37 protein-coding genes (1 of these 37 cut by a window edge) are annotated in these 45419 nt (G+C 33.5%); 34 read left to right on the forward strand and 3 right to left on the reverse strand.

All coding sequences use genetic code 11. The annotated features are described in order from the left end of the window. From ACFSX9_RS09435 to ACFSX9_RS09580, 30 genes are all read left to right on the forward strand, one after another. Nucleotides 1-2821 carry the 3' portion of a TAT-variant-translocated molybdopterin oxidoreductase gene (locus ACFSX9_RS09435; RefSeq protein WP_379806965.1) on the forward strand. It extends 233 nt beyond the left edge of the window, so only the last 2821 of its 3054 coding nucleotides appear in the window; its start codon lies off the left edge, out of view; the stop codon is at nt 2819-2821. A gap of 31 nt (nt 2822-2852) precedes the next feature. After that, on the forward strand, nt 2853-4262 hold the full coding sequence (nrfD, locus tag ACFSX9_RS09440) for an NrfD/PsrC family molybdoenzyme membrane anchor subunit (protein WP_379806967.1): 1410 nt from the start codon (nt 2853-2855) through the stop codon (nt 4260-4262). A gap of 4 nt (nt 4263-4266) precedes the next feature. Continuing rightward, nucleotides 4267-4791 carry a DUF3341 domain-containing protein gene (locus ACFSX9_RS09445; protein ID WP_379806969.1) on the forward strand — a complete coding sequence of 175 codons (525 nt, stop codon included), beginning with the start codon at nt 4267-4269 and terminating at the stop codon, nt 4789-4791. A 9-nt stretch (nt 4792-4800) separates the two neighbouring features. Continuing rightward, nucleotides 4801-5346, forward strand: a complete 546-nt coding sequence (locus ACFSX9_RS09450) for a c-type cytochrome (protein ID WP_379806971.1) — start codon at nt 4801-4803, stop codon at nt 5344-5346. A gap of 27 nt (nt 5347-5373) precedes the next feature. Continuing rightward, nucleotides 5374-6849 carry a quinol:cytochrome C oxidoreductase gene (locus ACFSX9_RS09455; protein WP_379806973.1) on the forward strand — a complete coding sequence of 492 codons (1476 nt, stop codon included), beginning with the start codon at nt 5374-5376 and terminating at the stop codon, nt 6847-6849. Nucleotides 6850-6871: 22 nt separating this feature from the next. Next, complete coding sequence (locus ACFSX9_RS09460; RefSeq protein WP_379806975.1) at nt 6872-8026, forward strand: cytochrome c oxidase subunit II; 1155 nt, start codon at nt 6872-6874, stop codon at nt 8024-8026. A 29-nt stretch (nt 8027-8055) separates the two neighbouring features. Continuing rightward, nucleotides 8056-9822 carry a cytochrome c oxidase subunit I gene (locus ACFSX9_RS09465; RefSeq protein WP_379806977.1) on the forward strand — a complete coding sequence of 589 codons (1767 nt, stop codon included), beginning with the start codon at nt 8056-8058 and terminating at the stop codon, nt 9820-9822. A 75-nt stretch (nt 9823-9897) separates the two neighbouring features. Next, the gene (gene ruvB / locus ACFSX9_RS09470) at nt 9898-10920 is read left to right on the forward strand and encodes a Holliday junction branch migration DNA helicase RuvB (RefSeq protein WP_379806979.1); all 1023 of its coding nucleotides are present in this window, start codon (nt 9898-9900) and stop codon (nt 10918-10920) included. Nucleotides 10921-11245: 325 nt separating this feature from the next. Continuing rightward, the gene (locus ACFSX9_RS09475; RefSeq protein WP_379806981.1) at nt 11246-11671 is read left to right on the forward strand and encodes a hypothetical protein; all 426 of its coding nucleotides are present in this window, start codon (nt 11246-11248) and stop codon (nt 11669-11671) included. Between the two features lie 381 nt (nt 11672-12052). Then, entirely contained in the window at nt 12053-13324 is a 1272-nt protein-coding gene (locus ACFSX9_RS09480; protein WP_379806983.1) for a rhomboid family intramembrane serine protease, read from the forward strand. A 218-nt stretch (nt 13325-13542) separates the two neighbouring features. Further along, nucleotides 13543-14424, forward strand: coding sequence for a DUF808 family protein (locus tag ACFSX9_RS09485; protein ID WP_379806985.1), 882 nt, complete (start codon nt 13543-13545; stop codon nt 14422-14424). A gap of 311 nt (nt 14425-14735) precedes the next feature. Further along, nucleotides 14736-15422: a hypothetical protein gene (locus ACFSX9_RS09490; protein WP_379806987.1), complete on the forward strand. Its 687-nt coding sequence runs from the start codon at nt 14736-14738 to the stop codon at nt 15420-15422. A 246-nt stretch (nt 15423-15668) separates the two neighbouring features. Continuing rightward, nucleotides 15669-17951, forward strand: coding sequence for an NADP-dependent malic enzyme (locus ACFSX9_RS09495; protein ID WP_379806989.1), 2283 nt, complete (start codon nt 15669-15671; stop codon nt 17949-17951). Nucleotides 17952-17961: 10 nt separating this feature from the next. Next, complete coding sequence (gene ruvA / locus ACFSX9_RS09500; protein ID WP_379806991.1) at nt 17962-18543, forward strand: Holliday junction branch migration protein RuvA; 582 nt, start codon at nt 17962-17964, stop codon at nt 18541-18543. Nucleotides 18544-18606: 63 nt separating this feature from the next. Then, entirely contained in the window at nt 18607-25728 is a 7122-nt protein-coding gene (gene sov / locus ACFSX9_RS09505) for a T9SS outer membrane translocon Sov/SprA (RefSeq protein ID WP_379807083.1), read from the forward strand. Between the two features lie 115 nt (nt 25729-25843). Next, a complete protein-coding gene (gene gcvH / locus ACFSX9_RS09510) occupies nt 25844-26224 on the forward strand; it encodes a glycine cleavage system protein GcvH (protein WP_379806993.1) in 381 nt (126 codons plus the stop codon). Continuing rightward, nucleotides 26193-26585, forward strand: coding sequence for a VanZ family protein (locus ACFSX9_RS09515; RefSeq protein ID WP_379806995.1), 393 nt, complete (start codon nt 26193-26195; stop codon nt 26583-26585). Before gcvH ends, ACFSX9_RS09515 begins: the two co-directional genes overlap by 32 nt. 45 nt (nt 26586-26630) lie before the next feature. Then, nucleotides 26631-27371 carry an energy transducer TonB gene (locus tag ACFSX9_RS09520; protein ID WP_379806999.1) on the forward strand — a complete coding sequence of 247 codons (741 nt, stop codon included), beginning with the start codon at nt 26631-26633 and terminating at the stop codon, nt 27369-27371. Between the two features lie 94 nt (nt 27372-27465). Further along, nucleotides 27466-27843, forward strand: a complete 378-nt coding sequence (locus ACFSX9_RS09525) for a hypothetical protein (RefSeq protein ID WP_379807001.1) — start codon at nt 27466-27468, stop codon at nt 27841-27843. Between the two features lie 66 nt (nt 27844-27909). Next, nucleotides 27910-28215 (forward strand): energy transducer TonB, encoded by a 306-nt coding sequence (locus ACFSX9_RS09530; protein WP_379807003.1) that lies wholly within the window; start codon nt 27910-27912, stop codon nt 28213-28215. A gap of 78 nt (nt 28216-28293) precedes the next feature. Then, nucleotides 28294-29037: a deoxyribose-phosphate aldolase gene (deoC, locus tag ACFSX9_RS09535; RefSeq protein ID WP_379807005.1), complete on the forward strand. Its 744-nt coding sequence runs from the start codon at nt 28294-28296 to the stop codon at nt 29035-29037. Between the two features lie 9 nt (nt 29038-29046). After that, nucleotides 29047-31155, forward strand: coding sequence for a gliding motility protein RemB (locus ACFSX9_RS09540; protein ID WP_379807007.1), 2109 nt, complete (start codon nt 29047-29049; stop codon nt 31153-31155). 77 nt (nt 31156-31232) lie between these two features. Next, complete coding sequence (gene cyoE, locus ACFSX9_RS09545; RefSeq protein WP_379807009.1) at nt 31233-32132, forward strand: heme o synthase; 900 nt, start codon at nt 31233-31235, stop codon at nt 32130-32132. A gap of 1 nt (nt 32133) precedes the next feature. Next, nucleotides 32134-32721 carry a cytochrome c oxidase subunit 3 gene (locus ACFSX9_RS09550; RefSeq protein ID WP_379807011.1) on the forward strand — a complete coding sequence of 196 codons (588 nt, stop codon included), beginning with the start codon at nt 32134-32136 and terminating at the stop codon, nt 32719-32721. A gap of 45 nt (nt 32722-32766) precedes the next feature. Continuing rightward, nucleotides 32767-33750, forward strand: a complete 984-nt coding sequence (locus ACFSX9_RS09555) for a cytochrome c oxidase subunit 3 (protein ID WP_379807013.1) — start codon at nt 32767-32769, stop codon at nt 33748-33750. A 21-nt stretch (nt 33751-33771) separates the two neighbouring features. Further along, on the forward strand, nt 33772-34122 hold the full coding sequence (locus tag ACFSX9_RS09560) for a cytochrome C oxidase subunit IV family protein (RefSeq protein ID WP_379807015.1): 351 nt from the start codon (nt 33772-33774) through the stop codon (nt 34120-34122). Between the two features lie 76 nt (nt 34123-34198). Then, nucleotides 34199-34918, forward strand: coding sequence for a hypothetical protein (locus tag ACFSX9_RS09565; RefSeq protein ID WP_379807017.1), 720 nt, complete (start codon nt 34199-34201; stop codon nt 34916-34918). Then, complete coding sequence (locus tag ACFSX9_RS09570) at nt 34908-35534, forward strand: SCO family protein (protein ID WP_379807019.1); 627 nt, start codon at nt 34908-34910, stop codon at nt 35532-35534. Before ACFSX9_RS09565 ends, ACFSX9_RS09570 begins: the two co-directional genes overlap by 11 nt. Nucleotides 35535-35591: 57 nt before the next feature. Continuing rightward, entirely contained in the window at nt 35592-36134 is a 543-nt protein-coding gene (locus ACFSX9_RS09575) for a DUF420 domain-containing protein (protein ID WP_379807021.1), read from the forward strand. After that, on the forward strand, nt 36135-36362 hold the full coding sequence (locus ACFSX9_RS09580) for a hypothetical protein (protein ID WP_379807023.1): 228 nt from the start codon (nt 36135-36137) through the stop codon (nt 36360-36362). It begins immediately after the preceding gene. A 332-nt stretch (nt 36363-36694) separates the two neighbouring features. Here ACFSX9_RS09580 and ACFSX9_RS09585 read toward each other — a convergent pair whose 3' ends face one another. Continuing rightward, a complete protein-coding gene (locus tag ACFSX9_RS09585) occupies nt 36695-38086 on the reverse strand; it encodes a DUF4403 family protein (protein ID WP_379807025.1) in 1392 nt (463 codons plus the stop codon). A 114-nt stretch (nt 38087-38200) separates the two neighbouring features. Between ACFSX9_RS09585 and ACFSX9_RS09590 the strand changes: the two genes are divergently transcribed. From ACFSX9_RS09590 to tsaB, 3 genes are all read left to right on the forward strand, one after another. Continuing rightward, entirely contained in the window at nt 38201-39523 is a 1323-nt protein-coding gene (locus ACFSX9_RS09590; RefSeq protein ID WP_379807027.1) for a TolC family protein, read from the forward strand. A gap of 20 nt (nt 39524-39543) precedes the next feature. Continuing rightward, the gene (locus ACFSX9_RS09595; protein ID WP_379807085.1) at nt 39544-40860 is read left to right on the forward strand and encodes an efflux RND transporter periplasmic adaptor subunit; all 1317 of its coding nucleotides are present in this window, start codon (nt 39544-39546) and stop codon (nt 40858-40860) included. Nucleotides 40861-40959: 99 nt separating this feature from the next. Then, nucleotides 40960-41619, forward strand: coding sequence for a tRNA (adenosine(37)-N6)-threonylcarbamoyltransferase complex dimerization subunit type 1 TsaB (gene tsaB, locus ACFSX9_RS09600; RefSeq protein ID WP_379807029.1), 660 nt, complete (start codon nt 40960-40962; stop codon nt 41617-41619). A gap of 1 nt (nt 41620) precedes the next feature. On the opposite strand, the gene ACFSX9_RS09605 is transcribed toward tsaB, so the two are convergent. Beyond that, entirely contained in the window at nt 41621-42442 is an 822-nt protein-coding gene (locus ACFSX9_RS09605; protein ID WP_379807031.1) for a mechanosensitive ion channel family protein, read from the reverse strand. A 138-nt stretch (nt 42443-42580) separates the two neighbouring features. Then, entirely contained in the window at nt 42581-42781 is a 201-nt protein-coding gene (locus ACFSX9_RS09610; protein ID WP_379807033.1) for a dodecin family protein, read from the reverse strand. 137 nt (nt 42782-42918) lie between these two features. Between ACFSX9_RS09610 and ACFSX9_RS09615 the strand changes: the two genes are divergently transcribed. After that, on the forward strand, nt 42919-45165 hold the full coding sequence (locus ACFSX9_RS09615) for an inorganic phosphate transporter (RefSeq protein ID WP_379807035.1): 2247 nt from the start codon (nt 42919-42921) through the stop codon (nt 45163-45165). Nucleotides 45166-45419 lie beyond the last annotated feature (254 nt).

Below are 45419 nucleotides of genomic sequence, written 5' to 3' on the forward strand. Positions count from 1 at the left end.
AATTCCTTACGTAATTCAACCAGAAGAAATTATTCCTGGTGTTGCTGATTTCTATGCAACTACTATGGCGGATGGATTTGATTTTGCTAATATATTAATCAAAACTCGTGAGGGTCGTCCTATTAAAGTTGAAAATAATAATTTAGAAGGATCAAGAACTGGAGCTAACGCTAGAGTTCATGCATCGGTTCTTTCTTTATATGATAGTACACGTTTAAAAAATCCTAAAATTGCTGGTAAAGATGCAAAATGGGCTGACGTAAACACAAAAGTTAAAGCGAGTTTAGTTGACGCTAGTGCAAGTGGGGGTAATGTAGTTGTATTAACTAATACAATGGCGAGTCCTTCTACTGATGCTTTGGTTGCTTCTTTAGTAGCAAAATACCCTACAACTAAGCATATTGTTTATGATGCTATATCTGAATCTAATGCGTTAGATGCTTTTCAATCTGTTTACGGAACGAGAGCTTTAGCGAATTATGATTTCTCAAAAGCAAATACAATTGTCTCTGTGGGTGCAGATTTCTTAGGAGATTGGCAAGGTGGAGGATTTGATGCAGGATATGCTCAAGGACGTATTCCTAAAAATGGAATGATGTCTAAACATATTCAAATTGAAGCTAACATGTCTTTAGCTGGTGCTAATGCAGATGTTAGAATTCCTTTGAATGTTGCTGCTCAGAAACAAGCTTTAGTTAAAATTTATAATATTGTTACAGGTGCTTCTATTGGAACATCTAAAATTGATAAATATGATGAAGCAGTGGTTAAAGCTGCTAATCAGTTAAAAGCTGCAGGAAGCAAAGGAGTTTTTGTTACTGGTTTAGACGATGTTAATGCGCATTTGGTGGCGATTGCAATTAATCAAGCGTTACAATCAGCAGCATTCAATCCTAGTGATGCAATTTTAACAAGAAAAGGTGATGCAAAAGCTGTTACTCAATTAGTAGCAGATCTGAAAGCTGGAAAAGTTCATACATTAATTATGAATGGAGTTAATCCTGCTTACACATTAGCAAACTCAAAAGAATTTACTGACGCACTAAAATCGGTTAAGTTATCAGTTGCTTTCTCTTTGAAAGAAGATGAAACTGCATCTTTAACAACTATTGCTGCTCCAGTTCCACATTACTTAGAATCTTGGGGTGATGTTGCTATGACTAGAAGTAATTATAGTATCATGCAACCTACGATTCGTCCTTTATTTGATACAAAACAATTCCAAGAAGCTTTACTTTCTTGGACAGATAATACAGCTCCTTATTTTGATTACTTAAAAGGTTTTGCTGCTACATCGTTAGCTGGAAAGTCTTGGAATCAAGCTGTGCATGATGGGTTTGTGGCTGGTAGTGCTTCTGCATTAACTGCTGGAGCTCTAAATGCAAATGAAGCTGCAAGTACTTTGGCTCAAGCTAAATCAGCTAATTTTGATTTAGTTTTGTATACTAAAGTTGGTATGGGAGATGGACAGCAAGCTAACAACCCGTGGTTGCAAGAATTCCCAGACCCTATTACTAGAGTGTCTTGGGACAATTATGTTACTGTTTCTAAAGCGGATGCAGAAGCGATAGGTCTTAAAAACTGGAATGTAGCAAACGGAGGTTTAGACGGAAGTAAGGCTAATATTAAAGTTGGTAATGTTACTTTAGAAAGTGTTCCGGTTATTATTCAACCAGGACAAGCTAAAGGAACTGTAGGTTTAGCTTTTGGTTACGGTAGAAAAACAGGATTGAAAGAAGAAATGCAAGTGGGTGTTAATGCTTACGCTTTGTATGCTAACTTGAATTCAAATCAATCTGCGACTATTACTTTAGCTTCAGGAGATCATGAGTTCGCTTGTGTTCAATTACAAAATACATTAATGGGTAGAGGTGATATCATCAAAGAAACTACTCTTGAAATATTCAATACAAAGGACGCCAAAGATTGGAACATTATGCCGATGGTTTCTTTAGATCACAAACCAACAGCTGCTAAAGACGTTGATTTATGGGATTCTTTTGATAGAAGTATTGGGCACCACTTCAACTTATCGATTGACTTAAACGCTTGTACAGGATGTGGAGCATGTGTAATTGCATGTCACGCTGAAAATAACGTACCAGTTGTAGGTAAATCAGAAATTAGAAGAAGTCGTGATATGCACTGGTTACGTATCGATAGATATTACTCTTCTCAAGATACATTTGCTGGAGATATCGTTGTTAAAGACGCTGCTTCAGGATTGTTTGAGAACGTGAGTACTTTCAAGGATATGGAACATGCTGCTGAAAATCCTCAAATTGCTTTCCAACCTGTAATGTGTCAACACTGTAATCACGCACCTTGTGAAACAGTTTGTCCTGTTGCGGCAACATCGCATGGTAGAGAGGGTCAAAACCATATGGCATACAACAGATGTGTTGGTACTCGTTATTGTGCTAACAACTGTCCATATAAAGTAAGACGTTTCAACTGGTTCTTATATAACAAAAATAGTGAATTTGATTATTTCATGAATGACGATTTAGGCCGTATGGTTATAAATCCAGATGTGAATGTTCGTTCTCGTGGAGTTATGGAGAAATGTTCAATGTGTATCCAAATGACACAAGCTGTTAAATTAACTGCAAAACGCGAAGGTAGAGTTGTTGGTAAGGATGAATTCCAAACTGCATGTTCTGCTGCTTGTTCAACTGGCGCAATGAAATTTGGAGATATCAACGATTCTGAATCTGATGTAGCTAAATTGCTAGAAGACGAAAGAATGTATCATTTATTAGAGCACATCGGAACAAAACCTAACGTGATGTATCACGTGAAAGTTAGAAACGATAAATAAGTATTAATTAACAGAAACAATATAAAGGAATATGTCGTCTCATTACGAAGCACCCATTAGAAAACCTTTAGTAGTAGGAAGTAAATCTTACCACGATGTAACGGTAGATGTTGCTAGACCTGTAGAAGGTAGAGCAAACAAACTATGGTGGACTGTATTTTCAATAGCCTTAGCCGCATTTTTATGGGGAGTAGGTTGTATGATTTATACTTTAACCACCGGTATTGGAACTTGGGGATTAAATAAAACAGTAGGTTGGGCTTGGGATATCACCAATTTCGTTTGGTGGGTAGGTATCGGTCACGCTGGTACGTTAATCTCAGCCGTATTATTATTATTCCGTCAAAAGTGGAGAATGGCAATTAACCGTTCTGCAGAAGCTATGACGATTTTCTCAGTAATGCAAGCTGGTTTATTCCCTATTATTCACATGGGTCGTCCATGGTTAGCGTATTGGGTTTTACCTATCCCGAATCAATTTGGTTCGTTATGGGTTAACTTTAACTCGCCATTATTATGGGACGTATTCGCAATTTCAACGTACTTATCAGTATCATTAGTTTTCTGGTGGACTGGTTTACTACCTGACTTTGCAATGCTACGTGATAGAGCTGTAACTCCTTTTACAAAAAGAGTATATTCTATTCTTTCTTTTGGATGGAGTGGAAGAGCAAAAGACTGGCAGCGTTTTGAAGAGGTATCTCTTGTATTAGCTGGTTTAGCAACTCCTCTTGTACTTTCTGTACATACAATTGTATCTTTTGACTTTGCTACTTCAGTAATTCCAGGATGGCATACGACTATTTTACCACCGTATTTCGTAGCTGGAGCTATTTTCTCTGGATTCGCAATGGTAAATACGTTACTTATCATCATGAGAAAAGTATCCAATTTAGAAGATTATATTACTGTACAGCATATTGAATTAATGAATATTGTAGTAATGATTACTGGTTCTATTGTAGGTGTAGCCTACATAACCGAGCTGTGGGTTGCTTGGTATTCAGGAGTTGAGTACGAACAATATGCATTCTTGAATAGAGCAACGGGACCTTACTGGTGGGCTTATTTCTTCATGATGTTCTTTAACGTTGTTTCTCCGCAAGTAATGTGGTTTAAGAAAGTTAGAACTAACATTTTAGCATCATTCGTTATTGCTATTCTAGTTAACATCGGAATGTGGTTTGAGCGTTTTGTAATTATCGTTACTTCTTTACATAGAGATTATTTACCTTCTTCATGGACTATGTTCCAACCAACATTTGTTGATGCAGGTATTTTTATAGGAACTATCGGATTCTTCTTTGTATTATTCTTATTATATTCTAGAAGTTTCCCAGTAATTGCACAAGCTGAAGTAAAAACTATTTTGAAAGCTTCAGGTGACAATTTTAAGAGAGCAAGAGAACAAAACGGATCTAATCATTCAGATAATCATTAATATCATGAGTAATAAAGTAATACACGCTATATATAATGATGATGATATTTTAATGGATGCTGTTAAGCAAACTAGAGCAGCTCATCATCATATTGAAGAAATTTATACGCCATTCCCAGTTCATGGTTTGGACAAAGCAATGGGACTAGCACCTACAAGATTAGCTATTTGTTCTTTTCTTTATGGAGTAGTTGGTTTGGCTTTCGCTACTTGGATGATGAATTTTATCATGATTCAAGACTGGCCTCAAGATATTGGTGGTAAACCAAGTTTTAGTTACATTGATAACATGCCGGCATTCGTTCCTATTATGTTCGAATTAACAGTGTTTTTCGCTGCCCACTTAATGGTTATTACTTTTTACATGAGAAGTAAATTGTGGCCTTTTAAAGTTGCAGAGAACCCAGACGTTAGAACAACGGATGATCACTTCTTAATGGAAGTTGGAATTCACGGTAACGAAGATGAATTAATTTCATTTTTTACTGGGACTGGTGCAGTTGAAGTTAAAGTAGTAGATAAGCATTAATAGATAGTTATGAAAAGTTTATATAAAATAGTAGCAGTAGTAGGTTTGTCTTTTTTGGCAACTTCTTGTTTCGATAAATCAAAACCTAACTATCAGTTTTTCCCTAACATGTATGAAGCAGTTTCTTATGAAACATATTCAGAGCATGACGTTTTTAAAGGTGGTGTTGAAGCACAAATGCCTGCTAAAGGTTCTGTAAAAAGAGGATTCGTTCCTTATGAGATTGCAGATACTCCAGAAGGTTATGCATTAGCAAAAGCAACTTTAAAATCTCCTTTAGATGCAACAATGGTTGATGAAAAAGCTGGTAAAGAATTGTATAGTATTTATTGTGCAGTTTGTCATGGTGATAAAGGTGATGGTAAAGGGGTTTTAGTAGTGAAAGAAAAATTCCTTGGAGTACCTAGTTACGCAGATAGAGAGATTACAGACGGAAGTATATATCACGTAGTTACTTATGGATTGAACTCTATGGGTTCACATTCAAATCAATTGTCGCAAGATGAAAGATGGCAGGTAGCTGATTACGTTTTAAAGCTTAAAGCTGGATTATAATAGTAAAAATTTCTGAAAATTATAGATATGAATACGTACACGTTTTCAAGTAAATTAAAAACATTTTCATTTGTCCTTATGGCTTTAGGCCTAGTAGGAATAGTTATAGGGTTTATTAACGCTCCTAAAACTATTGAAGATGTTGAAAAAATAATAGCAGATAGTCACCATCAGGAAGCTGCTCATGTTGAAAAAACTACACATGATGTACATACGCATGCGATAGCTATTGATACAGTTCAAAAAAATGAAGGTGCTACTGAAGTTCTTTTAGACTCTTCTGTAGTTACAAATGAAGCTGTAGACTCTGCTGCTTTAGTTGCTGTTGCAAAAGCAGAAACACCTAAAAAAGAAACTGTAGCTCATGATGCTAATCATGATAAAGAGCATGCTGAGCACGTTTTACATCAGTTGCAAAATAAACCTTGGGCTGCGTTGTATGTTGCTTGTATTTTCTTCATGTTAATTGCTTTAGGAGTTTTAGCTTTTTATGCAATTCAATATGCTTCACAAGCAGGATGGTCTCCAATTCTTTATAGAGTTATGGAAGGAATCACGGCTTATTTATTACCTGGATCTATCATTTTCTTTGTTTTATTAGTATTATCTTCATTACATTTCAATCACTTATTTGCTTGGATGAATCCTGATGTTATTAATCCAGAACACGTTAATTTTGATAAATTAATTTTTAACAAAAAAGGCTGGTTAAATGTTACTAGATTTTTAATTACTGCAGCTTTATTTTTAGGAGTTTGGAATTATTTCCGTTACAAATTTGTAAAAAACTCTATAGCGCAAGATACTGCTACTGATAATGTGCCATATAAAAGAAACTTTAAACTTTCTGCTGTATTCTTAGTTGTGTTTATAGTTACAGAATCAATCATGTCTTGGGACTGGATTATGTCTGTTGATCCACACTGGTACAGTACATTATTCGGATGGTATGTATTTGCAAGTTTCTTTGTAAGTGGAATTACCGTTATAGCATTAGTGACTATATACTTAAAATCTTTAGGATTATTGCCAAACGTAAATACAAGTCATATTCATGATTTAGCTAAATTTATGTTCGGTATGAGTATTTTCTGGACGTACTTATGGTTCTCACAATTTATGTTAATTTGGTATTCAAATATTCCTGAGGAAGTAACATACTTCGTAACAAGAATTCAAGACTATAACTTCCCATTCTTCGGAATGTTGATTGTAAACTTTATATTCCCATTGTTAATTTTAATTAATACTGATTTTAAACGTTTATCTTGGATTATTGTTTTAGCTGGTGTATTACTTTTATTCGGACATTATATTGATTTCTTCGTTATGATTATGCCTGCAACTGTTGGAGATCAATGGTTCATCGGTATTCCTGAAATCAGTTCAATTTTATTCTTCTTAGGTTTATTTATATTCGTCGTGTTTAATGCGCTTACTAAAGCTCCAATTGAACCAGAAGGAAATCCATTTATTGAAGAAAGTAAGCACTTTCATTATTAATAGTTAAAAAAGAAATAAAAAAATGACAAGTTTCTTCGTTTTTATAGTTATCGTCTTAATCGGAATTGCTGTATGGCAACTGACAAGAATTTTTGACTTAACGCAAATTGGTGGTGTTTCTGCACAGTCAGAAATCGCTAACGACAATGATAATAGTGTTAATGGATATTTAATGTTTGGATTCTTAGGATTCATTTATATATTCACTATTTATTCTTTATATGCTTGGGGAGATTTCGTATTAGGAACTCCAGGTTCTGAGCATGGAAAAGAAGTGGACAATTTAATGAACATTTCGATGGCTATTATTTTCTTCGTTCAAACTGTTACTCAGTTTTTATTACACTATTTCTCGTTTAAGTACAGAGGAAAAGAAGGAAGAAAAGCATTATATTTCGCTGACAACAACAAATTAGAAGCAGTTTGGACTATTATTCCAGTTATTGTCTTAGCTGGTTTAGTGATGTACGGTTTATATACTTGGAATACAATTATGTTTGTAACTGAGGAAGAAAAACAAGACGCTATAGTTATTGAGTTATATGCTAAACAATTTGGTTGGGAAGCACGTTATGCTGGAGAAGATAAAACTTTAGGAAAAGCAAACGTTCGATTGATTGAGGGAATTAATACTTTAGGTGTTGATTTAGATGATCCTGCAGCTTTAGATGATAAAGTTGTTACTGAATTACACTTACCAAAAGGAAAGAAAGTAATTTTCAAAATTCGTTCTCAAGACGTTTTACATTCAGCTTATATGCCTCACTTTAGAGCGCAAATGAACTGTGTTCCGGGTATGATTACTCAGTTCGCTTTCACGCCAAGTGTAACTACCGCTGACATGAGAAATGACGAAGCGATTGTTAAGAAAGTGGCTAAAATCAATGATATTAGAAGCAAGAAAAGTAAAGCTCTTGTTGCATCAGGTCAATCTGCTTTAGATCCTTATACATTTGATTATTTGTTATTGTGTAACAAAATTTGTGGTGCATCGCATTACAATATGCAAATGAAAATTGTTGTTGACACACCTGCTGATTTTAAAGCGTGGTTAGCTGAAAAGCCAACATTAGAACAACAAAGGAATGACGCTAATGCTCCTGAAGCACCTGCTCCTGCTATTACTAACGAAGTTGTTGTTGATACTACTGTAGTTTTAGCTCAAATTATTAAATAATTATTTATATTTCACATAATAGAATTAATATGTCACACGAACACGTTCATCATAAAGAAACATTCATAACTAAATATATTTTTAGTGTGGATCACAAAATGATAGCAAAGCAATACCTTATTTCAGGATTATTGATGGGTATTGTTGGAGTTGTTATGTCTTTATTCTTTCGTATGCAAATTGCATGGCCTGAAGAATCTTTCGAAATTTTCAAGATATTTTTAGGAGATAATTTTGCTCCTGATGGCGTAATGCGTAATGATATTTATCTTGCGTTAGTTACCATTCACGGAACTATCATGGTTTTCTTTGTACTTACTGCTGGTTTAAGTGGTACGTTTAGTAACCTTTTGATTCCACTGCAAATTGGAGCACGTGATATGGCTTCAGGATTTATGAACATGCTTTCATACTGGATGTTCTTTGTATCTTGTATTATCATGTTAAGTTCTTTATTCATTGAATCAGGACCTGCTTCTGCTGGTTGGACAATTTATCCTCCATTGAGTGCATTGCCACAAGCAATTCCAGGATCTGGATTAGGAATGACTTTATGGTTAATATCTATGGCTATTTTTATTGCATCTTCTTTAATGGGATCATTAAATTATGTAGTTACAGTAATCAACTTGAGAACTAAAGGAATGACTATGACAAGACTTCCATTAACAGTTTGGGCTTTCTTCTTAACTGCTATTATTGGAATTGTATCTTTCCCAGTATTGTTCTCTGCAGCATTATTATTGATTTTCGATAGAAGTTTTGGTACTTCTTTCTTCTTATCAGATATTTTTATCCAAGGTGAAGTTTTACATTATCAAGGTGGATCGCCTGTATTGTTTGAGCATTTATTTTGGTTCTTAGGTCACCCTGAGGTTTATATTGTAATTTTACCTGCAATGGGTCTAGTTTCTGAGATTATTGCAACAAACTCTAGAAAACCAATTTTCGGATACAGAGCGATGATTACTTCAATTATCGCAATTGCTTTCTTATCTACAATTGTTTGGGGTCACCACATGTTCGTTTCAGGAATGAATCCTTTCTTAGGTTCTGTATTTACATTCACAACCTTATTAATTGCAATCCCGTCTGCTGTTAAAGCGTTCAACTGGATTACAACTTTATGGAAAGGTAACCTTCAGATGAACCCTGCAATGTTGTTCTCTATTGGTTTCGTTTCAACATTTATTACAGGAGGTTTAACAGGAATTATTCTTGGAGATAGTACACTAGACATCAACGTTCACGATACCTATTTCGTTATTGCTCACTTCCATTTAGTAATGGGTATATCAGCTTTATATGGTTTCTTCGCTGGAGTTTACCATTGGTTCCCAAAAATGTTTGGAAAAATGATGAACAAAAACTTAGGTTATGTTCACTTCTGGACAACTGCTGTTTGTGCTTATGGAGTTTTCTTCCCTATGCATTTCATCGGAATGGCTGGATTACCAAGACGTTATTATACAAACTCGGCTTTCCCATTATTTGATGAATTAGCTGACGTAAATATATTGATTACAGTATTCGCTATCGTAGGAGCTGCGTTCCAAATTGCATTTTTCTGGAACTTCTTCTATAGTATTTTCTTCGGAAAGAAAGCACCACAAAACCCATGGAAATCTACAACTTTAGAATGGACTACACCAGTAGAACATATTCATGGAAACTGGCCTGGAGAAATTCCAGAAGTACACAGATGGCCTTACGATTACAGCAAACCAGGTCATGATGAAGACTTTGTTATGCAAAACGTACCAATGAAAGAAGGAGAAGAAGAATTACATCATTAATATTTTTCACCATACTATACAAACCTCTCCAATTCGGAGAGGTTTTTGTTTTATAACTTTACTATCTTTGTCTTTATGAATGATAATTTGAATCCCAATAAAGAGTCTTTTACGCCACAAGATATTGATATCGAAAAAGCGTTACGTCCTTTAAGTTTTGATGATTTTGCTGGACAAGAACAAGTATTAGAAAATCTAATTGTTTTTGTGCAAGCCGCGAATATGAGAAACGAAGCACTAGACCACACCTTATTTCACGGTCCGCCCGGATTAGGAAAAACAACATTGGCTAATATTTTGGCGAATGAATTAGGTGTTGGAATCAAAATTACATCAGGACCGGTTTTAGACAAACCTGGAGATTTAGCTGGATTGTTAACCAATCTCGAAGAGCGCGATGTGTTATTCATTGACGAAATCCATCGTTTAAGTCCTATTGTCGAAGAATATTTATATTCTGCTATGGAAGACTTCAAGATAGACATTATGATTGAATCAGGGCCTAACGCAAGATCGGTCCAACTAAATCTAAATCCATTCACATTAGTTGGTGCAACAACACGCTCAGGTTTGTTAACTGCTCCAATGCGTGCTCGATTTGGAATTCAAAGCCGTTTACAGTATTATAATACCGAATTGCTAACTACAATTGTACAAAGAAGTTCGGCCATCTTAAAAATGCCAATTACCGAAGAAGCAGCGATCGAAATTGCAGGAAGAAGTCGTGGAACACCTCGTATTGCCAATGCACTTTTGCGTCGTGTTAGAGATTTTGCCCAAATCAAAGGAAACGGAAAAATCGACATCGAAATAGCGAAATTTGCTCTAAAAGCACTAAATGTTGATGCCCACGGATTAGATGAAATGGACAACAAAATTCTATTAACCATCATCGAGAAATTCAAAGGCGGCCCAGTCGGATTATCAACTGTAGCCACCGCGGTTTCCGAAAGCAGCGAAACCATCGAAGAAGTATACGAACCATTCTTAATACAAGAAGGCTTTCTTATGCGCACACCACGCGGAAGAGAAGTTACCGAAAAGGCGTACAAACATTTAGGAAAAATTAAAGCAAATATACAAGGCGGCTTATTTTAAGGGCGTTCCCTTTCAGGTCGGGCTTTCCGTTCTATCTTTATGTTTTTAAAGAAAAACATAAAGGATGGCACTGCAATCCCTAACGCAAACCTGTAGTGAGATCGTATTTAGATTTGAAAAGGTATTTTTGAATTTTGGATTTGTATTTAATGTAAAATTTGTGTTTTCTATCATTTTTTAATCTACATTTGATAGTGAATAAGCTGACGAATAGCATTTCATATATAAAGGTATGCATCAAAATACGTTGTTTAGTAGCTATAAACAATTTAGCAATACTGTAATTGCAAAAAGGGAAAACACATTAATTAATAATACGTACAATATGAACGAAATAGAAAAAATTAACGAAGAGTTACGTAATTATAAATTATTTAAAATTCAAAGAGTCACTACTAGAAAACAAGAATTTGATGAAGTAAAAAGTCAAATTTCGAAAACTATAGGAAATGAGATATTGAATTATTTTATACTATTTATTAATTTTATAGCAATAGCTTTTCTAATTTACAACATAGTAAAATCATTCCAGCAGACCGATTATTTTTCGACAAATACCACAATTATTGTATTAAATTTCATTGTTGTAATTGCCACTTCTATTTACACATCTTTTAAGTTATTCGTATATATGAAAAGGATTAAAATGCAACTTACTGCCGTTGAAAATTCAATTCAACATTTATCAACCGATATTGAGGTATTGAAGGCCGAGTATGAAACTTATGTAAATGAATATTTAAAAAAGTAAGACTATATTTAGCGTTACCTGGACTTTTATTAACTGCTTTGTATCTCCTTTACAAAATGTCAAACATGCCTTAGATTTTTAGCATTTCATAATTGGATTTTGGAAACATATATAAAAAAACTACAACACATTTTACCAACTTTTTTTAAAGTTATTTTAGGGACAGTATTAGTAGTTTCTCTAGTAAGGTGGATTTTTGCAATTCAATTATCGGTCTTTGAATTTAAAGAAGAGATTTGGATGATTTGGATTCCTTTACTTTTTCCCTGGATTCCTATACTTATTTGGCTTAGACCCAGATTCCGAGTACTAACATTTGAGAAAAAAATAGATGAAAGAAGGTTTTTTTTTCAATTTGTTTGTTGGCTTATTTTGACTGCAATGCTTTTTATTTCTCAAGATTTCATTACAACTGCTACAGGAAACTTAGTTCATCTTAAAGATGCTTCTGAAATTAGTTCAGCAAAAAAGGACAGATTTTATAAGATTGAAAATTTCTCAGTACTATCGTACTACGAGGCTTCTTACACAGAATTTAGAACTAGTGGTCGTTACAATCAAAATTTAAATTTTGAGGTATATTTCGTCTATCCAATAGTTAACGATACTTCTTCAAACATTAATAAGGCAAAAAAGCTATGGTATGGTGTTAAATTCAAAGACCAAATTAGCAATCGTCTTTCTAGTGCTCAGAAAGAAGAGCGTTATAACATGTTTTACGAGGATTGCTTAGACGAAATGAAAAATTTTGATTTTCACAAACTTAATCATTTTGAAAGTAAACCAAATTCAAAAGATAGAGATGGTTTTTTAATGGCAATAGCGAGCAGGATTAACGAACCGCTTGACGATAGTTATATAATCCTCGAACCTAAACTAAATAGTTACGAAGAACGAAACCAAAATAAATTTTTATGGATATTTGGTTCATTTGGAATTGGATTAACTCTATTTGTTTTTTTCTTAATCTGGCCTGGTTTTAGCGAAATTCAACAAAAAAGGTTTTTATCAGGTAAGAAACCAAAAAAAGATGATTTACTAGATGCGCTTCAGTTTTTGGTCCCTAAAGATGATCATTTCGTTACTTCGATTATTTTAGATTTAAATATTTTAATATTTGTCTTGATGATTTTTTTAGGTGTTCATTTTGTTTCCCCAACCGGGTTGGAATTATTAAAATGGGGAGCAAATAGACGATTTGAAACCTTGAATGGTGATTATTGGCGACTATTTTCTAGTATGTTTGTACATGGAGGAATAATGCATCTAATCCTAAATGTTTATGGATTAGCTATTGCAGCGATATTTATTGAACCTCTTTTAGGAAGGAAAAAATTCACAATTTTATATCTTCTCTCTGGATTGTTCGGAAGTCTTGCAAGTATTTGGTGGTATTCTAATACAATTAGCGTGGGTGCTTCAGGAGCAATATTTGGTTTATATGGTGCGATTTTAGGTCTTTTTTTGATTGGTGCTTATACAAAAGAAAGCAAAAGTGTGCTGATATTTTTAGGTATTTTTGCAGGTATTAATTTACTAATGGGGTTTTTTGGGCGAGGCATTGATAACGCTGCTCACATTGGAGGGTTACTTGGTGGAATATTAATCGTTATAGTGATTTGTAAAATTGACAACTCTAAGAGTAAGTGCTGATAACTTTTTGCATTTCGAGCTGCGCAAAGTCTTCAGCTCCGTAAAGTCTCCCGATTTTGCGTAACAATCTTTCACCTACAGCAGAATCACAAAAAAACCTTTCTGCTAAATAAATTCTTAAAAACATTATAAAATCCAACGCAGTTTTCCAGAAATAAAAAACTTTACCGTAGTTTTGAACTTTACAAACAGAAATACCAAATTCTAAAGAAAAATATATGGCATCAGGATTTTTTGCAATACTAGACGATATTGCTGCTTTGATGGACGATGTTGCAATGACAAGTAAACTTGCAGCAAAGAAAACAGCAGGAATTTTAGGAGACGATTTAGCCGTAAATGCAGAAAAAGCAACTGGTTTTGTATCGCAAAGAGAAATCCCAGTACTTTGGGCAGTTACAAAAGGTTCGTTTATCAATAAGCTTATTATTTTACCCATCGTTTTCGTTTTAAATTGGTTGTATCCGCCAGCTATAACAATGGCTTTAATTTTAGGAGGAGTTTATTTAGCTTATGAAGGAATGGAGAAAATAATTGAATATATTTTCCATCGCTCTAAAAAAGCAGAAGAAGTTATAGCAGAAATTAATCTTGAAGTAAGTGACGAACATTCGGAAAAAGCAAAAGTAAACTCTGCCATAAAAACCGATTTTATCCTGTCACTTGAAATTGTGATCATTGCTTTAGGAACCGCTTTGGAAAAACAACATTCTCTTACCACGCAAATTTTAAGCGTGACGATTGTCGCAATTATTGCAACAGTTGGAGTTTATGGAATTGTTGCTTTAATCGTAAGAATGGATGACGCCGGTTATTATTTAATGAGAAAATCCAATAATAAAGGCTTCCTATCAGGTGTTGGAGAAACATTAATTAAAGCTTTGCCAATTGTTATTAAATCATTAGCGGTAATTGGAACAATAGCGCTTCTTTTAGTTTCGGGTGGTATTTTCATGCATAATATTTCATATATACATGATTTAGTACCGCACAGCATTCCTTCTATTGTGGCTGAATTCCTGATTGGAATTATTTTCGGGATAATTGCGGTTTTATTGATGACGGTTTTTATGAAATTGAAAAAGTTGGTAAAAAAGTAGAAGTATTATAAAAAGTTATTTAATTAAAATATAAGAACTATTTATTTTTTTGTTTTGTAATTGGTAATGCGCTTTTTTCGAAAAACTATTTGCAAAACTTAGGATCATCTATAACACTATTTTCATGAGATTATTTTAAAAGAATAAACTGCACGCCATTCTTTTGCTTATATTAAGCATGCTTTCTGTCTTTTAAATTCAAGGTTTGCTGAACCAATAATTCTGTTTTTTTAACATTTTTCAAATTTCATAAAAAGAGTAAAAACATAGCAAACATTTATCTCTAATACGTCCTTAAAAAAAGAAGATTAATGAAAGTAATAAAGTTTTTAGTACTACCTGCGTTTTTTGTCCTATTATGTCTTTCCTGCCAAAGAACTAATTACGGCACTAAAGTTGAAAAATGTGAACTAACATTAAATTCGGACTCTACATATAGTTATGCATACCCCGCCGTTGTCAATGCAAATACTGAGAATGGAATTTATCATTTATACAAGGATAGTATTGTTTTAGTAAGAAAGCACTATCCTAAAATCCCTAGTATTGATTTAGGTTACATTTGTTCTGTGGACAATCCGGATACTTTAGTTATGAATTTTACAAACTTATATAAAGAGAAAATTCAAGTTGAGTTTTCCATAAATAATAATGAGAAACGATACAAAACTAACGCAAGTGGACAGATGCAAATTCGCTATAGTGATTTAGAAAAACAAAAAGTCATTGCTAGTAATGAGAAAATTTTCGAATTTAAAATCTTCTATAAAAACAAACAGTATGTTATGGCGATGGATGATTACAAAAATTCAATAAAGCCAAATCAACTGGATTTTGCCCTGAACCAATTTCTTGGAGAAGAATTCGCCGTTTTAAAGAGAAATTATGCTATTATTCACGATACAATTATTGTAAATGACATTTCACGAAAACTACTTGGAGCAAACAATCGCATTGTAAAACACGAAGAAACAGCGAGTAAAAAAGTTTATAAGTAGCTTTTTGGGTACAAGTTACTTTGTGGAACTCCGTCAATATTTTTCTTTAGTTTGCAGTAGTTTTATTCTTAAAAAAAACTGCAGTTCACGCTTTGGTTGCTTTTTAAAACAGCTATATTATTTCTAAACAATGAAGCAGAAATATAACGATATCATTTGGAATTCATATTTTTTCAAAAGAATCGACAAATAATTTCTATTTTACTAACTAACACTTATATTTGTAAGTTAGTAAATTTGAAAATTATGCATAAAGATAGTAAACGTAGAGAAGCCTTATTGTATCACGCAAAACCAACCCCGGGTAAAATCCAAGTGGTTCCTACAAAAAGATACGCTACACAACGAGATTTAGCACTAGCTTATTCTCCAGGTGTTGCAGAACCTTGTTTAGAAATTCAAAAAGACGTTAATAACGTTTATAAATACACCGCAAAAGGAAATCTAGTAGCCGTAATTTCTAACGGAACTGCTGTTTTAGGCCTTGGAGACATTGGTCCCGAAGCTTCAAAACCGGTAATGGAAGGAAAAGGATTATTATTCAAAATTTTTGCTGATATTGATGTTTTTGACATTGAAGTTGATACTAAAGATATTGAAGCATTCATCGCAACCGTAAAAAATATAGCACCTACTTTTGGAGGAATAAACCTTGAAGATATCAAAGCGCCAGAATCATTCGAAATCGAAAGACGTTTGGTAGAGGAATTGAATATTCCTGTAATGCATGATGATCAACATGGAACAGCAATTATTTCATGTGCAGCCTTGTTAAATGCGGTAGAATTAGCTGGTAAGAAAATGGAAGAAATTACTATGGTAGTTTCGGGAGCAGGTTCTGCAGCCATTGCTTGTGCTAATTTATACGTTGCTTTTGGCGTTAAGCTGGAAAACATTGTAATGTTCAATAGTAAAGGTGCATTGAGAAAAGACGATACTAGAATTTCGGACATGCAAAGAAAATACGCTTCTGATAAACACTATGATTCATTACATGATGCAATGAAAGGTGCCGATGTATTTGTAGGGCTATCATCTGGCGATATCGTTTCAGCCGAAATGTTATTAGCTATGGCGGATAATCCCGTGGTTTTTGCTTTGGCTAATCCATTGCCTGAAGTAGCTTATGATCTAGCAATTGCTACTCGTAAAGATATTATTATGGCTACAGGTCGTTCAGACCATCCTAATCAGGTAAATAACGTATTAGGGTTTCCTTATATTTTTAGAGGTGCTTTAGATGTTAGAGCTACAAAAATTAATGAGGAAATGAAAAAAGCAGCAGTAGTTGCTTTAGCACATTTAGCAAAAGAAACGGTGCCTGAGCAAGTTAATATTGCTTATGGTGAAACTAAATTAACCTTTGGTCGTGAGTATATAATTCCAAAGCCTTTTGATCCACGATTAATCACAGCAGTAGCGCCAGCAGTGGCAAAAGCGGCAATGGATTCAGGAGTTTCATTAGCGCCAATCACAGATTGGGAAAAATATAAAGACGATTTATTAGAAAGAATGGGGTCAGATAACAAAATGATCCGTTTGTTAACGAATAGAGCTAGAACTAATCCAAAACGTATTGTTTTTGCAGAAGCAGATCAAATCGATGTGTTGAAAGCAGCTCAAATTGTACATGAAGAAGGCATTGGTTTCCCTATTTTATTAGGAAATCAAGATATTATAAAAGAGTTAAAAGCAGAAATTGGATTTGATGTTGAAGTGCCGATTTTTGATCCAAAAACACCTGAAGCAGCAACCAGAAGACACGAATTTGCGACGCATTTTTGGGAATCTAGAAAAAGAAAAGGTGTCACTTTTTATGAAGCTGAAAAATGGATGCGCGAGCGTAACTATTTTGGACTAATGATGGTAAATACTGGTGAAGCAGATGCAATGGTAACAGGTCATTCAAGAAGTTATCCTTCAACAATTAAGCCGGTTATGCAACTAATAGGACGAGCGCCAGGAGTTTCAAAAATAGCTACAACAAACATGATGATGACGACGAGAGGACCAGTTTTCTTGTCGGATACTGCAATTAATCCAAACCCTACAGCTCAGGAATTAGCAAGAATTGCCTTAATGACAGCTAAAACTGTTAGAATGTTCGGAATGGAACCAGTAATTGCTATGGTTTCTTTTTCAAACTTTGGTTCTTCAAACAGTGAAGGTCCAAATAAAGTAAGAGAAGCAGTGACTTATTTGCATGAGAATTTCCCTGATTTAATCGTAGATGGAGAAATTCAAAGTGACTTCGCCTTAAACCCAGAATTATTAAAAAGTAAGTTCCCTTTTTCTAAATTGGTAAACAAAAAAGTGAATACACTTATTTTCCCTAATTTAGACGCAGCAAATATTACCTACAAGTTGCTGAAAGAATTGAATAAAGCGGATTCTATTGGACCTATTATCTTAGGTTTAAATAAGCCAGTACACGTTTTCCAATTAGGAGCAAGTGTGGATGAAATGGTAAATATGGCAGCAGTTGCTGTAGTTGACGCACAAGAAAAAGGAAAAAAACAAGTAAAGTAAGACCAGTAATATGATAGCACACATCCAAGGAAGATTAGTTGAAAAAACACCAACCCACGTTATTATTGACTGCAACGGTGTGGGCTATCATGTTAATATTTCATTGCATACATTCTCGTTATTGCCAGATTCAGAAAGTTTAAAATTATTTACTTTTTTGCAAATCAAAGAAGACGCGCACACATTGTATGGATTTGTAGAAAAGCAAGAGCGTGAATTGTTTAAATTATTAATTTCTGTTTCGGGAGTGGGAGCGAGTATTGCAAGAACCATGCTTTCTTCATTAGCGCCCACTCATATTATTCAAGCAATTGCTTCAAACGATTTGGGAACCATGCAATCGATGAAAGGTATTGGCGCAAAAACCGCACAGCGTATTATTCTTGATTTAAAAGAGAAAGTGTTAAAAGTCTACAATTTAGACGAAGTTTCAGTAATTGAGAGCAATACAAATAAAGATGAAGCGTTATCAGCTTTAGAAGTTTTAGGTTTTGCAAGAAAAACTGCTGAAAAAGCGTTAGATAAAATTATTAGAGAAACCCCGAATGCCTCTGTAGAAAACTTAATAAAACAAGCTTTAAAAAATTTATAAAACTTGAAAAAAACGGCAACAAAAGCAAAACGTAGTTTAAAATATAGTTTTGCATTTATAGTAATGCTATTTTCTTTTTCGCTACACGCACAAGTAGATGAAGAAAAGGATAGTGTGAGAACAGGGGTGGATTTAGGTAAGATTAAAATGCCAAATCCCAAAAGTATCGCTGAATTATATTCTTATAATGCCGCTACTGATCGTTATATTTATACAAACTCTGTGGGTGAGTTTAATATAAAATATCCCTTAATTTTAACTGCTGCACAATATCAAGAATTAGTTCTTCGCGAAGAAATGCGCAAGTATTACCAAGAGAAATCTGCCGCTATGGACGGTTTAAAAGCAGGTTCAGAAGAAGGTCAGAAGAATCTATTGCCAAAATATTATGTAAATTCTAAGTTTTTTGAAGCCATTTTTGGAAGTAATACAATTGATGTAAAGCCAACAGGAACGGTAGATATTGATTTAGGGGTGCGTTTTACTAAACAAGACAACCCTTCATTTTCGCCAAAAAACCGAAAAACAACTAGTTTTGATTTTGATCAGCGAATTAGTGTAGGACTTCAAGGAAAAGTAGGAACAAGATTAAGTGTGAATATTAATTATGACACGCAGTCTACTTTTGCTTTTCAAAATTTAATTAAATTAGAATACGCTCCCACTGAAGATGATATCATCAAGAAAATTGAGGTGGGGAATGTGAGTTTTCCATTGTCTAATTCATTAGTTCGTGGTGCCCAAAGTTTATTTGGTGTAAAAGCCCAATTGCAATTTGGAAAAACAACATTTACAGGAGTTTTCTCGGAACAAAAATCACAAACAAAATCAGTGACTTCTCAAGGAGGTGGTACACTTCAAGAATTTGAGGTTTTTGCTTTAGATTATGATGCGGATAGACACTATTTCTTATCGCAATACTTCAGAAATAAATACGATAAAGCTTTAGCTACTTATCCCTATGTTAATTCGCGTGTTCAAATTACGCGTATTGAAGTTTGGGTAACTAACAAGCAAAATAGAGTTAGTAATACCGAAAACAACTTAAGAAATATTATTGCCCTTCAAGATTTAGGTGAATCGCAACTTTTTGGCTTGCCAGATGCAACAGTTGTTGGGGTTTCGGCACCTGGATTTTTTAACGTAGCGCCAGACACACCTTCAAATAACGCGAATAATAAGTTTGACCCAAATAATATTGGAAGTAACTTCTTAAATAGTAGTGTTAGAGATGTTTCAACGGCTTTAAATGGTTTTAATACACCAGGAATTGCAGAAGGAGTTGACTTTGCGAAGCTTGAAAATGCTAGAAAATTAACCGCTTCAGAATTTACATTTCATCCTCAATTAGGATATCTTTCTCTTAATCAGCGTTTAACAAATGATGAAGTTTTAGCGGTTTCCTATCAATATACTATTGGAGATCAGGTGTATCAAGTAGGAGAATTTGGTACGGATGGAGTAGATGCAACAAACGTGGATGCTGGTGGAGTTCCAACATCACAAGCCTTATTGTTAAAAATGTTGAAGTCTAATTTAGTAGTCGTTGCAGAACCGGCTTGGAACTTAATGATGAAAAACATTTATCAAACAGGAGGTTATCAATTAGAGCAAGAAGATTTTAAACTAAATATTTTATATACTGATCCTTCGCCATTAAATTACATTACACAAGCTGGTGCAGATCCTTTACCTGCGACTGTAAACGAAACACCATTATTACAAGTGTTCAATGTAGATAAATTAAATTACACCAATGATCCACAAGCTGGTGGAGATGGTTTCTTTGATTTTATTCCAGGAATAACAATTGATGCACAAAAAGGTAGAATTATATTTACTACTGTGGAGCCGTTTGGAAAACATTTATTCGAAAAATTAAGGTTAAATGCTTCGGAAGATTACGAAGGAACACTTTATAATTCAAATCAATCAAAATACGTTTTCAGAAACTTATATAAAACAACGCAAGCAGCTGCTTTACAAGAAAGCTCAAAGAATAAATTTCAAATAAAAGGACGTTATAAATCCATGAGTGGTGAAGGAATTTCTATTGGTGCTTTTAATGTGCCACAAGGATCTGTTGTAGTAACTGCTGGTGGGAGACTTTTAGTTGAAGGTGTCGATTATACGGTAAATTACCAAATGGGGAAAGTAAATATCTTGGACCCATCGCTTCAGGCTTCGAACACACCAATTGAAGTGTCTGTAGAAAATAATTCTGTTTTCGGACAACAAACTAGAAGATTTTGGGGAATCAACGTTGAGCATAAATTCAACGAAAAATTCTTAGTGGGTGCTACTATTTTAAACATGTCTGAGCGTCCGTTTACTACCAAATCAAATTACGGACAAGAATCGGTTAACAATTCTATCTTTGGTTTAAATGCTAATTATTCTACAGAAGTTCCTTTCTTAACGAGATTAGTGAACAAATTGCCAAATATTGATACTGATGTGCCATCTAATATTTCCTTTAGAGGAGAGTTCGCTTACTTAAAGCCAGGCAGTTCTAAAACCGATGAATTTAATGGTGAAGCAACAACTTATATTGATGATTTTGAAGGGTCGCAATCCACAATTGATATGCGTTCGCCGTTATCATGGAGTTTAGCAAGTGTTCCGTTGGAAGATAATTATGATGGAGATCCAACAGCTAATGAACCGGCAGTTAATGATTTAAGAATAGGCTATAAAAGAGCAAAAATGTCTTGGTACAGTATTGATCCTCTTTTTTATACACAACCACCAAGCGGTGTTTCAAGAGATGAATTATCTTTTAACAAAACAAGACGAATCTTTAGTAGAGAATTATATCCTGTTACAGATATTGCACAAGGACAAACAACTGTTGTTAGTACTTTAGATTTAACTTATTTCCCAAAAGATAGAGGGCCTTATAATTACAATGCGACTTTAGCGACTACCAATCAATTTACGGATTTGGAAGCGCCTGACAACTGGGCTGGTGTAATGCGTGCAATTAATTCAACGAATTTTGAGCAGTCAAATGTTGAGTATATTCAATTTTGGGTAATGGACCCGTTTTATGGAAACACAGGAGATGTAATTGATCCAACGAATACCGGTAAAATAGTGTTTAATTTAGGTGAAATATCAGAAGATATTTTAAGAGATGGTAAAAAATCTTATGAAAATGGTCTTCCAGAGCCTGGATCTTCTACGCCAACAGTTACAACTGCTTGGGGAACAGTTCCAGCATCTCAGTCTTTAATCTATGCTTTTGATACTTCAGAAGGAAATAGAAAGGCGCAAGATGTAGGTCTTGACGGACTTTCAGATGCTCAAGAGGCGATACAACATCCGCTTTTTGCAGGACAACCAGACCCTTCTGCGGATAACTATAATTTTTATCTTAATGCAGGTGGAAGTATCATAAATCGCTATAGAGATTATAATGGTACTGAAGGAAATTCACCAGTAAACGTAACTGATACAAACAGAGGAAATACAACCTATCCAGATGTGGAAGATATTAATCGTGACAACACCATGAACACGATTAATGCTTATTTCAAATTTGAAGTGCCTATTGAACAATATCCAGATGGAGCTGTTCCTGTGGGACAAAATTACATTACTGATTTTAGAGAAATTAACAACGTAGATTTACCAAACGGACAATCTGGTAAAGCGAGATGGATTTTATATAAAATTCCGATTTTAGAATTTACTAACGCGAATAAAGTAGGTCCTATCACTGATTTTCGTTCAATACGTTTTATGCGTATGTATATGGCCGGATTTAAGGATGAAGTTACACTTAGATTTGGTGCTTTAGACTTAGTAAGAGGTGAGTGGAGAAGATATACAAATACGTTAGACATCAATGATCCAGATCCAGATGATGACAATACTGGTTTTGATGTAACGGCTTTGAACATTCAAGAAAACGGAAGAAGAAGTCCTATTCAATATGTAACACCGCCAGGAGTAGTTCGTGAGCAGTTGTATAATAACAATACAATAATCAATCAAAATGAACAGTCTCTTTCTTTGAGAGTTTATAAAAAAGATCAAAGTATTGCAGGTTTAGGTGGTTTAGAAATTGATGATTCTAGAGCAGTTTTCAAAAATGTAAACGTTGATATGCGTCAGTTTAAAAAGCTTAGAATGTTTTTACATGCCGAAGCTTTAGAAAAAAACACAGACAATGACCGTTTGCAAGATGATGAGCTTATTGCATTCATTCGTTTTGGGAATGACTTTACAGATAACTTCTATCAAGTTGAAATGCCATTAAAAGTTACGCCTCATGGTGCAACTTCGGCAGAAGATATTTGGCCAGAAGAAAATGAAATTACATTGCCTCTGGAATTTTTAACGGCGCTTAAAATACTGAAATTACAGAATAATGTTAACATCATCGAAGATGACAATGGCATTGGTTTTATTGAAGAGGAAAATCCATTAATTGGTTCGTCTAATAATAGGTTAACATTAGGTATTAAAGGGAATCCGAATTTTGGTTTGGTAAGAACATTGATGATTGGTGTGAAAAACAAATCTGGTCAAATACAACGTGGAGAAGTTTGGTTTAATGAGCTTCGCCTTTCGGATATGGATAATAAGGGTGGTTATGCAGCAGTTGCTAACTTAGATACTAACTTGGCTGACTTCGCAAATATTTCTGCAACAACTAGAATTAGTACGATAGGTTTTGGTTCTTTAGAGCAAGGTCCAAATGAAAGAAGTAGAGAAGATGTATTCCAATATGATATCGTTACCAATGTTAATTTAGGAAAATTATTACCAAAGAAATGGGGTATAAATTTACCATTTAATTATGGTGTAGGTGAAGAAACAATTACTCCAAAATTTGATCCCTTCTATCAAGATATTCAATTAGATCAGTTATTAGATATTACCAATGACGCAGCTGAACGCGCTAATATAGAAAACAGAGCCATTGATTACACAAAACGAACTAGTCTTAACTTTATCGGTGTAAGAAAAGAAAGAAATCCTGAAAAGAAATCAAACTTTTTTGATGTAGAAAACTTAACACTTTCTTATTCTTTAAATGAAATGGAACATCATGATTACGAAATTGAAAGCTTACAAGACAAACAAAATAGAACTTCTGTAGATTATGCTTATTCATTCAAGCCGCTTGTTGTAGAGCCATTTAAAAATTCAAAAACCTTTAAAAAATCAGGTTATTATAAATTGTTGAGTGATTTTAATTTTAACTTTTTACCATCAAATATCAACTTTAGCTCTACTATTTTAAGACAATTTAATAAACAGCGTTTTAGATTAGTTGACGTTCAGGGAATTGGTCTTGGCGATTTATACAGAAGGAATTATTTCTTCAACTATCAATATGGATTTAATTATAATCTTACGAAATCATTACGTATAAATTATACAGCTTCCTCAAATAATATTGTTAGAAATTATTTAGATGATAATAGTTTGCCTATTGACGGACTTGATATTTGGGATGACTACTGGAATATTGGAGAATCAAATCAACACAATCAACAATTTGTAGTGAATTATGATTTACCTATTAATAAAATTCCGGCATTAGCTTTTATAAAGTCAACTTATATTTATACGGGAGATTACAACTGGCAACGTGCCTCGGATGCTTTTTCAACAATTGAGGCAGACAATGGAACATCTTATGCCTTAGGAAATACGGTTCAAAATGCAGGTTCGCATAAATTGAATACCACTTTTTCTATGGAGACTTTCTATAAATACATCGGATTAACCGCAAATAAAAACAATAAATCTAAAGTAAAAAAACCTAGCGCTGTAGCTCCTAAACCGGGTCAAAAAGTAGTAGCTGCTAATAAAAATATCAGTACGGAAAGAAATGTTTTTGTAAAAGGATTAATTGGTCTAGTTACAAGTGTGAAAACCATTCAGGCAAATTTCACACAGAGTGAAGGAACTGTTCTTCCGGGATATCTTCCGGGATTAGGATTCTTTGGTTCTTCCAAGCCTACAATGGGTTTTATTTTCGGAAGTCAAGCAGATGTTCGTTATGAAGCTGCTAGAAATGGTTGGTTAACTACTTTTCCAGAGTTCAATCAGAATTACACTCAGGTGAAGAATAAACAAATGAATATCACCGCTGATGTAGTACCGTTTCCAGATTTAAAAATTACTTTGTCTGGAGATAGAACTTATGCTTATAATTATTCAGAGCAGTATGATGTTACTTTTGGAGATTACAATTCCCGCTCTCCTTATGATTTTGGTAATTTTAATATTTCTACGATTTTAATTAAAACAGCTTTTGATAAAAGTGATGTAAACTTCTCACAAGCATTTCAAGACTTTAGAGACAATAGGCTAGTAGTAGCAGAACGATTAGCAACTACTTATTATGGAGCAACAACAATTCCAAGAGATGCGGAAGGATACCCAATAGGTTATGGTAAAAACAGTCAACAAGTATTATTACCTTCATTTGTAGCTGCGTATTCTGGTAAAGATGCTGCAAAGGTTTCTACTGGTGTATTTAGAGATATTCCTTTGCCAAATTGGAATGTGAAATATACTGGTTTAATGCGTTACACATGGTTTAAAGATAAGTTTAAAACCTTCTCGTTGCAACATGGTTATAGAGCGAGTTATAACGTGAATTCTTTCCGTTCTAATTTGAATAGCGCACCAGCGGACGTAAATGGTAATTTCTATGCGAATAAATTAATCTCAAATGTGAATTTAGCAGAGCAATTTAATCCTTTAGTGAAAATAGATATGACATTGAAGAACTCGATGAAATTTTTAGCCGAAATTAAAAAAGACAGGACTTTAAATATGAGTTTTGATAATAACCTTTTAACTGAAGTTTCGGGTAACGAATATATCGTTGGTTTAGGATATCGCATAAAAGACGTTACCTTTAACTCGGCACTAGCTGATAATGTTTCAGGGATAATAAGAAGTGATGTTAATATAAAAGCAGATTTCTCACTTCGTAAAAATAACACGATTGTTCGATATTTAGATTATGATAACAACCAATTAGGTGGTGGTCAAGATATGTGGTCGGTGAAGTTAACTGCGGATTATTCGTTCAGTAGAAATCTAACAGCTATCTTCTTTTATGACCATCAATTTTCACAAGCAGTTATTTCAACATCGTTCCCTATTACTAATATTAGATCAGGATTTACACTGCGATATAACTTTGGAAACTAACAAACAGAATAAATTAACACGTTTTTGAGTAGAATCATAAAAAATAACAAAAAACCTATTTTAGAATTCAATAATTACAATTACATTTGTCAAAATATTAAAAATTAAACTTAACATGAATATACCAGCTAATTTAAAGTATACTAAAGATCACGAGTGGGTTTTAGTTGATGGAGACGTTGCAACAATCGGAATTACAGATTTCGCTCAAAAAGAATTGGGAGATATCGTTTATGTCGAAGTTGAAACATTAGATCAAACTTTAGAAAGAGATGAGATTTTTGGAACAGTGGAAGCTGTAAAGACAGTTTCTGATTTGTTTTTACCACTTTCAGGAGAAATCATTGAATTTAATGATTCATTAGAATCTGATCCAGAAAAAGTAAATGCTGATCCATACGGAGACGGATGGATGGTAAAAGTTAAAATTTCTGATATGGCACAAGTAGACGCACTTTTATCAGATGAAGATTATAAGGCACTTATCGGAGCGTAATTTATTTTCGCTTGCGGTACTTTGGGCTATTGCAATTACAGTTGCAAGTTTAGTAAGTCTAAATGGTATGCCAAATGTTGAGGTTCCAGTAAACGATAAAACGGTACACTTTATATTTTACTTTGTTTTTACGTTACTTTGGTATTTCGCATTAAAGAAAAAAATAAAAAATAGATTGTTAAAGTTTTTAATAGTTGGTGTCGCAATCATTTATGGCATAATTATTGAAGTTTTACAAGGTGTTTTAACCCAAAATAGACAGGCTGATATTTATGACGCTTTGGCTAATTCAGGAGGTGCACTATTAGCATTGCTTGTTATTGTATGGTTAGAGCGTAAAACTTTTAAAGAAAAAATATAAAAACATTTCTATTATTAACTATATTAGCAACTGAAAATTAAAATTATGGAATTAAAGAAAAATCCTAACGTAGATCCAAAAAGAAATAGCATGCTTTATTTCCAAGTGGGATTAGCTGCAGTTTTGTTATTAACATATGTCGGAATTGAATTAAAGTCCGAAGATCCTATTGTTCAAACTGAAGAACTTGTTCTTGATAGTGGTTTTGTAGAGCAAGATGTTGCGATTATGACAATGCCACCTGCTCAAAGATTACCACCACCACCACCACCTGCTCCAGTTGAGATTAAGATTGTGGAAAACAAAGTAGTTATCAAAGAGACTAAAATTGAAAAGGTAGAGGATAACCAACAAACAGAACAGAAAGAAACTAAAACAGCCGATAGTTACGGAGATGAAGGTGCCGCTGTTGATGATTATATTCCGGATGAATTACCGTTTTCTGTTATTGAGCAAGTGCCGTTATTTCCAGGTTGTGAAAACGAACCTAAATCGCGTCAGTTTGATTGTTTCCAAGAACAGATGACTAAACACATTAAAAAGAACTTTAATTATCCTGATAGAGCAATGGAAGATAATATCCAAGGTAGAGTTCAGGTTGAATACCTTATCGGTGTAGATGGTAAAGTTTCTGTTCAAAGAGTAAAAGGTCCTAAAGGATCAGAATTACTTGAGAAAGAAGCAAGAAGAATTATTGAGAAATTACCTTTATTAAAACCAGGTAAGCAAAGAAATAAACCAGTAAAAGTTAGACACGTAGTGCCAATTACTTTTAAATTAGGTTAGTAATTTAAATCCCAACATTTCGTTGGGATTTTTTTTTGGCATATTAGTTGTATAGGTTAATTAACAAATTGTTAACTTTTAATCTTTATATACTATGAAACCAAATGTAGAATTTCCTAAAAAAGTCAAAAGTAGCTTTATCTTTTTCCAGATCGGGCTTATTGCAACCATGTTAGTCGTGTTATTTGCACTAGAGTTTAATTTTAAATTCAAACCATCGCAAACAGCAACTATTGATTTGCCTGTAGCAACAATTGACCTTACAGTTCCAACAGCTTTTAAAGTCATTCCGCAATCAAAACCAATTGTTGTAACAAAGCCGGCAGTTGATAAACCAGTCTTTAAAGATATATTCAAGCCAACTACTAAAGAAGTTCCGAGAGAAATAGAAACTGCTGTTGATCCTACTCCGTCTGAAACTCAAAATGAAATTGACCCAGAGACGGAAAAACCTACAAGTGTTGTTGTTTAGAAGGAACCATTGGGTCCAACTCTTTTCAATGTAGAGGAGCTTCCAATGTTTGCTGCTTGTAAGGGAATGAGTAGAGAGCAGCAGATGAAATGCTTTGAAGAACAGATGGCAAAAGCTGTTAATAAGAATGCAGTTTATCCTGAAAGTGATTTAGAGGATGGTAAACAAGGAATGGCTACAGTTTCTTTCATCATTGATGAAACTGGTAAAATTGTAGAAGTAAAAGCGCTGGATAATAATAGAGCTACAAAAGCGATGCAGAAAGCAGCAGAAGCAGCTGTGAGAAAAGTATCTAAACTGACTCCTGCAAAACAAGGAGGAAAGCCAGTTAGGGTAAAATATGTAATGCCTGTGACTTTTAAAATACGATAACAAAAATAAACATTTAAAATAATCTCTTTTCGAAGGGATTTTTTTTATTTTTACAAGTTATTATAAAACTCTCTCAATATGGATGTTAAACACTATTTAGATTCGACTTATTTAAAAACGGCAGAACAGGCAAATTTATCTGAAGAGAAGAACACAGAAGTTGTTGCGGCATATATTCAAGAAGCAATCGATCATCATTTTAAGCTTATTATGATTCGTCCTGATAAAGTAGCTTTGGCTAAAGAGATGGTTCTAAATTCGAAATCACAACTAACAATAGGAACAGTTATCGACTTTCCAAACGGTGATGGATCACTGGAAAATAAATTAAAAGAAGCTAATTTAGCGATTCAAAACGGAGCTGATGATCTGGACTTTGTAGTGGATTATAAAGCTTTTATTAACGAAGAGTTTGATAAAGTAAAGAAACAGGTTTTAGAAGGAACGGAATTAGGATTACAACATCACAAAATTGTAAAATGGATTATAGAAGTCGCGGCTTTAAATGATCATCAAATAATACAATTAAGTGTTTTAATAAAAAATGTTATAATCGCTAATTTTAAAGAAGCCGATTATGAAAAGGTTTTCGTAAAGTCTTCAACAGGCTTTTATAAAACACCAGAAGGAGTTCCTAATGGCGCAACGCTTCATACTATTAAATTGATGTTGGAAAATTCATTTCCGCTGTCTGTAAAAGCAGCTGGCGGTGTGCGCACTTATCAAGAGGCTGTTGAGATGATTAATTTAGGTGTGAAACGCATCGGAACTTCTGCGGCAAAAGCAATTGCAAACGGAGAAGACGCAAGTAATGGTTACTAAACTAGTATAATGAAATTTTTCGCCCCCTTATTTTTTATTTTTTTCGGATATTTTTCTGTTGCGCAAACCAGCGGAAGAGAACAGTTTCCGCAGTTTCCAGCTTGTGAAGCCTCATTGGCCAACCAGCAAGAAGTTTGTTTTTACAATACTTTACAGAATTATATTTTTACAAATTATAAAGTCGATGATGATAAAATAGCATCTGATTTTAAAGGAACAGTAATTGCGCTTTTCGAAGTTGATACCGCTGGAGTTTTTAAAATCATTTACATCGACGCTCCTTACGAATCTTTGAAATTAGAAACTAAGAGAGTTTTTGAAAGTCTACCAAAAATAAAACCCGCAACTTATTCGGGAAGACCTACTTATTCTAAATTCACGCTAAAAATAGCAATTCCTTTAGAAGAACCGAATGCTATTTCAGGTAGAGATATCGTTGTGCTTCAAGATAAAACAAATTCAAACTTAATCGATAACTCGAAGGAGCTTACGGAATATGAAGATATAATTTATAAACCTTTCGAAAATCCTCAATTTAAAAGTAAAGGGAATGTTGTTTTTTCGCACCAAAATTACGGTGTATTTGATGCTTTGCTAAATCAAGTGGGAAGCAATAATCATACGGCTTCAAAGCCTTATTCTTACGAGGAGGTATCAAGATATTACGATTTTGAAGCTATTAATCAGGCGAATTTGAAGCAAAAGGAATCTTGGTTTGGTAGAAAGATATGGAATGAAAATCTTGTAGCTATTCAAGGTGACGGTTATTGGTTCACTGTGAATGGTGTTTTAGATGTAAGAGTAGGTAAAGATACAGATAGCAAATCTTCAAATACATTTGTAAATACTAGAGGTGTAAAGGTTGATGGCGCTTTAGGTGAACAATTGACTTTTTCAACATCTATTTTTGAGAGTCAAGGGAGATTTGCAGATTATTATAATGCCTATGCAGAAAGCATTAAGCCTTCTGGAGGAAATCCGGCGATAATCCCAGGAATAGGAATTGCAAAACGTTTTAAAGAGGATGCTTACGATTTTCCGTTGGCCGAAGCAAATTTAAAGTATTCTCCTAATAAATTCATCGATTTACAATTAGGTTATGGACGAAATTTTCTTGGAGATGGATATCGTTCTTTGTTGCAAAGCGATGGAACTAGTCCTTATCCATTTTTTAAAATCAATACTACTTTTTGGAAAATAAAATATACGAATACTTATATGTGGCTAAAAGATGTTCGGGATTTAGCTACAGTGGACGGAACTTACGCTACAAAATTCATGGCAAGTCATTATTTGAGTTGGAATGTAACTAAAAGATTTAATCTTGGATTTTTTGAAAACGTAGTTTGGACCGATATGAATGAAAGAGGTTTCGATCTTAACTTTGTAAATCCGCTTATATTTTACAGGGCTGTAGAGTTTGGGTCTTCATCTAAAACAGGAAATGCACTTTTAGCGCTAACGTCAAAATACAAATGGAACAATCAAATTAATGTTTACGGACAATTTTTAATTGATGAATTTGCAATTGGCGACGTAAAAGCAGCGAATCAAAGTTGGCGAAATAAATTTGCTTATCAGATAGGTGTAAAGTATTACGATGCGTTTCAAATTAAGAATTTAATGTTGCAACTAGAGTATAATCAAGTGCGTCCTTATGTTTATTCGCATAGTAATCCTTTGACTAATTACGGGCATAATAATCAAAGTATGGGGCATAATTGGGGTGCAAATTTTAGAGAAGTAGTTGCTATTGCTCGTTATTATAAGGGAAGATACTTCGCAGATGCAAAATTAATTTATGGGCAAAGAGGTTTTGATTTTAAAAACGGAACGGACAATTTTAACTACGGAGGAGATATTTATTTAGATTATGATGATGATCGTCCGTTTGATACGGGTGTTTCTATTGCACAAGGAAATAAAACTAATGTTATGATTGCAGATTTACAAGTAGGTTACTTGGTAAATCCTGCTGCAAATTTGAAGGTTTTCGGAAATGTTTTGTTTAGGAATTTTGATCCAGTAGCGGAAACAACTACTGCAATTCAATCAAATTCAACATGGTTTTCGATAGGTTTACGCAGTCATTTGTTTAATTGGTATTTTGATTATTAATATTCTACTATTTCAAATTGATAAACAATAATCTTATTTGTATATTTGCACGCCTTTTGAGGTGAAATAAAACACAATTGGAAGAAACTCAAACCCATATTAAAAATTCTCTTTACAAAGACTTTGTAGAAATTACGAAGGCTCGTTTGTCAATTAGCGTTGTTATTTCAACAATTGCTGGTTATTTGTTAGGATTTAGTCAAGAGCAGCCATTCCAGTGGAGTGTTTTGTTTTTATTAGTTGTAGGTGGTTATTGCATGGTTGGCGCTTCAAACGTTTTCAATCAAATTATTGAAAAAGACTTGGATGCTATAATGGACCGAACGAAAAATCGCCCATTACCAGCTGGAAGGATGACGACAAAAAGTGCGTTTATTCTAGGAATTATTCTAACTATTCTAGGATTAGCAATTCTATACAGCGTAAATCCGAAGACAGCTATGTTTGGCGCGATTTCGATTTTCATGTATGTTAGTTTATATACACCTTTGAAAACTGTGACACCTTTGTCTGTTTTTGTAGGAGCTTTTCCGGGAGCAATTCCTTTTATGTTAGGATGGGTAGCGGCAACAGGTCAGTTTGGGATTGAAGCGGGGACTTTATTTATTATTCAATTTTTCTGGCAATTTCCTCACTTTTGGGCAATAGGTTGGTTCTTGTTTGACGATTATAAAAAAGCAGGTTTTTTTATGTTGCCAACAGGAAAGAAAGATAAAAAAACAGCGTTACAGACTATATTATATACCATTTGGATGATTATCGCTTCCGTAATTCCAGCTTTTGGATTTACAGGAAGATTGTTCTTAACTAAGATTTCAACCGGTATTGTAGTGGTACTAGGTTTGTGGATGTTGTTTTATGCTTTTAAACTGCACAAAGAAATGGATGCAAAAGCTGCAAGAAAATTGATGATTGTTAGTGTTTCTTATATATCTTTGTTGCAAATTGTATATGTTTTAGATAAATTTTTACGATAGGATGGAAAATAGAATGACATTGGAAGAAGTAGAAGAGCGTAAAGGAAAGACTTATAAGCTATTGCTTTGGTTCGGAATGATAAGCGTTTGTATGATTTTTGCAGGATTAACGAGTGCTTATGTAGTTAGTAAATCTAGGCCAGATTGGTTATCTGATTTCGTATTGCCAATGCCTTTCTTAATAAGTACAATAGTTATGTTGATAAGTAGTGGAACTATTTATATGGCATTACAAGCGATGAAAAAGGGAGATAGAAAGCAAACTAGTATATTGTTAATCACAACATTAGTATTAGGATTAGCTTTTATCTTTTTACAATTTAAGGGATTTAGTGCAGTTATTGCAAATGGCTATTTTTTTACCGGAAGTGAAAGTAATGTTACTACATCTTTTTTGTATATTGCCGTTTTAGTACACATAGCACACCTATTAGGGGGGATTATATCTCTTTTGGTGGTAATTTATAATCATTATAAACAAAAATACAATTCAACTCAAACCCTTGGTATTGAGATAAGTGCGATGTATTGGCACTTCATGGATTTCATTTGGGTTTACTTGTTTTTGTTTTTCTATTTTTTCAAGTAGAAAAAAAATAATAAATTTGGGAACTTTTTAACAATTAAAAAATTTATGGGAGCGACAGGTATTTCAGACGAAAACGCTTTAGACGGAGGTCAAGGACCATTAGGGGCAACCTATGGTAAAATGATGATGTGGTATTTTATCTTATCAGATGCATTAACCTTTACAGGATTCTTAGCTGCGTATGGTTTTTCGAGGTTCAAATTTTTAGAAACTTGGCCTATTGCAGACGAAGTTTTTAACCACTTTCCATTTGCACACGGTGTTAATGCACCAATGTATTATGTGGCATTAATGACTTTTATCTTGATTTTCTCATCTGTAACTATGGTTTTAGCTGTAGATGCGGGTCATCACAGAAACAAAAACAAAGTAGCTACTTATATGGCACTTACAATTTTGGGTGGTTTTATATTCTTAGGTTCTCAAGCTTGGGAATGGAAAAACTTCATCAAAGGTGAATACGGTGCTGTTGAAACTTCAGGAGGTTCTATTTTACAATTCGTGAAAGTAGGAGCAAACGGAGAACATGAAAGAGTAGCATTAGGAGAATTTGCTGCAGTTTCTCATGAAGAAAGAACACAACACTCTAGAGGAAATGGACTTTGGTTTACAGAAGAAGCTACAATTGCATCTTTTACTATCAATCAAGTGGTTGATGGTTTTAAAGCCAATGAAAATATTTTAGTGAGAGTTGAAAATATAGACCAGAAAACTAAAAAGAAAATTGTTTTATCAAGAGAAGAATCTATTAAGAGAGTTTCAGATACGCATTATGTTGTTGAGGGAGCTAATCTAATTAGAAACGAATATGGAAGTAAATTATTCGCTGACTTCTTCTTCTTTATTACAGGTTTCCACGGATTCCACGTTTTTACAGGAGTTTTGTTGAATTGTATTGTTTTCTTTAATGTTCTTTTAGGAACTTACGAAAGAAGAAACAGTTATGAAATGGTTGAAAAAGTAGGATTGTACTGGCACTTCGTAGATTTAGTATGGGTGTTTGTATTTACTTTCTTCTATTTAGTTTAATATTTTAATTTAAAGTATATCATGGCACACGCACACGAATCGAATACAAAGAGAATATGGATTGTTTTTGGACTACTTTCACTTATAACAATCGTTGAAGTTATATTTGGTATTTTTAAACCTGAATCATTACACATGACAAATGTGTTAGGGACTAACTTACTAAACTGGATATTCATTATTCTAACAATTGTGAAAGCATACTATATTATGTGGGCTTTTATGCACTTAGAAGGTGAAAAAGGAGCTTTTAGATGGTCAATCGTTGGACCTTTAGCTTTCTTAATTTTGTATATCTGTTTTCTTATTCTAATAGAAGCTGATTACGTTTTTGAAGTTTATAAAAATGGTTTTATCAAGTGGAACTTTTAACACTTGTTTGTAATATATAATCCCGCTTATTAGCGGGATTTTTTTTACTTTTGTATCAACAAATTTAATCTATCTAATGAAAAATAAATTAGTCCTTATATTGCTATTTGTCTTGCCAATTGCAACTTATCTTATATTTTCGTCAGCAACCCATAACTCTCTCTTCTTACCTACGCTTACAAAAAATAATGCGGAAATTCCGAAGAATTGGACGAGTTTAGATAATTCTAAAATTGCATTAAAAGGAAAGATAACTATTTTAGGATTCGTAGGAAATAATGTAATTGAAAATAGAGGAAACTTTTTCAACCTAAATCAGAAAATATATAATAAATTCAAAGGTTTTACTGATTTTCAAATGGTAATGGTTACGCCAAGAGGAAATGAAGGCAAAGCGGACCAAATTCTTAGCGAATTAGAACCAATTACCGAAAATATGAGTGGCTGGAAATTCGTTTTTGGTGAACCAGCTGAAATTCAAGAGTTTTATAATAGTTATAAATTAGCAGGTGGTTTAGATGAAAATTTTGGAACTTCGTCTGTTATCATTGTAGATAAAGAATTAAGTCATAGAGGAAGAAAAGGTAAAGATAGAAAAGGTGATGATGAGTATAAAGAAAGTTATAACACCATTTCTGCGGCCGACTTACACAATCAAATGACAGATGATGTCAAAATCATTTTGCGCGAATATCGTTTAGCGTTGACGAAAAATAATAACAAAAGAAAAGATGCTTTCAGAGATAAAATTGAAGAAAACATCGAAAAAAATAAAAAATCTAAAAATGAACAATAAGTCTTACATAGGGATTTCTTTTATCGTTTTAATTTTCGGAATTTGGGCAGTGCCAAAAATCGTAGCCAAATTTCAAAAGTCGGATTTAGTTGAAATCGGTCCCGTTCCAGCATTCGAATTGACAAATCAAAACGAAAAGAAAATTTCGGATAAAGATTACTTAGGAAAAGTTTATGTAGTAGAATTTTTCTTTTCTACTTGTCCTACGATTTGTCCGAAGATGAACGAGAGTATGTTGCAATTGCAAGAAGAATATTACGGTAATCCTAAATTCGGTATTGCTTCTATTACGATTGATCCTGCAAAAGATACGCCTCAGGTTTTAAAAGAGCATGCTGCGGAGTTAGGAGTTAAGCATTACAATTGGCATTTTTTAACAGGTGATAAAGAGTATATCTATAACTTGGCGAATAAAGGGTTTAATTTATACGCAGGTCAAAATAACAAAGCAGCTGGTGGATTTGAACATTCTGGTCTTTTTGCTTTGGTAGATAAAAAAGGAAACATCCGTTGCAGAAGAGACTCGCAAGGTAATCCAATTTTATACTACGATGGATTAGAAGCAGAAGGCGTTCAGGCAATAAAAGAAGATATCAAAAAACTATTAGAAGAGTAAAGTCGAATTTAATTGCAATTTTGAGGTAAGTTGAAAAAATATAAGATTCAATAAATTATGGAAGTTAACAATAATGAAACCAAATATAACAAATTGATAATTGCTTTGTCAATTGTTATTCCCGGTGTTGTAGCGTTGCTTTTTGGTGTCAATTTAAGAAAGTTAGGATTTGATGTGGAACCTTTGTCGTTCTTACCTCCAATTTATGCTTCTATCAACGGATTAACGGCACTTCTTTTGATTATTGCAGTAGTTGCTATTAAAAATGGAAAACGAACGCTGCACGAAAACTTAATGAAAACTGCAATTGCTTGCTCTATTGCATTTTTAGGCATGTATGTAGCTTATCATATGACGTCTGATTCTACTAAATTTGGTGGAGAAGGAACCATAAAATATGTGTATTATTTCATACTAATTACACATATTATTTTATCGATAATCATTATTCCATTGGTTTTAACGACTTACGTCAAAGCGTGGTCGAAACAATTTGATAAACATAAAAAGTTTGCGAAAATTACTTTTCCAATTTGGTTGTACGTTGCTATTACTGGTGTTGTGGTTTATTTAATGATTTCTCCTTATTACGTAAATTAAATGAAAAAGATTTTATTTATTATTAGTTTTTTCTTGCTTTCGAATTTGGGTCAAGCCCAATGTGCTATGTGCAGAGCCGCTCTTGCAAGTGAAGAAAACGGGGTGAAAGCGGAAGCTGTAAACGATGGAATTGTTTATTTAATGGCTATACCCTATATTTTAGTGGGTGCATTGGGATTTGCAATTTACAAAATGAGATACGGAAAGAAAAAAGTGCAAGCTGAGTAAATTGTATCTGGCTGAATTAATTTCAATTTTTTATTTCTTTTGGTGACTTTGCATTGCTTCACCCAAATATTGGGATTGTTTGTGTTGTAGTAACTTTTCTCAACGCTTTGACAGGCTGAATTTATTTTATCTTCTTATAAGTTTTCTCCACGCTTTGTCAATCCGAATTTCTTTCATCTTCGTATAGCTTTTGTAGGCCTTTAAAAGCTTTACTTAAACTTTGGCATTGTTTTTTTTTGTTGTAGTAACTTTTCTCGACACTTTGTCAAGCTGAACTCGTTTCAGCTTCTCCATTTTTATTTATTATAAACTTCAAGTTGTTACTAATTAATTTACTCCATTCCGTCAATCTTAATGTTCATTTTTCCTGAAGTGGTAATGAACGCGATAATCGCTTTGTCCGTTAATTCTAACTTCTCAAATTCAAAATCGTTCAAAGTTCCATTTACAAAAACACCTTTCATTGGCGAGTAATTATTCAAATACGGTTCCATGTTTTTCTTACCTTCTTCTAAATTTCCCTTGATTGAATAACGACAGTTTTCTTGGATTTTCTTTAAAATTGTACCTTGCATCAACCAATTTGCCGATTTCATTAAAACGCTTTTCGTATTTAATACATAATCCATCTGGTCGAAATAAATTTCTTTAGTAATGGGATTGTAATTTGGAATGCCTGATAAATAAATTGTGCCATTGATACTTCCGGCTACGCTTAGCGCGATGATCATTTTACTATCTTTCTGCCATAAATCAACTTTTTGAACTGTAATTTTTCTACTTCCCGAAGCAAATTCTTGCCCTTGGAAATTTTTAGTTACAATTTTACTCGCACTTGCATAAGTAGAAACTGCTACTACCGAAGCCGTAGTGTTTTCTGGAATTAATGCCACAGGTTTTAAAACTATTCGTTTTGGGTCAAAGCTATTTTTTGGCTCTTGTCCCACCATGGTTTGCATATTGCATTTTAATCCCATTTGCATCGTAAGTTTCGACTTGGATAAATTTGCATCGGTAACATACAATTCAATAGGCACCATTTTAAACCACGTTTCGTAGGCTTCACTAGTCATAAATGGTGTGCTTAATTTATCTAAAACAGCTAATACTTGTGGTTTAAAATCACAGGATTCATTAATAGCGTCGTCAATTTTTTTGGCAATCTTCGATTTGAAAATACTTAATGTAGGATTAATGATATAAGTTATGGGCACTTTTCTTCCTGCTACCAAAATGCTCGGGCTTTCGCTCCATTCAAAATCTTCTAATTTTGAAGTCGTAGTTAGTTTCCAATTGGTTAAATGCGGTTTGCTGTTTAAAGTAATTGTTCCGTTAATATTGATTTCACGCGTATCATTCAAACCCATAAAATCAGTTCCATACTTGAATTTCGCCCAAATTTTCATCGGGATAACCGAAATAATGTTCCCATCTTTTTCCGTTAATTTAACGGGAGCTGTTTTCCAAATCTTCATTTCGGTCTTATCATCGTTCAAAATTGAATCGTTGTAAATTAATCCATTCAGATTTTTATTCAACTGACTTTCGATTTCTTTCAATGTAATTTCAATAGGCATTGCAATGTATGAAGTGTTATTTTTAAAAACAACAGGCGAATCGTTAGAGGGTGCTGGCTTTAAAGCTTCCACTTTGTTAGTGGTTGCGCAGGAAGATAAAAGCAAAAATGTTGCAATAATTACAACGGAAGTGATAATTGTTTTCATTTTAATAAAAGATGAATAGTACTTATTTTACCGTAAATGTAAAATATTATTTGATAAGTGTAACAAAATAGATAAAAAGAGGTCTTATTAGTAATGTTAGTAAATGGACATAAAATGATAACAAAAAAAATACTTTTTCTTCTTTTGTTGGTAGGTTTTCAACTATCGGCACAAGAAAAGAAATGGACATTAGAGGAATGCGTGGATTATGCGATCAAAAATAATGTTTCCATTAAACAATCAGAGTTGGATTTAAAAACTTCGGATATTGAAAAAATGGAAGCGGTTGGTGGATTTTTACCTTCTTTGAATGCCAATGCAAATTATAGTGTTAATACTGGAGCAAGTATTAATCCCGTAACGAATCAATTTCAAAACGAAACATTTAAATCGTTTTCAGCTTCGGCGAATTCAAGTATTAACTTGTTTAACGGTTTATCGAATTGGAAAACATTGCAAAGAGCGAAATTGAGCAAGATTGCTAATTCATATCGCTTGGATAAAATGAAAGATGATATTGCACTTTCTGTTGCGAATTCTTATTTGCAAATTTTGTTCAACAAAGAACAATTGAAAGTTCAAAAAAATCAAAACCTAATAACAAAAGATAACCTAAAACGTACCGAGCAATTAATCGAGGCAGGTTCAGTTCCAGCAGGAGATATTTATGAATTACAAGCAACTGATGCTACGCAAGAACAGCAAATTATTAGTACTGAAAATGCCTTATTGATTTCAAAAATTGCACTTTGTCAAACGTTATTGATTCAGGATTATGCAAATTTCGATATTTCGGACGAAGAAATTGATTTGCCCCTTTCAGATGTGAGTAATCAATCGCAAGAAGCTATTTTAGCGAAAGCTAAAGAGTCCGTTAAAGATGTGAAAATAGCTATTGCTAATGTAGACTTAGCAAAGAAAAGTGTCCAGATTTCGCGTTCATCTTATCTTCCAATATTAACTGGTTTTATTGGCTATAATACGCGCTGGTCTGAAAGTACGCCGTTAAATTTTGCAGATCAATTGTCCTTATTTGATGGAACGGGTATTGGTTTGCAGTTGAATATTCCTATTCTTAACGGTCTACGCACAAGAGCTGGAGTTCAACGAGCAAAAGTGAGTCAAGAACGTTCGGAATACCAATTAAAACAATCGGAATTAGATTTAGAACGAAATGTATATCAGGCTTATAATGACGTAATCAATGCAAAGAAATCATTTGAAGCTGCAACAAAAACATTGGAAGCAAGAAATCAAGCCTATAATTTTTCAAAAGAAAGATATGATGTTGGGTTATTGAATGCTTTTGATTTTTCTCAATCAACAAATGCTTTCGAAAACGCACAATCAGAAGTTCTGAGAACTAAATATGATTATATTTTTAGAACAAAAATTTTAGAATTCTATTTCGGAATACCCTTAATTAAACAACAATAATGAAAAATAATAAGTCAGCCATGTCAAAGAAAACCATATACATTTTAGTCGGAGGCGCCATCGGATTAATCCTTTTATTAATTGTTCTTAAAAAAAGTGGTGCAATAGGAGACAATGATAACTCAAAAATCGTTGAATTGTCAAAAGTTGCGGAAACTACGATTATCGAAACGGTTTCTGCTACCGGAAAAATTCAACCTGAAATTGAAGTTAAAATTTCATCTGAAGTTTCGGGAGAAGTTATTGCTTTGACTGTAAAAGAAGGGCAGCAAGTAAAAAAAGGAGATTTATTAGTGCGTATCAATCCTGATTTATATGAATCAGGTGTAAATCGTTCAGTAGCTTCTATGTCGACTACAAAAGCGGGATTGACGCAAGCCGATGCACAAGTAAAAGAAGCTAAATCAAGTTATGATAGAAGTAAAACTTTATTTGATAAAGGTATTATTTCAAGAGCAGAATGGGATAGAGCTGTTTCTGCATATGAAGTAGCGCAGGCTAACAAACAATCAGCATACTATCAAGTACAAAGCGCTTCAGCAACCGTAACGGAAGCGAGAGACAACTTAGGTAGAACTACAATTTATGCGCCAGCAGACGGAACAATTTCGTTGTTGAATATAGAATTAGGTGAGCGTGTTTTAGGAACCCAACAAATGACGGGAACTGAAATTTTAAGAATTGCGAACCTAAACAATATGGAAGTGGAAGTGGATGTGAATGAAAATGATATTGTAAAAGTAAACATTGGCGATTCAGCAAAAATTGAAGTCGATGCTTACATGAAAAGAGAATTCAAAGGAATAGTAACTAGTATTTCAAATTCAGCAAGTGCTGCATTATCGGCAGACCAAGTAACGAATTTCAAAGTGAAAGTTAGAATTTTAAAAGAATCATATGAAGATCTGTTACAAGGAAAACCCGCAAATTATTCGCCTTTTAGACCTGGAATGACTGCTACTGTTGATGTAATCACAAAACGTAAAGAAAAAATTATTGCTATTCCTATCAGTGCGGTTGTTATCAAAGACGACACCACTTCAGTGAAAAAAGATATTGTTGCAGAATTAGAAAAAGAAGAGCAGAAAAAGAAAGGGACAGCACCAAAAAGCGATAAGAAATACGAATGTGTTTTTGTGAAAGTTGGTGATAAAGCAAAACTTCGTGTGGTGAAAACAGGAATTCAGGATGATACGAATATTGAAATTATTTCGGGATTAAAACCGGGAGAAGAAATTATTGTAGGACCTTACAGCACGGTTGCAAAAGACTTATCTTCAAACGATAAAGTGAAAGTTGAAAACGAAAAAGATAAAAAGAGTAAAGTAAAAAAATAGTAGGTTAATATTATGTTTGGTTAAGTAAGGCGCTATTTATAGCGTCTTATTTTTTTTTAAACGGTTTTCCTTAGTAACTTTGCACTTCAAAATATAATTATGGCTTTGATTTTAAATATAGAAACTGCTACCAAGAATTGTTCTGTGTCACTTTCAGATGATGGGAAAACCATTGTCTGCAAAGAAGTAGCCGAGCAAAATTTTTCTCACGCTGAAAAATTACATCTATTTATTGCAGAAGTCTTAGTTGAAAATAACTTCGGTTTTTCTGATTTAAAAGCTGTCGCTGTAAGTCAAGGCCCTGGATCATATACAGGTTTAAGAATTGGAGTTTCTTCTGCAAAAGGCTTGTGTTATGCTTTGAACATCCCTTTAATTGCAATTGACACCTTACAGCTTTTAGCGAAACAAATTCAAATCGAAAACGGTATTATTCTGCCTATGATTGATGCTCGAAGAATGGAGGTTTTTACTGCTTTTTATGACAAGAATTACAACCAAATCAGAAATGTTCAAGCTGAAATAATCGACGAGAATTCATATAGTGAAATTGCTGAAGTGCTTCATTTAGTTGGAGACGGAACCGCAAAATTCGAAAGCACGTTAACCCATGAGAAATTTGTATTTCATCCTGCAGTAATCTTTCCATCGGCTAATGAAATGAGTCAATTGTCCTTTGAGAAATTTCAAAAGCAAGAATTTGTAGATGTAGCTTATTTTGAACCTTTTTATCTAAAGGATTTTCTTATCATCAAGTAGTTTAGCCTTCTTTTTGTATTTCAATTTGAATAGGATAGGGAATATCCATGCCTAACTTATTAAATTCCGCTTTGCATTTTTCAAAAACATCTGATCTTACTTTTAAAATGTGTTCGTTCTTAGTATAAGGACGAACAATAAATTCAATTGAACTTGAACCTAAATCGTTAATGTAAATTATGGGTTGCGGTTCAGCTAGAACTTCCGGAATCGATTTGATGATGTTATTTAACGTGGTTTTTACCAATTGTAAATCTGCGTCGTATCCAACAGATATTACCATATCAACTCTTCTAGTACCGTTTGCAGAATAATTGATAATCACGCCGTTTGATAGCGAAGCATTCGGGATTACTATAACTTTATTCTCAGGCGAGGTAATTACTGTAGAGAAAATTCTAATTTCTTTTACGCTTCCTAGAACACCTTGAGCTTCGATAAAATCACCTAATCTAAAAGGTTTCATAAGAATAATTAAAATTCCACCGGCAAAATTAGAAAGTGATCCTTGCAATGACAAACCGATGGCTAAACCAGCAGCTCCTAAAATAGCAACAAAAGAAGTCGTTGGAATTCCTAATTTAGAAATTACAGTAATAATCAACAAAATACGTAAAGTCCAGAAGATTAAATTACCAATGAAAGTAGATAGCGTAATTTCTACATCACGTCTTAACATTATTTTTTTAGCAGTTTTTGTAATAACACTAACTAACCAAAGTCCCACAAAAAGAATTCCTAAAGAGATAGCGAAATTTGGTAAATATTCAAAAAATAATACTTGTGCAGAATTAGTAAAGGATTCAAGCGAAACGGTTTCCATTTTAATCTATTTTTGGCAAAGATACTTATTGTGTTTTTAAATGGTTCTAAAACAAACTTAAAATTGAGTCAGTTCACTACTTGGCACAAAAAAGGCGCTCTTTTTAAGGAACGCCTTTAATATTTTTTTATTTTGAAACTATTCAATTTCAAAAGTTATTTTTAGATTTACTCTAAATTCTACTATTGCATTGTCTTTTACCTGTGCACTTTGCTCTTTAACATAAACCGAACGGATGTTCTTTAATGATTTAGAAGCTTCAGTTACTGCTTGCTTTGTTGCGTCTTCCCAACTAACGGTTGAACTAGATAATACTTCAATTACTTTTAATACTGCCATAATAATTTGATTTAATTTTAATTTAAAGTTAAGGATTTATTTGTAAATCACAACCTTTTGAGGGATTTAATAACATTAAGTTAACGTGATAACGAATAACTTGGAGCACTTTTGTATAAAATTAATTCATATTTAAAATGGAACAGATTTATGTAATAATGTTAATCGTATTGGGAGTTTTAGCCGTTATTGATTTAATGGTTGGAGTGAGTAATGACGCGGTTAACTTCTTAAATTCAGCTGTTGGTTCAAAAGCTATTTCTTTTAAAACCACTATGATTGTTGCGAGTTTAGGAATTATGGTTGGTGCAATGTTTTCTAGCGGTATGATGGAAATTGCCAGAAGTGGTATTTTTGTGCCAAGTATGTTTAGTTTTAATGATGTTATGATCATTTTCTTAGCAGTTATGATTTCTGATATTTTACTGCTAGATGTATTTAATTCCTTAGGATTACCAACTTCCACTACGGTTTCTATTATTTTTGAATTATTAGGAGCTGCCGTCTGTTTGGCGTTATACAAGATTTATTCTACTGATGATACGTTTGATAATTTAGGAGCTTATATCAATACGAAGAAGGCTTCCGAAATTGTATATAGCATTCTGCTGTCGGTAGTGCTCTCGTTTTCAATAGGTAGTTTTGTTCAATACATTTCCCGTTTAATTTTTACGTTTCAGTACGAGAAAAAAATGAAATATTTCGGCGCTATTTTTGGTGGAATTGCCATTACAGCGATTACTTTTTTCATTTTAATTAAAGGTTTAAAGGGAGTTTCTTTTATTTCTAAAGAACAATTTGATTGGATTGATGCCCATCAATTTCTGATTTTAGGTGTGAATTTTATTATTTTCACTTTGCTTTCTCAGTTGTTAATCAGTTATTTTAAAATAAACATTTTACGTGTTATCATCATCATAGGTACTTTTGCATTAGCATTAGCTTTTGCAGGAAACGACTTGGTGAACTTTATTGGTGTGCCAATCGCAGCTTTCAATTCGTATGAACTTTTCCAAGGAAGCGGTATTTCCGGTGATGCTTTTATGATGGGCGAATTAGCGAACGACAATATTGTAGCTCCATTTTACTTCTTATTATTCGCAGGAATTGTGATGGTAATTACTTTATGGACTTCGAAGAAAGCAAAAAGTGTTATTGAAACAGGTGTGAATTTATCTAGAGATGGTGATGGAGTAGAAAAATTCTCTCCAAACGTTGCTTCAAGATTTGTAGTAAGAACTGGAGTTTATATTGGTGAAGGAATTAATTACTTATTACCAAAAAGTCTGCAACTTACTATTGACAAACGTTTTGAAAAACCAGAAAAGAAAACCAAAAAATCGAATGACGAGCCTGCTTTTGATATGGTTAGAGCATCGGTTAACTTAATGGTTGCGAGTATTTTGATTTCTATTGGTACTTCAATGCAATTACCATTGTCTACAACTTATGTTACTTTTATGGTAGCAATGGGTTCGTCATTTGCAGATAGAGCTTGGGATAGAGAAAGTGCTGTTTACAGAATTGCCGGAGTTTTTAATGTAATTGGTGGATGGTTTTCTACTGCAATTGTTGCTTTTATAATGGCATTTATCATTGCTTTTATCTTGAAAGTTGGTGAAGTTTTTGCTTTCGTAGGATTGTTGTTATTGTTAGGGATTATCTTGTATAGAAGTGCAAGAAAACACAAACAAAAAGTAAAAGAAGAAGAAGAAATTTCAAGTTTGCGTAAAGAAGATATTGGAACGGTAAAAGAAATGATTACTGAAAGTTCAGCACAAATTTCGAAGGTGTTCCGTAAAAGTAGCGCGTTGTATTCCAATGTAATTGATAATTTAGGTTTGCAAGATTTAGCGAAATTAAAAGAAAATAAAAAAGATCAAAAGAAATTAGAAAAAGAAATTGATGAATTGAAGAGTAACGTTTTCTACTTCATTAAAAACTTAGATGATAATTCTGTAGAAGCGAGTAAGTTTTACATTTTAATTCTGGGTTATTTGCAAGATATGGTTCAGTCAATTGATTATATCACATCAGCGAGTCATTCGCATGTGAATAACAATCATAAGAAATTAAAATTCAACCAAATTAGAGATCTTAAAACAATTGATAGACAATTACAACATTTGTTACAATTGCTTGAAGAAAGTTTTAAAGCGGAAGATTTCTACAAGATTGATCTTATCTTAAAAGATAAAGAAGTAGTTTTGAATACCATTTCGGGATTAATCACTAAACAGATTCTAAGAATTAGAACGACAGAAACAAGTCCAAAAAACACCAAGCTATATTTTAGTTTGTTGTTAGAAACAAATGATTTAGCGAAGTCAATTATGAATCTATTGGAATTGTTTAAAGAGTTCAATCAGTTGAATAAGAATTAAATAGTTGAATAGTGTAGTAGTTTGATAAGTATTGTTTGATTTGTTTTTAAGGGATCGAATAGAAAGTCAAACTGAATTTAGAAGAATGTATACAATTGAATAATTATAAAAAAAGTCATGAAGTTTTAAACGACATGACTTTTTTAGTAGGTATAATTTGCATTATTATTTAGGTGTGCAATATTGTGTCCCGTCCTAAATAATCGATACAGATTATTAGACAAAAATATTAAATTAAACAGTTGCAAAATCGA

Source organism: Flavobacterium ardleyense (assembly GCF_042686085.1).
Lineage (GTDB): Bacteria > Bacteroidota > Bacteroidia > Flavobacteriales > Flavobacteriaceae > Flavobacterium > Flavobacterium ardleyense.

Excerpts from the sequence above, each read along its gene's own strand:
- ACFSX9_RS09525 (WP_379807001.1), top strand. The coding sequence starts at position 27,466 with ATGAAACCAAATGTAGAATTTCCTAAAAAAGTCAAAAGTAGCTTTATC.
- ACFSX9_RS09495 (WP_379806989.1), top strand. The coding sequence starts at position 15,669 with ATGCATAAAGATAGTAAACGTAGAGAAGCCTTATTGTATCACGCAAAA.
- ACFSX9_RS09585 (WP_379807025.1), bottom strand. The coding sequence starts at position 38,086 with ATGAAAACAATTATCACTTCCGTTGTAATTATTGCAACATTTTTGCTT.
- ACFSX9_RS09550 (WP_379807011.1), top strand. The coding sequence starts at position 32,134 with ATGGAAAATAGAATGACATTGGAAGAAGTAGAAGAGCGTAAAGGAAAG.
- ACFSX9_RS09490 (WP_379806987.1), top strand. The coding sequence starts at position 14,736 with ATGAAAGTAATAAAGTTTTTAGTACTACCTGCGTTTTTTGTCCTATTA.
- ACFSX9_RS09605 (WP_379807031.1), bottom strand. The coding sequence starts at position 42,442 with ATGGAAACCGTTTCGCTTGAATCCTTTACTAATTCTGCACAAGTATTA.
- ACFSX9_RS09515 (WP_379806995.1), top strand. The coding sequence starts at position 26,193 with ATGAAGATTATAAGGCACTTATCGGAGCGTAATTTATTTTCGCTTGCG.
- ACFSX9_RS09455 (WP_379806973.1), top strand. The coding sequence starts at position 5,374 with ATGAATACGTACACGTTTTCAAGTAAATTAAAAACATTTTCATTTGTC.
- ACFSX9_RS09610 (WP_379807033.1), bottom strand. The coding sequence starts at position 42,781 with ATGGCAGTATTAAAAGTAATTGAAGTATTATCTAGTTCAACCGTTAGT.
- ACFSX9_RS09450 (WP_379806971.1), top strand. The coding sequence starts at position 4,801 with ATGAAAAGTTTATATAAAATAGTAGCAGTAGTAGGTTTGTCTTTTTTG.
- ACFSX9_RS09565 (WP_379807017.1), top strand. The coding sequence starts at position 34,199 with ATGAAAAATAAATTAGTCCTTATATTGCTATTTGTCTTGCCAATTGCA.
- ruvB (WP_379806979.1), top strand. The coding sequence starts at position 9,898 with ATGAATGATAATTTGAATCCCAATAAAGAGTCTTTTACGCCACAAGAT.
- ACFSX9_RS09580 (WP_379807023.1), top strand. The coding sequence starts at position 36,135 with ATGAAAAAGATTTTATTTATTATTAGTTTTTTCTTGCTTTCGAATTTG.
- ACFSX9_RS09615 (WP_379807035.1), top strand. The coding sequence starts at position 42,919 with ATGGAACAGATTTATGTAATAATGTTAATCGTATTGGGAGTTTTAGCC.
- ACFSX9_RS09460 (WP_379806975.1), top strand. The coding sequence starts at position 6,872 with ATGACAAGTTTCTTCGTTTTTATAGTTATCGTCTTAATCGGAATTGCT.
- ACFSX9_RS09530 (WP_379807003.1), top strand. The coding sequence starts at position 27,910 with ATGAGTAGAGAGCAGCAGATGAAATGCTTTGAAGAACAGATGGCAAAA.
- ACFSX9_RS09570 (WP_379807019.1), top strand. The coding sequence starts at position 34,908 with ATGAACAATAAGTCTTACATAGGGATTTCTTTTATCGTTTTAATTTTC.
- ACFSX9_RS09540 (WP_379807007.1), top strand. The coding sequence starts at position 29,047 with ATGAAATTTTTCGCCCCCTTATTTTTTATTTTTTTCGGATATTTTTCT.
- ACFSX9_RS09480 (WP_379806983.1), top strand. The coding sequence starts at position 12,053 with ATGCTTTTTATTTCTCAAGATTTCATTACAACTGCTACAGGAAACTTA.
- gcvH (WP_379806993.1), top strand. The coding sequence starts at position 25,844 with ATGAATATACCAGCTAATTTAAAGTATACTAAAGATCACGAGTGGGTT.
- tsaB (WP_379807029.1), top strand. The coding sequence starts at position 40,960 with ATGGCTTTGATTTTAAATATAGAAACTGCTACCAAGAATTGTTCTGTG.
- ACFSX9_RS09555 (WP_379807013.1), top strand. The coding sequence starts at position 32,767 with ATGGGAGCGACAGGTATTTCAGACGAAAACGCTTTAGACGGAGGTCAA.
- sov (WP_379807083.1), top strand. The coding sequence starts at position 18,607 with ATGCTATTTTCTTTTTCGCTACACGCACAAGTAGATGAAGAAAAGGAT.
- nrfD (WP_379806967.1), top strand. The coding sequence starts at position 2,853 with ATGTCGTCTCATTACGAAGCACCCATTAGAAAACCTTTAGTAGTAGGA.
- ACFSX9_RS09520 (WP_379806999.1), top strand. The coding sequence starts at position 26,631 with ATGGAATTAAAGAAAAATCCTAACGTAGATCCAAAAAGAAATAGCATG.
- ACFSX9_RS09475 (WP_379806981.1), top strand. The coding sequence starts at position 11,246 with ATGAACGAAATAGAAAAAATTAACGAAGAGTTACGTAATTATAAATTA.
- ruvA (WP_379806991.1), top strand. The coding sequence starts at position 17,962 with ATGATAGCACACATCCAAGGAAGATTAGTTGAAAAAACACCAACCCAC.
- ACFSX9_RS09485 (WP_379806985.1), top strand. The coding sequence starts at position 13,543 with ATGGCATCAGGATTTTTTGCAATACTAGACGATATTGCTGCTTTGATG.
- deoC (WP_379807005.1), top strand. The coding sequence starts at position 28,294 with ATGGATGTTAAACACTATTTAGATTCGACTTATTTAAAAACGGCAGAA.
- ACFSX9_RS09595 (WP_379807085.1), top strand. The coding sequence starts at position 39,544 with ATGTCAAAGAAAACCATATACATTTTAGTCGGAGGCGCCATCGGATTA.
- ACFSX9_RS09445 (WP_379806969.1), top strand. The coding sequence starts at position 4,267 with ATGAGTAATAAAGTAATACACGCTATATATAATGATGATGATATTTTA.
- ACFSX9_RS09465 (WP_379806977.1), top strand. The coding sequence starts at position 8,056 with ATGTCACACGAACACGTTCATCATAAAGAAACATTCATAACTAAATAT.
- ACFSX9_RS09560 (WP_379807015.1), top strand. The coding sequence starts at position 33,772 with ATGGCACACGCACACGAATCGAATACAAAGAGAATATGGATTGTTTTT.
- ACFSX9_RS09590 (WP_379807027.1), top strand. The coding sequence starts at position 38,201 with ATGATAACAAAAAAAATACTTTTTCTTCTTTTGTTGGTAGGTTTTCAA.
- ACFSX9_RS09575 (WP_379807021.1), top strand. The coding sequence starts at position 35,592 with ATGGAAGTTAACAATAATGAAACCAAATATAACAAATTGATAATTGCT.